At 71.5% G+C, this 54905-nt stretch carries 52 protein-coding genes, 1 tRNA gene and 1 pseudogene (1 of these 54 running past the window's edge); 26 read left to right on the top strand and 28 right to left on the bottom strand.

The genetic code is table 11. From position 1 onward, the window contains the following. Together MET9862_RS05715 and MET9862_RS05710 are read right to left on the bottom strand one after the other, a co-directional pair. Window positions 1-228, bottom strand: the 5' portion of a protein-coding gene (locus MET9862_RS05715) for a DUF427 domain-containing protein (RefSeq protein ID WP_142582141.1). It extends 129 nt beyond the left edge of the window; 228 of the gene's 357 nt are visible here — the first part of the coding sequence; its start codon is at window positions 226-228; its stop codon lies beyond the left edge, outside the window. Beyond that, entirely contained in the window at window positions 225-1139 is a 915-nt protein-coding gene (locus MET9862_RS05710) for a methyltransferase domain-containing protein (RefSeq protein WP_142582140.1), read from the bottom strand. The genes MET9862_RS05715 and MET9862_RS05710 overlap by 4 nt, the downstream gene beginning before the upstream one ends. 161 nt (window positions 1140-1300) lie before the next feature. On the opposite strand from MET9862_RS05710, the gene MET9862_RS05705 reads away from it, so the two are divergent. Further along, window positions 1301-1528: a hypothetical protein gene (locus MET9862_RS05705; protein WP_142582139.1), complete on the top strand. Its 228-nt coding sequence runs from the start codon at window positions 1301-1303 to the stop codon at window positions 1526-1528. 84 nt (window positions 1529-1612) lie between these two features. Continuing rightward, window positions 1613-2074 (top strand): aspartate 1-decarboxylase, encoded by a 462-nt coding sequence (gene panD, locus MET9862_RS05700; RefSeq protein ID WP_142582138.1) that lies wholly within the window; start codon window positions 1613-1615, stop codon window positions 2072-2074. Window positions 2075-2096: 22 nt separating this feature from the next. On the opposite strand, the gene MET9862_RS05695 is transcribed toward panD, so the two are convergent. From MET9862_RS05695 to MET9862_RS05675, 5 genes are all read right to left on the bottom strand, one after another. Beyond that, window positions 2097-2450, bottom strand: a complete 354-nt coding sequence (locus MET9862_RS05695; RefSeq protein WP_142582137.1) for a HepT-like ribonuclease domain-containing protein — start codon at window positions 2448-2450, stop codon at window positions 2097-2099. Next, a complete protein-coding gene (locus tag MET9862_RS05690) occupies window positions 2450-2743 on the bottom strand; it encodes a nucleotidyltransferase family protein (protein WP_142582136.1) in 294 nt (97 codons plus the stop codon). The genes MET9862_RS05695 and MET9862_RS05690 overlap by 1 nt, the downstream gene beginning before the upstream one ends. 38 nt (window positions 2744-2781) lie before the next feature. Next, the gene (gene lepA / locus MET9862_RS05685) at window positions 2782-4587 is read right to left on the bottom strand and encodes a translation elongation factor 4 (RefSeq protein ID WP_142582135.1); all 1806 of its coding nucleotides are present in this window, start codon (window positions 4585-4587) and stop codon (window positions 2782-2784) included. A gap of 229 nt (window positions 4588-4816) precedes the next feature. Further along, entirely contained in the window at window positions 4817-5017 is a 201-nt protein-coding gene (locus tag MET9862_RS05680; RefSeq protein WP_142582134.1) for a hypothetical protein, read from the bottom strand. A gap of 91 nt (window positions 5018-5108) precedes the next feature. Next, a complete protein-coding gene (locus tag MET9862_RS05675) occupies window positions 5109-5867 on the bottom strand; it encodes a HugZ family pyridoxamine 5'-phosphate oxidase (RefSeq protein WP_142582133.1) in 759 nt (252 codons plus the stop codon). A gap of 277 nt (window positions 5868-6144) precedes the next feature. On the opposite strand from MET9862_RS05675, the gene MET9862_RS05670 reads away from it, so the two are divergent. The 5 genes from MET9862_RS05670 (at window position 6145) to MET9862_RS05650 (ending at window position 10243) form a co-directional block, all read left to right on the top strand. Then, a complete protein-coding gene (locus tag MET9862_RS05670; RefSeq protein WP_142582132.1) occupies window positions 6145-6855 on the top strand; it encodes a response regulator transcription factor in 711 nt (236 codons plus the stop codon). Window positions 6856-6891: 36 nt separating this feature from the next. After that, window positions 6892-8682, top strand: coding sequence for a sensor histidine kinase (locus MET9862_RS05665; protein WP_142582131.1), 1791 nt, complete (start codon window positions 6892-6894; stop codon window positions 8680-8682). Between the two features lie 42 nt (window positions 8683-8724). Then, complete coding sequence (locus MET9862_RS05660) at window positions 8725-9225, top strand: HPr kinase/phosphorylase (protein WP_244612589.1); 501 nt, start codon at window positions 8725-8727, stop codon at window positions 9223-9225. A gap of 126 nt (window positions 9226-9351) precedes the next feature. Continuing rightward, window positions 9352-9753, top strand: coding sequence for a PTS sugar transporter subunit IIA (locus MET9862_RS05655; RefSeq protein WP_142582130.1), 402 nt, complete (start codon window positions 9352-9354; stop codon window positions 9751-9753). Window positions 9754-9925: 172 nt separating this feature from the next. Continuing rightward, window positions 9926-10243, top strand: a complete 318-nt coding sequence (locus tag MET9862_RS05650) for an HPr family phosphocarrier protein (protein WP_142582129.1) — start codon at window positions 9926-9928, stop codon at window positions 10241-10243. Between the two features lie 18 nt (window positions 10244-10261). Here MET9862_RS05650 and MET9862_RS05645 read toward each other — a convergent pair whose 3' ends face one another. The 8 genes from MET9862_RS05645 to MET9862_RS05610 all read right to left on the bottom strand — a co-directional run bounded on the left by MET9862_RS05645 (window position 10262) and on the right by MET9862_RS05610 (window position 17526). After that, the gene (locus MET9862_RS05645; RefSeq protein ID WP_142582128.1) at window positions 10262-11104 is read right to left on the bottom strand and encodes a GNAT family N-acetyltransferase; all 843 of its coding nucleotides are present in this window, start codon (window positions 11102-11104) and stop codon (window positions 10262-10264) included. A gap of 108 nt (window positions 11105-11212) precedes the next feature. Continuing rightward, the gene (locus MET9862_RS05640; RefSeq protein WP_185156758.1) at window positions 11213-12373 is read right to left on the bottom strand and encodes an acyltransferase family protein; all 1161 of its coding nucleotides are present in this window, start codon (window positions 12371-12373) and stop codon (window positions 11213-11215) included. Between the two features lie 343 nt (window positions 12374-12716). Then, entirely contained in the window at window positions 12717-13802 is a 1086-nt protein-coding gene (locus MET9862_RS05635; protein WP_142582126.1) for a CobW family GTP-binding protein, read from the bottom strand. A 49-nt stretch (window positions 13803-13851) separates the two neighbouring features. Continuing rightward, window positions 13852-14625 carry a pyrimidine utilization protein D gene (rutD, locus tag MET9862_RS05630; RefSeq protein WP_142582125.1) on the bottom strand — a complete coding sequence of 258 codons (774 nt, stop codon included), beginning with the start codon at window positions 14623-14625 and terminating at the stop codon, window positions 13852-13854. Beyond that, the gene (gene rutC / locus MET9862_RS05625) at window positions 14625-15044 is read right to left on the bottom strand and encodes a pyrimidine utilization protein C (protein WP_142582124.1); all 420 of its coding nucleotides are present in this window, start codon (window positions 15042-15044) and stop codon (window positions 14625-14627) included. Before rutC ends, rutD begins: the two co-directional genes overlap by 1 nt. A 31-nt stretch (window positions 15045-15075) precedes the next feature. Next, window positions 15076-15810 carry a pyrimidine utilization protein B gene (gene rutB, locus MET9862_RS05620; protein ID WP_142582123.1) on the bottom strand — a complete coding sequence of 245 codons (735 nt, stop codon included), beginning with the start codon at window positions 15808-15810 and terminating at the stop codon, window positions 15076-15078. Continuing rightward, window positions 15810-16901, bottom strand: coding sequence for a pyrimidine utilization protein A (gene rutA, locus MET9862_RS05615; protein ID WP_142582183.1), 1092 nt, complete (start codon window positions 16899-16901; stop codon window positions 15810-15812). The genes rutB and rutA overlap by 1 nt, the downstream gene beginning before the upstream one ends. Before the next feature lie 286 nt (window positions 16902-17187). Beyond that, window positions 17188-17526: a hypothetical protein gene (locus MET9862_RS05610; RefSeq protein WP_142582122.1), complete on the bottom strand. Its 339-nt coding sequence runs from the start codon at window positions 17524-17526 to the stop codon at window positions 17188-17190. 287 nt (window positions 17527-17813) lie between these two features. Between MET9862_RS05610 and MET9862_RS05605 the strand changes: the two genes are divergently transcribed. Both MET9862_RS05605 and MET9862_RS05600 read left to right on the top strand, forming a co-directional pair. After that, a complete protein-coding gene (locus MET9862_RS05605) occupies window positions 17814-18107 on the top strand; it encodes a DUF2312 domain-containing protein (RefSeq protein ID WP_142582121.1) in 294 nt (97 codons plus the stop codon). A 174-nt stretch (window positions 18108-18281) separates the two neighbouring features. After that, window positions 18282-21563 (top strand): DEAD/DEAH box helicase, encoded by a 3282-nt coding sequence (locus MET9862_RS05600; protein WP_142582120.1) that lies wholly within the window; start codon window positions 18282-18284, stop codon window positions 21561-21563. A gap of 16 nt (window positions 21564-21579) precedes the next feature. On the opposite strand, the gene MET9862_RS05595 is transcribed toward MET9862_RS05600, so the two are convergent. Then, on the bottom strand, window positions 21580-22596 hold the full coding sequence (locus MET9862_RS05595) for an aldo/keto reductase (protein ID WP_142582119.1): 1017 nt from the start codon (window positions 22594-22596) through the stop codon (window positions 21580-21582). Between the two features lie 132 nt (window positions 22597-22728). After that, complete coding sequence (locus MET9862_RS05590) at window positions 22729-23040, bottom strand: PilZ domain-containing protein (protein WP_185156757.1); 312 nt, start codon at window positions 23038-23040, stop codon at window positions 22729-22731. A gap of 354 nt (window positions 23041-23394) precedes the next feature. On the opposite strand from MET9862_RS05590, the gene MET9862_RS05585 reads away from it, so the two are divergent. Next, on the top strand, window positions 23395-26130 hold the full coding sequence (locus MET9862_RS05585; protein WP_142582117.1) for an ATP-binding protein: 2736 nt from the start codon (window positions 23395-23397) through the stop codon (window positions 26128-26130). Between the two features lie 148 nt (window positions 26131-26278). On the opposite strand, the gene MET9862_RS05580 is transcribed toward MET9862_RS05585, so the two are convergent. Beyond that, window positions 26279-26518, bottom strand: a complete 240-nt coding sequence (locus MET9862_RS05580; protein ID WP_142582116.1) for a hypothetical protein — start codon at window positions 26516-26518, stop codon at window positions 26279-26281. A 641-nt stretch (window positions 26519-27159) separates the two neighbouring features. Between MET9862_RS05580 and MET9862_RS05575 the strand changes: the two genes are divergently transcribed. Both MET9862_RS05575 and MET9862_RS05570 read left to right on the top strand, forming a co-directional pair. Continuing rightward, window positions 27160-28437 carry a beta-barrel domain-containing protein gene (locus MET9862_RS05575; RefSeq protein ID WP_142582115.1) on the top strand — a complete coding sequence of 426 codons (1278 nt, stop codon included), beginning with the start codon at window positions 27160-27162 and terminating at the stop codon, window positions 28435-28437. A 2-nt stretch (window positions 28438-28439) separates the two neighbouring features. Further along, window positions 28440-30584 carry a peptidase domain-containing ABC transporter gene (locus MET9862_RS05570; protein WP_210248090.1) on the top strand — a complete coding sequence of 715 codons (2145 nt, stop codon included), beginning with the start codon at window positions 28440-28442 and terminating at the stop codon, window positions 30582-30584. A 119-nt stretch (window positions 30585-30703) separates the two neighbouring features. Here the strand turns inward: MET9862_RS05570 and zigA are convergent, their stop codons facing one another. Beyond that, window positions 30704-31924 (bottom strand): zinc metallochaperone GTPase ZigA, encoded by a 1221-nt coding sequence (gene zigA, locus MET9862_RS05565; RefSeq protein WP_142582113.1) that lies wholly within the window; start codon window positions 31922-31924, stop codon window positions 30704-30706. Window positions 31925-32180: 256 nt separating this feature from the next. On the opposite strand from zigA, the gene MET9862_RS05560 reads away from it, so the two are divergent. Both MET9862_RS05560 and MET9862_RS05555 read left to right on the top strand, forming a co-directional pair. After that, window positions 32181-34268 carry a TonB-dependent receptor gene (locus MET9862_RS05560; protein WP_244612591.1) on the top strand — a complete coding sequence of 696 codons (2088 nt, stop codon included), beginning with the start codon at window positions 32181-32183 and terminating at the stop codon, window positions 34266-34268. A gap of 355 nt (window positions 34269-34623) precedes the next feature. Further along, window positions 34624-34974, top strand: coding sequence for a hypothetical protein (locus MET9862_RS05555; protein WP_142582111.1), 351 nt, complete (start codon window positions 34624-34626; stop codon window positions 34972-34974). A 131-nt stretch (window positions 34975-35105) separates the two neighbouring features. Here the strand turns inward: MET9862_RS05555 and MET9862_RS05550 are convergent, their stop codons facing one another. Continuing rightward, the gene (locus MET9862_RS05550) at window positions 35106-35279 is read right to left on the bottom strand and encodes a metallothionein (protein WP_142582110.1); all 174 of its coding nucleotides are present in this window, start codon (window positions 35277-35279) and stop codon (window positions 35106-35108) included. A gap of 161 nt (window positions 35280-35440) precedes the next feature. On the opposite strand from MET9862_RS05550, the gene MET9862_RS05545 reads away from it, so the two are divergent. From MET9862_RS05545 to MET9862_RS05530, 4 genes are all read left to right on the top strand, one after another. Beyond that, complete coding sequence (locus tag MET9862_RS05545) at window positions 35441-37741, top strand: FdhF/YdeP family oxidoreductase (protein WP_142582109.1); 2301 nt, start codon at window positions 35441-35443, stop codon at window positions 37739-37741. 112 nt (window positions 37742-37853) lie between these two features. Next, the gene (locus MET9862_RS05540) at window positions 37854-38297 is read left to right on the top strand and encodes a DMT family transporter (RefSeq protein WP_142582108.1); all 444 of its coding nucleotides are present in this window, start codon (window positions 37854-37856) and stop codon (window positions 38295-38297) included. Further along, window positions 38297-39649: a pentapeptide repeat-containing protein gene (locus MET9862_RS05535; RefSeq protein ID WP_142582107.1), complete on the top strand. Its 1353-nt coding sequence runs from the start codon at window positions 38297-38299 to the stop codon at window positions 39647-39649. Before MET9862_RS05540 ends, MET9862_RS05535 begins: the two co-directional genes overlap by 1 nt. 130 nt (window positions 39650-39779) lie before the next feature. Continuing rightward, complete coding sequence (locus MET9862_RS05530; protein WP_142582106.1) at window positions 39780-41108, top strand: alpha-amylase family protein; 1329 nt, start codon at window positions 39780-39782, stop codon at window positions 41106-41108. A gap of 188 nt (window positions 41109-41296) precedes the next feature. Here MET9862_RS05530 and MET9862_RS05525 read toward each other — a convergent pair whose 3' ends face one another. Then, on the bottom strand, window positions 41297-41773 hold the full coding sequence (locus MET9862_RS05525; RefSeq protein ID WP_142582105.1) for a MarR family winged helix-turn-helix transcriptional regulator: 477 nt from the start codon (window positions 41771-41773) through the stop codon (window positions 41297-41299). Window positions 41774-41908: 135 nt separating this feature from the next. After that, window positions 41909-43327 carry an L-seryl-tRNA(Sec) selenium transferase gene (gene selA, locus MET9862_RS05520; protein ID WP_142582104.1) on the bottom strand — a complete coding sequence of 473 codons (1419 nt, stop codon included), beginning with the start codon at window positions 43325-43327 and terminating at the stop codon, window positions 41909-41911. 150 nt (window positions 43328-43477) lie between these two features. Here selA and MET9862_RS05515 point away from each other — a divergent pair. Beyond that, window positions 43478-43554 (top strand) — tRNA-Arg (locus MET9862_RS05515). Window positions 43555-43663: 109 nt separating this feature from the next. On the opposite strand, the gene MET9862_RS05510 is transcribed toward MET9862_RS05515, so the two are convergent. After that, window positions 43664-44071 carry a hypothetical protein gene (locus tag MET9862_RS05510; protein WP_142582103.1) on the bottom strand — a complete coding sequence of 136 codons (408 nt, stop codon included), beginning with the start codon at window positions 44069-44071 and terminating at the stop codon, window positions 43664-43666. Window positions 44072-44294: 223 nt separating this feature from the next. Between MET9862_RS05510 and MET9862_RS05505 the strand changes: the two genes are divergently transcribed. From MET9862_RS05505 to MET9862_RS29180, 3 genes are all read left to right on the top strand, one after another. Further along, complete coding sequence (locus MET9862_RS05505; RefSeq protein ID WP_244612588.1) at window positions 44295-44588, top strand: hypothetical protein; 294 nt, start codon at window positions 44295-44297, stop codon at window positions 44586-44588. A gap of 15 nt (window positions 44589-44603) precedes the next feature. Further along, window positions 44604-44840, top strand: a complete 237-nt coding sequence (locus MET9862_RS05500) for a hypothetical protein (protein WP_142582102.1) — start codon at window positions 44604-44606, stop codon at window positions 44838-44840. Window positions 44841-45034: 194 nt separating this feature from the next. Continuing rightward, window positions 45035-45193 (top strand): hypothetical protein, encoded by a 159-nt coding sequence (locus tag MET9862_RS29180; protein WP_185156756.1) that lies wholly within the window; start codon window positions 45035-45037, stop codon window positions 45191-45193. Here the strand turns inward: MET9862_RS29180 and MET9862_RS05495 are convergent. The 4 genes from MET9862_RS05495 to MET9862_RS05480 all read right to left on the bottom strand — a co-directional run bounded on the left by MET9862_RS05495 (window position 45177) and on the right by MET9862_RS05480 (window position 47777). Then, window positions 45177-45707, bottom strand: coding sequence for a YaiI/YqxD family protein (locus MET9862_RS05495; protein WP_142582101.1), 531 nt, complete (start codon window positions 45705-45707; stop codon window positions 45177-45179). The two genes, MET9862_RS29180 and MET9862_RS05495, sit on opposite strands and share 17 nt — an antisense overlap. A gap of 82 nt (window positions 45708-45789) precedes the next feature. Beyond that, window positions 45790-46263 carry a hypothetical protein gene (locus MET9862_RS05490; RefSeq protein WP_142582100.1) on the bottom strand — a complete coding sequence of 158 codons (474 nt, stop codon included), beginning with the start codon at window positions 46261-46263 and terminating at the stop codon, window positions 45790-45792. Beyond that, window positions 46256-46621 carry a rod-binding protein gene (locus MET9862_RS05485; RefSeq protein ID WP_142582099.1) on the bottom strand — a complete coding sequence of 122 codons (366 nt, stop codon included), beginning with the start codon at window positions 46619-46621 and terminating at the stop codon, window positions 46256-46258. Before MET9862_RS05485 ends, MET9862_RS05490 begins: the two co-directional genes overlap by 8 nt. A 34-nt stretch (window positions 46622-46655) precedes the next feature. Continuing rightward, entirely contained in the window at window positions 46656-47777 is a 1122-nt protein-coding gene (locus MET9862_RS05480) for a flagellar basal body P-ring protein FlgI (protein ID WP_142582098.1), read from the bottom strand. 237 nt (window positions 47778-48014) lie between these two features. On the opposite strand from MET9862_RS05480, the gene MET9862_RS05475 reads away from it, so the two are divergent. Continuing rightward, on the top strand, window positions 48015-48446 hold the full coding sequence (locus MET9862_RS05475) for a flagellar assembly protein FliX (protein ID WP_142582097.1): 432 nt from the start codon (window positions 48015-48017) through the stop codon (window positions 48444-48446). Between the two features lie 50 nt (window positions 48447-48496). On the opposite strand, the gene MET9862_RS05470 is transcribed toward MET9862_RS05475, so the two are convergent. After that, complete coding sequence (locus MET9862_RS05470; RefSeq protein ID WP_142582096.1) at window positions 48497-51133, bottom strand: ABC transporter ATP-binding protein; 2637 nt, start codon at window positions 51131-51133, stop codon at window positions 48497-48499. 273 nt (window positions 51134-51406) lie between these two features. Between MET9862_RS05470 and MET9862_RS05465 the strand changes: the two genes are divergently transcribed. The 3 genes and pseudogenes from MET9862_RS05465 to MET9862_RS05455 all read left to right on the top strand — a co-directional run. Next, complete coding sequence (locus tag MET9862_RS05465; RefSeq protein WP_244612587.1) at window positions 51407-52678, top strand: glycosyltransferase family protein; 1272 nt, start codon at window positions 51407-51409, stop codon at window positions 52676-52678. Next, a complete protein-coding gene (locus tag MET9862_RS05460; RefSeq protein WP_244612586.1) occupies window positions 52675-54210 on the top strand; it encodes a glycosyltransferase in 1536 nt (511 codons plus the stop codon). The genes MET9862_RS05465 and MET9862_RS05460 overlap by 4 nt, the downstream gene beginning before the upstream one ends. Next, window positions 54198-54905: pseudogene (locus MET9862_RS05455) on the top strand (glycosyltransferase); the annotation flags it as partial. The gene MET9862_RS05460 and the pseudogene MET9862_RS05455, both read left to right, overlap by 13 nt.

Raw genomic sequence — 54905 nt, 5'->3', positions numbered from 1 at the left:
ATCGAAATAGCTGGCGTCGCCCTTGTAGGGGCAATGGCTGCGCCGGGTCGAGCGGCGCACCACGCCCAGCACGTCCGCGCGCGGGATGTAGAGGACGGGCAGGTAGCCCGCCTCCTGCAAGCTCAACGCCGCGCGAGTCTCGGCGACGACGCTGCCCTCCACGATCACCCGGACGAGGCCCGGCTGCGGCAGGATCGTGATCGGATGGTCGGGGCCCGGCAGCTTCATGGCGCGCTCCTGTCCTTGCTCGGTCCTGAGGTCAGCCCCGCATGGAGTTCGGTGGTGCCCAGCGCGTCGGCGAGGCGGGTCTGCGCACTGCCTGGGCGCAGCGGCTTCTGCTGGCTCGCATGCGGCGCCCAGCCGGAGACCCAGAGCAGCTCGAAGGTGGCGCGCACGCGCCCGTCCGGATCCGCGAAACGCTCCTGATAGAGGGCCGCCGCGCGCATCAGGGTGTCGCGGCGCAGCGGCGTGCGGCGGCGCTCGGCGAGCACGTTGGTGAGGCCGAGCGCGCGCAAGTCGCGCATCAGGCGGAACGGGTCGGCGTAGCGCACGGTGACGGTCTCGGCATCGACCACCGGCAGGGCGAAGCCCGCCCGTTGCATCAGGCTGCCGAGCTCCCGCACCGCCGCGAAGGGCGCCACGCGGGGGCTCACCCCGCCCTCCACCTCGCTCTCGGCCTGGCCGAAGCTCTGGCGCAGCTCCGTCAGGGTCGCCCCACCGAGGAGGCAGCCGAGGAACAGCCCGTCCGGGCGCAGGGCCCGGCGGAGCTGGATCAAGGTGCCCGGCAGGTCGTTCACGCCCTGGAGCGCCAGGAGCGAGACGGCGAGATCGATGCTGGCTGGGCCGAGCGGCAGCGCCTCGGGATCGGCCACCGCCAGGGCGAAGCCGGACTCGGCCGGCTCGGGCAGCGGTGCGAGGCGCAGCGTCGTGGCAGCCTCCGGACGCCGCGCCAGCAGGCGGGCCGCTGCAGAGGCCGGCGTGCCGAGATCGACGGCGTCGGTGAAGCGCCGCAGCACCGCCGCGAGCCGATCCTCGAGATCCTCGGCGACGCGGGCGAGCAGGAAGTCGGCGTAGCCTGCGGCCCGGGCGCGGGCGAGGCGGCGGCGGGCGAGGGTGGTGTCGAACAGGGGAGCATCCATGGGGGGGCGAAGATGGCGTGTCCCCGCCGCCTGCGCCAGCGCCGCCCGCTCATGCCTCGGTGCCGTGCCCAGCATCGCGGCGCCGTCCGTCACGCTTGCGTGAGGCCGGAACGAGGGGGGCTGCGACTCCGTTCCCAGAGCCGAATTCAGGAGAGACTCCCATGATCCGCACCATCGCTGCGACCGCACTGGCGCTCGCCGCCCTGACCGCAGCCGGCACCGCCGAGGCCAAGGGCTGCCTGAAAGGCGCCGTCGTCGGCGGCATTGCCGGGCATTATGCCGGCCATCACGGTCTGGTCGGCGCTGCGGCGGGCTGTGCCATCGGCCGCCACCGGGCTAACAAGCAGGCCCGCCAGGACAGCCAGACGGCCCCGGCGCCCGCTCACTGAGGCGGCCGGCCGTAGCCCTCCGCCGCGCGAGCCTCTAGAAGGGCGGCGAATCCGCCCGGCGACGGGGCGGCGAGGGGGAACGCGATGCAGAGCTTCGTGCGGGCCAAGCTGCACGGCATCCGGGTGACGGGCGCCGACCTGAACTATCATGGCTCGATCACCATCGATTCCGACCTCTGCCGCGAGGCGGGGCTCGATCCGCTCGAATTCGTCGAGATCTGGAACAAGATGTCGGGCGCGCGGATCAGCACCTACGTGCTCTACGGCCCCGCCGGCTCGCGCTGCTGCATCCTGAACGGGGCCGCCGCGCGCACCTGCCAGGTCGGCGACGAGGTGATCATCGCCTCGGCGAGCTATGGCAGCGTGGACGACGTGATCGCCCACAAGCCGCGCGTGCTGATCTTCGGCGAAGGCAACGCTGTGGTGGACCGGGTGATCTACGACGTGTTCCGCGACGATCAGGGCCGCCTCGACATGCGCATCATCGAGGCGGATACCGGCGCCGAGGAGCCGCCGCGGATCGCGACGCAGATCCGGGTGGCGTGAGTGGGCAGCCTCGACCGGGCGATCAGGATTCCGATGGGCTGGCGCTTTCCAGAAGCCTGACGATGGTGGGCCGCAGGGCCGGCAAGGCTTCCGTCGCGACCTGCCAAACGATCAGATCATCGACGCGATTGTATTCGTGGCGCAGTTTGTTGCCGATCGCTGCGATTTCCGGCCAGGGTACCGCGGGAAAGCCGGCCTTATCCGTCGCGGAGATATGGCGGCTCGCCTCGGAGACGATCTCAACGCAGCGCTCGACAGCCAAGCGCAGCTTCAGGTCCTTGCGGTAGGTTCTGAGATCGACATTCTCGACCATCGCCGCGACGGCATCGATCATCTCGCGAATATCGACCAGGCGCGCGGCGGGCGTGCGCTTCATCACAGCACCCGGATCGCCTCACGCTCGATCGTTGGTCGAAGGTAGGGATGCAAGCCCTCGCGCGTGGTCAGGTCGACCGTGCGGCCGAGATCGCGTGCAAGTTGCTCCTCGACACGGATCAATTCGACGAAGCCGAAACGCGTGTAATCGGGATCCACGAACAGGTCGACATCGCTGGTATCTCGCGCCTCGTCACGGGCGACCGAGCCGAAGAGCCAAAGCTCCTGGACGCCGGATCGGCGCAGGTCACTCTCGGAGGCGCGCAGCCGCGCGATGACGTCGTCCCGCCGCATGGCACGACCCTAACACGTCCACGAAACGTGGACGAACCTCAATCGTCCATCTTCAGGGCGGCGATGAAGGCCTCCTGCGGGATCTCGACCCGCCCGAACTGGCGCATGCGCTTCTTGCCCTCCTTCTGTTTGTCGAGGAGCTTGCGCTTGCGCGAGATATCGCCGCCGTAGCACTTGGCGGTCACGTCCTTGGACAGCGCCCGGATGGTCTCGCGGGCGATGATCTTGCCGCCGATCGCCGCCTGGACGGGGATCTGGAACAGGTGGCGCGGGATCAGGTCCTTCAGCTTCTCGCACATCGCCCGGCCGCGGGATTCCGCCCGGGTGCGGTGGACCAGCATCGAGAGGGCGTCCACCGGCTCGGCGTTGACGAGGATCGACATCTTCACGAGGTCGCCCTCGCGGTAATCGGAGACGTGGTAGTCGAAGGAGGCGTAGCCCTTCGAGATCGACTTGAGGCGGTCGTAGAAGTCGAACACCACTTCGTTCAGCGGCAGGTCGTAGACCACCATGGCCCGCTTGCCGACGTAGTTGAGGTCGACCTGGATGCCGCGGCGGTCCTGGCAAAGCTTCAGCACGCCGCCGAGATATTCGTCGGGGGTGAGGATCGTGGCGCGGATCCAGGGCTCCTCGACGGTCTCGATCTTCATCGGATCGGGCATGTCGGCCGGGTTATGCAGCTCCTTGATCTCGCCGTCGCGCATGGCCAGGCGGTAGACCACGGAGGGCGCCGTCGAGATGAGGTCGAGGTTGAACTCGCGCTCCAGGCGCTCCTGGATGATCTCGAGATGCAGGAGCCCGAGGAAGCCGCAGCGGAAGCCGAAGCCGAGCGCGGCGGAGGTCTCCATCTCGTAGGAGAACGAGGCGTCGTTGAGCCGGAGCTTGCCCATGGCCGAGCGCAGGTTCTCGAACTCGGCCGCATCGACGGGGAAGAGGCCGCAGAAGACGACCGCCTGGACCTCCTTGAAGCCCGTCATCATCTCCGCGGTCTGGCGCTTGTCCTCGGTGATGGTGTCGCCGACGCGGGTGTCGGCCACCTCCTTGATCGAAGCGGTGAGGAAGCCGACCTCGCCGGGGCCGAGCTCGGCGATGTCGGCCATCTTCGGCCGGAACACGCCGATCTTGTCGACGCCGTAGACCGCGTCCGCGCCCATCATACGGATGGTCATGCCCTTCTTGAGCACGCCGTCCACGATGCGCACCAGCACGACCACGCCGAGATAGACGTCGTACCAGCTATCGACGAGCAGGGCCTTGAGCGGCGCGCTCCGGTCGCCTTTCGGCGGCGGCAGGCGCTTGACGATGGCCTCCAGAACCAGATCGATGTTGAGCCCGGTCTTGGCCGAGATCGGCACCGCGTCCGAGGCGTCGAGGCCGATCACCTCCTCGATCTGCTCCTTGACCCGGTCGGGCTCTGCCGCCGGCAGATCGACCTTGTTGAGGACGGGGACGATCTCGTGGTTGGCGTCGAGCGCCTGATAGACGTTGGCGAGCGTCTGCGCCTCGACGCCCTGGGAGGCGTCCACCACGAGGAGCGAGCCCTCGCAGGCGGCGAGCGAGCGCGAGACCTCGTAGGCGAAGTCCACGTGGCCAGGCGTGTCCATGAGGTTGAGGACGTAGTCGCGTCCGTCCTGCGCCTTGTATTCGAGGCGGACGGTGTTCGCCTTGATGGTGATGCCGCGCTCGCGCTCGATATCCATCGAGTCGAGCATCTGCTCGCTCATGTCGCGCGCGGCGACCGTGCCGGTGGCCTGGATCAGCCGGTCGGCGAGCGTCGACTTGCCGTGGTCGATATGCGCGACGATCGAGAAGTTGCGGATGTTGTCGATGGGCGCGGTGGTCATCGGCTCGATAATCTCCGGCGCGCGGCCTCGGGCCTTGGGGCCGAACTCGCTCTCGCCGTCAGGAACGGAAATCCATTTGGTGAGGCGCGGGATAGCAGGGGGGCGGCCTTGCGCCAAGCGATCCCGGCGAAGCGATCCCGGCCAGGCGACGCCGCATCCCGGAACGGAAACGGCGCGGACGGTCCGGGACCGCCCGCGCCGGGAAGCGCGTCCTACGCTTGCAGTGCGCTCAGCGGCCGCGGCCGCGGATGAGCCGCTCGATCTCGGCCTCACCGTGGGCGCGGGCCTTCGCCTCAGTCGGGTGCTTGCGGTCCGAGCGCTGGTGCAGCTTGCCGTTCTTGCGGATGCTCCACTGGAACAGGCTGCCGGACTCGCCGACCGGCTCGACGTCGAGGCTGAAGGGATAGGTATCGGACTGGATATCGTTCATCGGGCCTATATGGGGCGCCCGGCCGGGACTGCATAGGGGTCCGGACCCCTCCCTGCGATAGCGGCCGTGCTGCCCGGTGCAACCGCCGGTATCAGCCGCCCGCCCGCGCCGCGGCAGCCATGGCGACGAGGCTCTTGCGCAGGGCGCCCATGTCGGAGACCGGCTCGGGATAGGTGACCCGCGCCGTGCGCTCGCCTGCCATCAGGTCCAGGCCCTCCGGGTCGAGCCCGGTGAGGCGCCAGGGCCCGTCGCCCGCGCCGGCCGCATAGAGCGCGAGCGCGTCGGCATGGTCCGCGTTCATATGGGCGACGGCGCCGGCCTCGCCCGCCACCAAGGCCTCGGCGCCGGCGAGGTCGAGGAGCAGCTCCGCCCGCGTCAGGGTGGCGGCCTTGGCGAAGCCGCCGTTGAGGTGACCCGCGGCCGGCTCCAGGGCGAAGAAGCCGAAATCGGGGAAGTCGGCGTAGAGCTTGGCCTTGGGGTGGCGGGCCAGGAAGCGGGCGCGGACGCGGTCCTCCTGGGACGGCACCGCCCGCCCGACGACGGTGAGCCGGGGATGAGCGAGGGGGTCGCCCTTGCCGCCGGCCGAGAAGAGCAGCGAGCAGCGCGGATCGGCGAGCAGGTTGCGGGTATGCGCCGAGAGCCGCGACAGCAGCATCAGGGGCGTGCCGTCCGAATCGGTGGCGATCGTCACCAGGGAGGCGAAGGGCGTGCCGTCCGGCTCCAGGGTGGCGAGCGCGCCGGAACGCACGCTGCGCAGGAGCTCTCGCGCGAGGCCGATCGCGTCGAACCCGGCCTCCGCCGCCGGCAGGGGCCGTGCCGGCCCGGTGCCGGACGTCTGCGTCTCGCTCATCGCTCCTCCCCGAATCTGCCCGACAGATCATAGCGATCGGGCCCGCCCGGGCGAGGGGCGGCGATGCCGCGGCAGCCGGACGATACGGCCAAGCTACGCGCGGCGCTCGCTTTTTTCAAAGCTTCATACTAAAGCGACTGTCCCTTCGGTGCGAAGCGGGCCCGGACCGGCGTTCAGTCCAAGCCCCGTCTTCGCGCTCACGCCTGCCCCGGACCGGGGCCGGGCCCGCCGCTTCCGGCCCAGGCCCCGCCGCCGCCGTTTCAGTCAGGGAACGCGCATGCCGACCATCGCCCTCGTCGACGACGACCGCAACATTCTGACCTCCGTGTCGATCGCCCTCGAAACCGAAGGCTACCGCATCCAGACCTACACGGACGGCGCCTCCGCCCTCGACGGCCTGCGGCACTCGCCGCCGGACCTCGCGATCTTCGACATCAAGATGCCGCGCATGGACGGGATGGAGCTTCTCCGACGCCTGCGGCAGAAATCGGACCTTCCGGTGATCTTCCTCACCTCGAAGGACGAGGAGATCGACGAGCTGTTCGGCCTCAAGATGGGCGCCGACGACTTCATCCATAAGCCGTTCTCGCAGCGCCTCCTCGTGGAGCGGGTGAAGGCCGTGCTGCGCCGCTTCGCCCCCAAGGACGGCCCGAACGCCGCCCAGCGCGAGGCCGATGTCGCCGCCCGTTCTCTGGAGCGCGGCGCGCTGATGATGGACCCCGAGCGCCACACCTGCACCTGGAAGGGCGAGCCGGTCACGCTCACCGTCACCGAGTTCCTGATCCTGCAGGCGCTGGCCCAGCGCCCGGGCGTGGTGAAGAGCCGCAACGCCCTGATGGACGCGGCCTACGACGATCAGGTCTACGTGGACGACCGCACCATCGACAGCCACATCAAGCGGCTGCGCAAGAAGTTCAAGGTCACCGACCAGAACTTCGACATGATCGAGACCCTGTACGGCGTCGGCTACCGCTTCAAGGAGAACTGAGAGCCGACCGCAGCCGAAAAGACCGACCGCCGCACCGTGCCGTCCACAACCGACGAAGCCGCGCCCCGAACCCTGTTCGGCCGCCCTCTCACCTCGCCGCTCACCTGGCCCCGCGCCCTCTGGGACGCGATCGGGCAGCGGGCCTCCTCCAGCCTGACGCGCCGCATCGTCGTCCTGAACCTGTTCGGGCTGATCGCGCTGCTCGTGGGCTTCCTCTACCTGAACCAGTTCCGCCAGGGGCTGATCCAGGCCCGCGTGCAGAGCCTCGCCATCCAGGGCGAGATCATCGCGAGCGCCATCGCCTCCTCGGCCTCGGTCGACACGGACACGATCCGGATCGACCCGGACAAGCTCCTGCAGGACCAGGCCGGCGAATCCGGGCCCGAGGAGGAGGCCTCGCCGCTCGCCTTCTCGCTGAATCCGGAGCGGGTCGCGCCGCTGCTGTCGCGTCTCGTGACGCCGACCGGCAACCGTGCCCGCGTCTACGACCGTGAGGGCGGCCTGCTGTTCGACACCCGCTCGCTGTTCAACCGCGACAGCAGCCGCGGCGACGCGGCCGGCGCGCACAAGCCGAACGTGCTGGAGCGGGCCTTTACCTGGATCCAGGCCCGGGTCGGGAACCTGTTCGGCACCCGCGCCGCCCCGCCGGAGGAGGTCGGGCCGACGAACGGCCACTCCCTGCGCGAGGTTCAGACGGCGCTGGCCGGCGCCCGCGGCAGTCTGGTGCGCCGCAACACCGTCGGCGAGACGGCAGTTTCGGTGGCGGTGCCGATCCACAAGGCCGGACAGGTGCGCGGCGCCCTGCTGATCTCGACGCAGGGCGACGCGATCGACCGGGTGATCGCCTCCGAGCGCTTCGGCCTGTTCCAGGTCTTCCTCGTCGCCTCGCTGATCATGGTGGTGCTCTCGATCCTGCTCGCGGGCGCCATCGCGGGGCCGGTGCGGCGGCTCGCCGAGGCCGCCGAGAAGGTGCGCATGGGCATCAAGACCCGCGAGGAGATCCCGGACTTCACCGACCGCACCGACGAGATCGGCCATCTCTCCGGCGCGCTGCGCGACATGACCCAGGCGCTCTACCGGCGCATCGACGCGATCGAGAGCTTCGCGGCCGATGTCAGCCACGAGCTGAAGAACCCGCTGACCTCGCTGCGCAGCGCCGTCGAGACCTTGCCGCTCGCCAAGACGGACGAATCGCGCGGGCGCCTGATGGCGATCATTCAGCACGACGTGAAGCGCCTCGACCGGCTGATCAGCGACATCGCTGACGCCTCGCGCCTCGACGCCGAACTCGCCCGTGCCGAGGCACGTCGGGTCGACATGAAGCGGCTCCTGACCACGGTGATCTCGGTGGCCAACGAGCGCCGCCGCGCGAAGGACTGCGTCATCCTGCTCGACATCGAGACACCGCCCGGCGACCAGGAGCAGCCCTTCGCGATCATCGGTCACGACAGCCGTCTCGGTCAGGTCGTCAACAACCTGATCGACAACGCACGCTCCTTCTCGCCCTCGGACGCCAAGGTGCGGGTCGCGCTGCGGCGGGTGCGCGGCGAGGTCGAGATGATCTGCGAGGACGAGGGCCCGGGCATCCCTGAGCACGCCCTCGAGCGGATCTTCGAGCGTTTCTACACCGATCGACCCGAGCAGGGCTTCGGCCAGAATTCCGGCCTCGGCCTGTCGATCTCGCGCCAGATCGTCCAGGCGCATCGTGGCATGATCCGCGCGGAGAACCGGCCGGGACCGGCCAATGAGGATGGCGAGCCGACCGTGCGTGGCGCCCGCTTCGTGGTGCGCCTGCCGGCCGCGCCGCGTCAGCTCGCGCACGGTTGAGTGCATCCTCCATGCCTGAGCGATCCGCTCCCGAGCCCGTCGGTGCCTGAGGCGCAGGCCCTGACCGTCCACGCCGCCTGCCTGGTGCTCGGCGAGGCGGGGGTGCTGATTCGCGGCGAATCGGGGACCGGCAAGTCGAGCCTCGCCCTCGGCCTGATCGAGGCGGCCTCCGCTCGCGGCCTGTTCGCGGCTCTGGTGGCCGACGACCGGGTGCGAATCACGCGGGCCCATGGCCGGCTCGTGGCCCGGCCGCACCCGGCGATCGCCGGGCGAATCGAGGTGCGCGGCCTCGGTCTCATCGCCCTTCCGGCGGAGGAGGCCTGCGTGCTGGCCCGCGTCGTCGATCTCGTCGAGGCCGCGCCGCGCTTCCCTGAGGCGGGGGCCGAGCGCGCCGAGATCCTCGGACTCGGCCTGGACCGCCTCTGCCTCGATCGATCCCTGCGCGCCGCCGGGCTGGGGCCCGCCGCCGTGCTCGCGGCCTGCGGCGTGGCTTCGCAGCCGCACAATCCGATCGCGCGCAGCCTCCGCGGAATCGCCCCGTAGCGCAGGGGCACCGGGCATGGCATGATGATGACGTTCGTTTGAGCAAAACGTCGCGACTGCCTTGTGCGCGTCGGGTGCGATGCACAACATGGCGGCTCGGATAACAGGACGTCGGAACACGCGTCGATGATTGGCATGGTGCTTGTCACCCACGGCTTACTCGCGACCGAGTTCAAGGCCGCTTTGGAGCACGTGGTCGGCCCTCAGGAGCAGATCGAGACCATTACGATCGGCCCGGAAGACGACATGGAGCTGCGGCGGCGGGACATCATGTCCGCGGTCGGCCGCGTCAACACCGGTACGGGCGTGGTGGTGCTCACCGACATGTTCGGCGGCACGCCCTCGAACCTCGCCCTGTCCTGTATGAACGGCGGCGCCGTCGAGGTGGTCGCCGGGATCAATCTGCCGATGCTGATCAAGCTCGCCAGCGTCCGCGACGAGGAATCCCTCGGCGACGCGGTGCTTCACGCTCAGGAAGCGGGCCGCAAATACATCAACGTTGCCTCGCGCGTGCTGGCCGGCAAGTAGCCCCGAAGTAGCCTTGCCCGTGAGGTCGCCCCGGCGCATCGACCCCGGGATCCGCAAAAGACTTCCGTCTCAGCCTCGAAACCGCTACGCACGTTCCAGGACGGCCGAGATCCGTCTGCCGAGGCGGGACGAGCCCTGCCCGGCAAGCTAACGAGCGAGACGCCGCCTGCCGATGGACGATCTCTTCGAGACGGACGACGATCCGCCGGTCCCCGAAGGCGGCTTCCTGCGAACCCTGCCGATCATCAACCGACGCGGCCTGCACGCGCGGGCCTCGGCGAAATTCGTTCAGACCGTCGAGCGCTTCGACGCTGCCGTGACCGTGACCCGGGCTGGCGAGACGGTTGGCGGGCGCTCGATCATGGGCCTGCTCACGCTCGGCGCGGCCCAGGGTACCTCGGTCGCCGTCACCGCCGCCGGGACCGATGCCGAGGCCTGCCTCGATGCGATCGAGGCGCTCCTCGCCAACCGGTTCGGCGAGGACGAGTAGGCGTCCCCGCCGGGCGTTTCAGTCGGCCGCGTGGCGCCACGCCACGGCGCGGGGGCCGCTGCCGAGATGCAGGGTGCCCGCCACCACCGTGCCCCCGCTGCGCGCCAGTTCGACGCTGATCTGCCGCCGCCGCGCGAACAGGCGCGAGACCACCCGCACCATCGCGGCCTCCGCCGGATCGGCGATGATCGGCCGCCGCGCCGTGCGCGCGTCGAGGGCGAGGAAGGTCTCGACGGCGTCGCGCACCTGTGCCGGGTCGCGGACATGCTCGACGCGCGGCGGCCGGTAGCCGTCCGGGCGAATGCCGAGCAGGCTGGCCGGCGGGATGCCGCGGCGCCGGATGGCGTGGCCGCCGGCCTGCGCCGGAGGACGGTCCTGGCGCAATAGGGCCGGGTCCCCATCGAGCTCGACCGGGCGGGCGAGCGCGCCGAGGCGGATCCGCACCGCCGCCACGATCGCGCCCGCGCGCTCCGGCTCGATGAGGGGTGCCGGGCCCGGCAGGCCGGGTGGGCGCCAGAGATGGGCGCGATCCCGGGCGAGCAGAGGCCTCGCGATCCGCAGGGGCAGCATGCCGTGCAGGGTGTTCGGGCCGCTGGCCGGCCGGTGCCAGACCAGGGCGAAGGCGATCTGCTGCCCGGCGGATTGATGCTGCGCCGCCGTGAGCAGAAAGTCGGGATCCTGGAACGGGTCGCCGCTCCCGGTCCGGGTCATCAGGGCTCGCCAGGCCGCGACCGCCTCACCGTCGACGGCCAGCGCGCCCCGCAGGTCGACGGCGAGCGGTGCCCTCGGTGCCTCGGCGGCCGGGTTCAGGGAGGGCGGCTCCGAGAGTCCACCCTGGATCAGTGTGAAGCGTCGCGCCATCGCCCCGTCCAAACTCTGCTCGCCCTGTCCGGTTCGTGTCCCGTTCCGGGACAGTCGGGCGTCCGAGCGCGCTCCGCAGGGCCAGCGTTTCAAGGACGATGCCGAGGGTCAGTCCTGCCGCACGAGGCGCTCCGCCCCTTGGCCGTGCAGGCTGCGGCTGATCCGCTGGAACGGTCGCTCGATGCCCCGGAACATGAGGAGCGCCGCCATGGCGGTCAGCGGCAGCCCGATGGCGGCGTTGACGAGGAGCGCGGAAGGCAGCGGCATCGCGCCGAAGGTGCGGGCGACGCCGGCTGCCGTGACGTGCAGGATCTGGAGATGGACCAGATAGGCCGAGTAGGACACCAAACCGATCTGCACCAGGATCGGCGCGGTGCAGGCCGCGCGGAACGAGCCGCGCCCGCTGGCGAGCGAGGCGAACATCAGGGCGATCAGCAGCATGCGCAGTGCGGTCTCGCTGCCTTGGCCGTCCACGAAGGGCTGGAGCAGCACGAAGGCGGCCAGCGCCGGCCAGCCGAGGGCGGCGGTGACGGGGGAGCGTGGCAGCCATCCCGATCCGCGCACCGCGTGGGCGAGGATGCCGAGCAGGAACAGCGGTGCGTACGGCAGGATCGACTGGTGCAGGTTGTCGATGCCCGAGGCCAGAGCCGCGAGCGCCAGCATCCCGCTCGCCCCGAGGGCGAATGCCGTGGTCGCCCCAAGTCCGAACCGGGTGCCGGCCCGCCAAACCGCGAGGCAGAAGAGCGGCGCCAGCAGGTAGAACTGCATCTCCACCTCCAGCGTCCAGCCCGGCGGGAACAGGCGCGGGAAGGTGCCGTAGAGGAGCCCATGCAGGTAGGTGAGGCTCGCCGCCAAACTCTCCCCGAGGGCATGCGGCCGGTTCGCGAACAGGTTGAGCCGGGGCGGCTCCAGACCGGCCGCGGCGACCAGCAGAAACGTCACCAGCAGCACGATGCAGTAGGGCGGCGCGATCCGCACCACCCGGCGTGCCAGGAAGCGTAGCGGGACGTGACCTCCGCCCCAGGGCCGCTCCGCGGCGAGCGCACGGGCGATCAGGTAGCCGCTGATCGCGAAGAAGAGGTAGACCCCCGCCGCCGGGGCGGCGAAGGCCTCCAGCACCATTGACCGGCCCTCGGGCGTGGCCTGCGGGTTGAAGCGGTCGACCCGCTGCACGAAATGGCCGGAGACCACGATTAGCAGAGCGAAGGCGCGCAGGCCGGAGAGTTCCGGCTCGGCGGGTAGGCGGCTGGATAGGGCAGGGCTGGTCACGGCAGGCTCCGGGCGAGCAATATCTCTCGGCCAGCCCGCGAAGCGACTTGAATCCCGGCGGCCCTACGCCGAACGCAACATGGCGCCCGCGTATTCGCGAAGCATGGATCGGGCCAATTCTGTGTGAATAGAGTTTTCGAACTTCAGGGATTGTATTTAATCATATGCCGTCGAATATTTTCTGGCAAAGTGCGATATGTATTCCCGGGAATTCAGTCATCGCGTGGGCATCTCGGCCGAAGTCGCTCGCGCACGGCTGCGTATCATCCTGGCGCCAGGATTCGCGGCCCCGAGCCGTGTCGGCCCCGCACCAGACTGGTGGGCCCGTCTACGGGACTGCGCCTTAACCTCCCGGGATCGCGAGCGGGTTGTCGGTGAGCGCTGCCGCGTCGGGCGCGTCGGGACGGGGCCGCCCGAGGAAGGCGTCCCACAGGCGGGCTACGAAGGACGGGTCGAGGTCGCGCACGATCAAGACGAGGCGCGAGGTCCGGTCCGCATCCGGCCAAGCGGGCAGGGTGACGGGGGCGTGAACCACGTGCTGGACGCCGTGTACCACCACTGGCCGGTCGGGATCCTCGGCAAGTGCCACGAGGCCCTTGAGACGCAGCAGCTTCGGCCCGTGATTGGCGCGCAGGAGATCGAGGAACATCTCGAAGGTCGCCCGCGGCACCGGCCGCTCGCTCGCCAGCGCGAAGGCGCGGATCGCCGCGTCGTGCCGGTTCGGGTCGTGGCCCGGCGCGGGCTCGTCCTCGTTCACGGCGCCGAGCCAGGTGCGCACATCCGCCGCCTTGCCATCGAGGCCGAACAGGCCGCCGAGCAGCGTGTCGGCCGGCGCCTCCGGCGGCTCGATCGCGGCGGCTGGGTTCAGGCCGGCGAGGCGGGCGCGCAGGGGCGCCGTATCCCCAGCGAGGTCTTGCTTGGCGAGGACGATCCGGTCTGCGACCGCGACTTGCCGCACGGCTTCCGCATGCGCGTCGAGGGTTAGGGCGCCGTTCACCGCATCGACGACGGTCACCACCGCCTGCAGGCGATAGCGCAGCACGAGATAGGGATGGTAGATCAGCGCGTGCAGGATCGGCGCCGGATCGGCGAGGCCGGTGGTCTCGATCACCACGCGGCGGAAGGGCGCGATGCGGCCGTTGTCGCGCTTGCGCAGCAGGTCTTCCAGGGTCGCGATCAGGTCGCCGCGCACGGTGCAGCACAGGCAGCCGGCGCCGAGCAGGACCATGTCCTCGTCCACGCGCTCGATCAGCAGGTGGTCGAGGCCGATCTCGCCGAACTCGTTGACGATCACCACCGTGTCGGCGAGCGCCGGGTCGGCGAGCAGGCGGTTCAGCAGCGTGGTCTTGCCGGCGCCGAGGAAGCCGGTGAGCACGGTGAGCGGGATCGGCTCCGGGCGGGCGGAAGGGGAAGCGGACGCGTCGGCCATGGCGCTGGCCTAGCGCGCCCCCGCGCCCGGCTCAACCGGCCGGATCGGTTCAGGGCCGGTCGAGGAAGTCGAGCAGCGCCCGGTTGAAGCGCTCGGTGCGGGTGATGCTGTGGGCGTGGCCGCCCTCGGCGGTCAGGTCGAGCCGGCCATGCGGCAGGGCGCGGGCGAGGCGCTCCGAGACGGTGGCCGGCACGAGCACGTCGTCGCGCGCGGCCATCACCAGGGTCTCGTGCGGGATCGCCCCGATCCAGCCCGACGCGTCGAAGGCCTCGGCCGCCGCGATCCGGGCGAGCACGGTCCCGGCGCCGGGGAAATGGGCCAGCGCGTGCGCCTCGTCGGCGGCGAGCCGGTCGCCGTTCTGCGAGATCCAGGGCGCGGGGTAGAGGAAGATCGCCTGCGCGCGGATGAAGGCCTCGGCACCGACCGCGGTGAGGAGGGCCTTGCGCGCGGAAAAGCAGCGGCGGGTCGCCGGGTCCATGGCGTCCCAGGCATTCACGAGGACGAGGCGCCCGACGCGCTCCGGATGGTCGTGGGCGAGCTGCAGGCCGATCAGGCCGCCGATGGCGTGGCCCACGATATCGGCCTGCGCGATGCCGTGCGCGTCGAGCACTGCGAGCGCGTCGCGAGCCATGGCGGCGATGTCGTGGCCGGGCTCCAGGACGCCTCCGGAACGGCCGGTGCCGCGATGGTCGTAGAGAAGGGTGCGGAAGCGCGGCTCCAGCACCGGCAGCTGCGGCGCGAAATAGCCGGCGGAGCCTCCGAGGCCCGGCGAGAGCAGGACGGCGCGGGCGCCGGTCCCCCGGACCTCGTGGAAGAGGCCCATCAGACGCTGCTGCCGATGTTCAGCGCGCCGACCGGCTTGCCCACATGCGCCACCGAGGCGATCTCGACGAGGGCGTCGGGCTTCACGAGGCCGCACTGGATGCAGTAGCGCGCCGGCTTGTCGCCCGGGAAATATTCCGCATAGACGCCATTGATGGCGCCGTAATCGGCCCAATCCTTGAGGAAGACGTGGTTGAAGGTCACGTCGTCCATCGTGCCGCCTGCGGCCTCGACGACGCCCTTGATGGTCTCGAGCACGTGCCGGGTCTGCGCGGCGGCGTCGCCCGCATGCACGACATTCGCCTCGGCATCGAGAGGCAGCGTGCCGGAGACGTAGAGGATGCCGTCGGCCAGCGTGCCGGGCACGTAGGGCGCCAGCGGCTTGCCGGTGCCGGGCGGGATCACGACGGATTTGGGCATGGGTCTCAGGACTCGCGGTGAGGGATGGGGTTCAGCGGGGCGCGAGCGCGGCCTCGAAGGCGGCCACGTCCGAGACCCAGCCGAAGAAGGTCTCGATGTTGAGGAGCGCGCCCTCCTGCAGGCTCGGCGGGCCGGCCTGATGGGTGGCGTCGGCGAGGACGATCCCGAAATATTCGAGGAAGAAGCCGTCGCGCAGGGTCGATTCCACGCAGACATTGGTGGCGATGCCGGTGAAGACGAGGGTGCGGATGCCCCGCGCCCGCAGCGTGGAATCGAGCGGCGTGTTGTAGAAGCCGGAATAGCGCGGCTTGCCCATCACGATGTCGCCGGGCGCCGGCTTCAGCGCGTCGACGAGGGCGTAGTCCCAGGTGCCGCGGGCGAGCAGGCGCTCGTTCCTCTCCGGCTGGCGGCGCATGGTCTTGAGGGCGTTCGACTTGTACCAGTTCGGCGAGCCGGGCCCGCCCGCCTCCACATAATCCGGGTCCCAGCCGTTCTGGAACCACAGCACGGTGATCCCGGCCGCCCGCGCCGCCGCGACCGCGCGGCCGATCTGCGCGATCACCGGGCCGGTCCGCGAGACGTCGAAGCCGGCGCGGTCGAGATAGCCGCCCGCCGTCGCGTAGGCGTTCTGCATGTCCACCACGATCAGCGCCGTGGCCGCGGGATCGAAGGCGATCGGCTCGGGCCGCGCCGGCAGCGTCACGGCGCCGTGGCGCCCCTGCGCGTCGCGGTGGCCGGCGGGCCCGTCCGTTGCGAGAGCCGTCATCACGCCACCTGTGCGACCGGGGCCGCGACGTGGCGGCGCGTTTCCATCAGCGGCTGGATGCGGGTGCCGAAATCCTCCACCCCCGTGACGAAGTCGTCGAAGGTGAGCAGCACGCCGCCGGTGCCGGGCACGGTCATCACCGCGTCGAGCATCGCGGCGACGCTGGCGAAGGAGCCGACCAGCGTGCCCATATTGATGTTCACCGCCGAGGTCGGGTCGGCCATCTGGCGCACGTTGGTGTCGCTGCCGGACCGGGTGTCGGCCGCGCTCTGCAGCCCCAGCCAGGCGATCGCGGCCTCATCGGCGCCGGCCTTGTAGTGCTCCCACTTGGCGTGGGCCGCCGCGTCGGTCTCGTCGGCGATGATCATGAACAGCACGTAGGAGGAGACCTCGCGACCCGTCTTCGCCTTGGCCTCGGCGAGACGCGCCACGGTCGGCGCGAAGGCGGTCGGCGTGTTCACGCCCTTGCCGAAGCAGAAATTGTAGTCGGCATAGCGCGCGGTGAAGTCCATGCCGGCCCCGCTCTGGCCGGCGCAGATCAGCTTCATCGGCGCCTGCGGCCGCGGGCTCAGGCGGCAATCGTCCATCTGGAAGAATTCGCCCTTCAGGTCGGAGCGGCCGGTCTCCCAGAGCTCGCGCAGGATCTGCGCATATTCGGACAGGTACTCGTAGCGGCGGGCGAAATAGGCCTCGCCCGGCCAGAGGCCCATCTGGGAATATTCCGGCTTCTGCCAGCCGGTGATCAGGTTGAGTCCGAAGCGCCCGTCCGAGATCGAATCGATGGTCGAGGCCATGCGCGCGGCGATGGCGGGCGGGATGCAGAGCGTGGGCGCCGTGGCGTAGAGCTTGATCCGGCTCGTCACCGCCGCGAGGCCCGCCATCAGGGTGAACGATTCGAGATTGTGGTCCCAGAACTCGGTCTTGCCGCCGAAGCCGCGCAGCTTGATCATCGACAGGACGAAGTCGAGCCCGTACGCCTCGGCCTTGAGGGTGATCGCCTTGTTGAGCGCGAAGCTCGGCTTATATTGCGGCGCGTTCTCCGAGATGAGCCAGCCGTTGTTGCCGATCGGAATGAACACCCCGACATTCATCGGTTCGGTCATCGCCACCTCGCTCACGCCGGCAGGCCCTTCGGGCCGCCGGACACGAGGGTAGCCATCGGCGCCCGGCGGTCAAACCTGGCGCAGGACTTGACGGCCCGTCTGCACAAAAGGTCCGCGCATTGCCGTGAGGTCGGGCGGGACTTGCATAGCGCAGGAGCAGTCCCGGTGCGGCCACTGCGGGATCGGAAGCGGCTTTCCCGACTGCCGCGTCCCATCCACGACCTCACGGCCGGATCGCCGCCTGGCGAGCGGACGAGCCCGCGCGACCGGGCTCTCAGCCGCGCGGCAGGCGCAGGGACTGCATCAGGCGCGGCAGCAGGCGCGGGCGCGCGTCGCGGCCCTCGGGATCCTCGCCCATGCCGAGATCGCTCACGTCGAAGGAATCCCGGCCGTCCGCCCCGTCCCGCGGCCCGGTCTCCGCCCCGTCCTCGCCCTCGTCGTCCCCTTGGGTGGCGCGTGTGAGCACGTCGACGACGAGGTCCGGCACGGGCTGGTCGTAGTCCTGCAGCAGCAGCGCCGCCTTGCCGAGCGCGGTCAGCTTGGTCATCGACGTCTCGCCGATCATGCTCTCGCGCAGAACCTGATCCGCCAGGACGTCCGCGAGCCTGGACACCTCAGAGAGACGCTCGCCGTCCACCTCACCCTCCATCATCGTCGTCACGCACCCCGAAGCATGGATATCCCGGCGCTCAAAGTCGGCCCGAGATCAACATTTGTTACGATTAAGACTGGACTCGTTATTGCTCAACGGGCCGAGAATACGCGCCGGAAAACGGAGTTTCAATCCTGTCAATCACTTGGGGCCTGGCTTCCGCACAGGCGCCTGTTCGGTGCGGGTGCTTAACCCTCCGTTGACCCTGATCCGCGAGGGTGCCGGCCCGGATCAGCCAAGGAGTGAGCATGTCCGACACGACCGACACCGTGGGCGTCGCAGGCGACCGCATCCGCTCCATCATCGAGCGCATCGAGCGCCTCGACGAGGAGATCAAGGACCTGATGGAGACCAAGAAGGAGATCTTCGCCGAGGCGAAGGGCGAGGGTCTCGACGTGAAGGTGCTCAAGGAGATCCTGAAGCTGCGCAAGCAGGACAAGGACGAGCGCGACGAGCAGGAGACGCTGCTCGACCTCTATCTCCGCGCCATGGACGCGCCGAGCCCCGCGCCGGTCGCCCATCCGGTCGCGCAGGCCGCCTGAGCAAGCCGCCTGACCGAGGCGCCTGAGTCAGGCGTCTGAGCGAAAATCCGGGGACAGCTCCGCGGAAGGCGGAGCCGGATGCGGGCTCGCGGGTTCTCGAAGCAGACCCCTTTCGGGGCGTCCGCCGCAGGCGAGCGGCGGACGCCCCGTGCGAGCGTGATCCCAAGATCCCCCATGGCCAAGCGCAGAGCGAGTGCGGACCGGACCCCCGAGACGGAGGCGCCGCTGGTGCCGACCGGCGCCCTGGCGGTGGCCTTGCTGGGGCTCGCCGAACGGAGCCGCCCCCTCGTCCACATCGCCCGCGACGAGCACCGGCTGGAGGCCATCGCCGCGATCCTGCGGGCCCTCGATCCCGCCCTGACCGTCGCCGTCTTCCCGGCCTGGGACTGCCTGCCCTTCGATCGTGCCTCGCCCTCGCGCGGCGTCATGGGCGCACGGGCCGGCGTGCTGCGCTGGCTGACCGACCGGGACAATCTGCCCGGCATCCTGCTCACCACGGCGCCGGCCCTGATCCAGCGCGTGCCGCCGCCGGAGACCTGGGCCGACGCCCGCGTCGAGATCCGCGTCGGCGACCGGATCGAGGCCGAGGCCATGAGCGCGGCGCTCACCCGCCTCGGCTACATCCTCGACGACCGGGTAGACGAGCCCGGCGAATTCGCGATCCGCGGGCGCACCCTCGACGTCTTTCCCGCCGCCGCGCCGCTGCCCTGCCGGGTCGAGCACGAGGGGGGACGGGTCGCCAGCATCCGCGCCTACGATCCGGTCTCGCAGCGCTCGCGCGACGAGACCGACCATCTGGTGATCGATCCCGCCACCGAGATCATCCTCGCGCCGGGCTCCGAGGAGCGCCTGCGGCCCTTCACCGGCCAGGAGCACCGGCTCGCGCGGTTCTACCCGACCCTGACGGCTCTGCTCGACTGCATCCCGGATGGCCGCCTCGTCGTCGAGGCCGGCGTCGAGGCTCGCGCCCAGGCCTTCTTCGAGCAGATCGCCGACGGGCGCGAGAGCGGCGGCGCCCCGCACGAGCCGGACGGGCTCTATCTCGACCCGAAGGCGTGGGCGAAGGCCGTGAAGGCCCGCCGCCTCGCCGCGGCGACGGAGGCGGACGGGGCGGATCTCGTGCTGCCGGCCTTCGTCCGTCAGAGCCGACCGAACGCGGCGTTCGGCAAGGTGCTGCGCGAGCGCCTGAAGGCCGGCGAGCGCGTGGTTCTGGCCGGTCCCGAGCGCGCCCTGCGCCGCCTTGCCCGGCAGGCCGAGCGCGCCGCCGAGCGCCGGGTTCGGCCGATCGGCCGGTGGGCGGAGGCCGAGGGCGCCAAGCCTGGCGAGATCGTCGCCCTCGCCGCACCGATCGAGGCGGGCTTCCGGGTGCCGGAGCAGGGCCTCGCCGTCTTCGCCGCGGCCGACCTCTACGGGCAGCACGCGGGCGCCGCCGAGGCGCGGGGGCCGGCCCTGCCCCTCGGCGAGGTGGAGTTGCGCACCGGCGACGTGGCCGTCGACCGCGACAACGGCCTGTGCGTCTTCGAGGGTCTGGAGCCGGTCGGCTCGGGACCGGGCTCGGAGGCCGGGGAGGCGCTGCGCCTGCGCTTTGCCAACGACGACGTCCTGATGCTGCCCGTCGCCCAGGCCGACCGGGTCTGGCGCTACGGCTCGGATCCGGAGGCGGTCGGCCTCGACCGTCTCGCGAGCGCCTCCTGGACGCGGCGCCACAGCGAGGCGGAGGCGATGATCGCCCGCACCGCCCGCGCCATGGTGGCGCTCGCCGAGAGCCGTGCCGGGGCGAGCGCGCCGGCGATCACGGCGTCCGACCGCGACATGGAGCGCTTCGCCGCCGGCTTCGGTTTCACCCTGACGCCGGACCAGGCCGCCGCGACCGAGGCGGTCCTCGCCGATCTCGGCTCGGGCCGGCCGATGGACCGGCTGGTCTGCGGCGATGTCGGCTTCGGCAAGACCGAGGTGGCGTTGCGCGCCATCGCCGCCGCCCTGTTCGCGGGCCGGCAGGTGGCGCTGGTGGCACCGACCACGGTGCTCGTGCGCCAGCACGTCCAGACCCTGGAGCGGCGTCTCGCCCGGTTCGGCTTCGCGGTGGGCCAGCTCTCGCGCCTCGTCGGGCCGGCGGAGGCCAAGCGCGTGAAGGCCGGGCTCGCCGACGGCTCGATCCGCGTCGTGGTCGGCACGCATGCGCTCGCCGGCAAGGGCGTGCGCTTCGCCGATCTCGGGCTGACCGTGATCGACGAGGAGCAGCGCTTCGGTGCCAAGATCAAGGACGAGGTCCGCGCGCTCGCGGGCGGTGGCCACGTGCTGACGCTGACCGCGACGCCGATCCCGCGCACCCTGCAATCGGCGCTGGTGGGCCTGCGCGCGCTCAGCGTCATCGCCACGCCGCCGGCCGTGCGCCAGCCGATCCGCACGGTGATCGCCCCCTTCGAGACGGAGACCGTGCGCGCGGCCCTGATGCGCGAGCACCGCCGCGGCGGCCAGAGCTTCGTGGTCTGCCCGCGCATCGAGGATCTGGAGCCGATGGCCGCGCGCCTCGGCAAGGCGGTGCCGGAACTCTCGGTCACCCTGGCCCACGGCGCGATGACGCCCGCCGCCATGGACGAGGCGATGATCCGCTTCGCGGACGGGGCGGGCGACGTGCTGCTGGCCACCAGCATCATCGAGAGCGGGCTCGACGTGCCGCGGGCCAACACCATGCTGGTCTGGAACGCCGAGCGCTTCGGCCTCGCCCAGCTCCACCAGCTGCGCGGGCGCGTCGGCCGCGGCCAGCGGCGGGGCGTCGCCTACCTGCTCAACGATCCCGACCGGCCCCTGTCGCCCGGGGCCGAGAAGCGCCTGCGCACCCTGGAGGCCCTCGACCGGCTCGGGGCGGGCTTCACCATCTCGGCGCGCGACCTCGACCATCGCGGCGCGGGCGACCTCGTCGGCGATGCCCAGGCCGGCCATGTCAAGCTGATCGGGCTCGGCCTCTACCAGCACATCCTGCAGCTGGCGCTGCGTGCCGCCAAGGGCGAGCCGGCCGAGGATTGGCGGCCCGAGATCCGTCTCGGCCTCGCCGGTTCGATTCCCGTGGACTACATGCCCGAGCCCGAGGTGCGGCTCGGCCTCTACACCCGCCTGCTGCGGCTGACGGGCACGGCCGAGATCGACGCCCTCTGCGCCGAGACGGACGACCGCTTCGGACGCATGCCGGAGGCCGTCGAGACCCTGGTGACCCTGGCCCGCCTCCGCGTGCAGTGCCAAGCGCTCGGCATCGCCCGGCTCAGCGGCGGCCCGCAGGGCGTGGCCGCGGATTTCCATCCGGGCCGCCGCCCGCGCCGGCTCGCCCTCGGCGACGGGCTGACGCTGCGCGACGACCGGGTGATCCTGAAGCGCGAGGCCGCCGACGCCGCCGCCCGCGGGCAGCTCGCCGCCGACCTCCTCGACCGCATCGCCGAGGCCTGCGAGGTGGCGGGATAGGGGCGGGCGCTGGCCCTCAGGCCGCCCCGCTCGCCGGCAGGCGGCCCTCGATCGGGTAGGCCGGGTCGTTGTAGCCCGGCGTCGAGGGGTGGCCGATCGCGACGAGGCCGTCCACCAGCGCCTCGTCCTCGGGCGTGAAGCGGTAGGCGAGCGCGCCGAGATAGTCCTGCCACTGCGCCTCCGTGCGGGGCCCCGCGATCACCGCGGTGATCAGGCGGTTGTTCAGCACCCAGGCGCTCGCGAACTGCCCGGCGGTGATGCCGCGCGCCTCCGCATGGGCTTTCAACGTCCGCGCGATGCGCAGGGATTCCGGCCGCCACTCGGTCTGCATCATGCGGGCATCCTGCCGCCCCGCGCGGGTATCGGCGGGCGGGGGGGCGTCGGGATCGTACTTGGCGGTGAGCACGCCGCGGGCGAGGGGCGAGTAGGGCACCACGCCGAGGCCGAAATGGGCGCAGGCCGGCAGGTGCTCGGTCTCGGGCATGCGGTTGAGGGCGTTGTAATAGGGCTGGCTCACCACCGGCCGGTCGATGCCGAGGGCGTCGCAGATCCGGCAGATCTCGGCGACGCGCCAGGCCCGGTGGTTCGAGACGCCGAAATGCCGGATCTTGCCCTGGCGCACGAGGTCGCCCATGGCGCGCACCGTCTCCTCGAGCGGCGTGCCGTGATCCTCCTTGTGCAGGTAGTAGATGTCGATCGCCTCGGTGCCGAGGCGGCGCAGGCTGGCCTCGGCCGCGCGCATCACGTGCACGCGCGACAGGCCGCGGTCGTTCGGGCCGGGCCCCATGGGGTTGGCGACCTTGGTGGCCAGCACCCAGGCGTCGCGGTCTGCGGCGATCGCGCGGCCGGTGACCTCCTCCGAGCGGCCCTCGTTGTAGACGTCGGCCGTGTCGATGAAATTGATGCCGGCCTCGCGGGCGCTGGCGATGATGCGGGCGCTCGTCGGCTCGTCGGTGGCGCCTCCGAACATCATCGTGCCGAGGCAGATCGGCGAGACCTTCAGGCCGGAGCGGCCGAGGGAACGGTACTGCATGGGATGTCTGCTGCCCGGTTCTGTCGCGGCGCCCGTGCCGGGCGCGACCGCGACAGGTGTGCGTCCGCGATGCCCCGGCCCGCAAGCCCGGATCGTGCAATTCTGGCGTGTACGACGCCCGGGTCGGCGGCGCTACCAGGCCTGGGACAGGATCGCCAGCCGCTCGATCGCCGAATCGTAGCGGCGCGTCGGCGGGTCGATCCGCAGATGGATCCCGTGGTCGCTGACGGCGACGACCTGCGCCCGAACCGGGCCGATCATCGCTGCCGCGATCTCCAGCGCCGTGTCGCGCACCACCGAGAGCCCGCTCGCCGGGGCGAGCAGCATGCCGCCTGCGCTCACGTCCAGAACCTCGGTCCGGTAGACGCGCTCCGCTGCCACGACCTGGGCCGACAGCGTGACGAGATAGCGGGGGGCCCTGCGCCGCTCGGCGGAGACGGACATCCGGACCTCGTCCACGGCTGACGGGCTTTCCTCAGGAGCGGTCGGGCCGGGGCGGAGTCCCGCCGATCCCGCGGCGATGCAAGACCCGAGCATCTTCAACAACTTTAAGTGGTAAATCGCCGTATTGGGCGAGGGAAATCGGCGTCTGGACATTCATTGCATTCAGTTTTAGGCGTCACGCAAGATAAAATTCGATCCATCGCTGGTTCAGCTTCGCGCGATTAGGGGTCGGGTGATGCTTCGCCTGCCTCTCCCCCCGCGATCGCGGACAGGATCCATCCTCTCTGCCGTCCGAGCCCGGTCCGGTGCGCCGGAGCGGCTCCGCGACCGCCCGCCCATCCCGTAGAGCGCCCGATGCTCCCGTCCGCCATGACCGGTGCGCCCGAATCCGACGATCTCGCCGCCGTGCTCGACGCGGTGGCCGGGCTGGTGCTGCGCATCGACCGCGCAGGATTGACGACCTTCGCGTCGGCGGGCGCCCATGATCTGCTGGGTCGTGCGCCGGCCGATCTCGTCGGGCGCCCCTTCCTGTCCCTGCTCCGTCCCGGCGACGGGGAGGCTATCGCCCAATCCCTGGCGCGCGGCGCCGCCGGCCCGCTGCCCCTGAACCTCCTCGACGCCCGCGGCGCCCTCGTCACGGCCGAGGCCTCCTTCCGCCCGCTCCCGGAGGGCGGCCGGGTCGCGACGATCCGCCCGGTGCCGGAGGGCGATGCCACGCTCGCCGGCCTGCGCCGGGGCGCAGAGCCCGGCGCCGGGCTCGTCGGCGCGGGCGACCGGACGCTCGCCGACACGCTGCCGCAACTCGTCTGGATGGAGGGCGCCGAGACCGGGGAGACCCTCTACGCCAACCGCGCCTTCGAGGCCTATTGCGGTCCGATCGGCGCCACGCGCGCGGCTCGGACCGGCCGCTTCCACCCGGAGGACGGCCCGCGGATCGCGGCGGCCTGCCTCGCCGCGCGGGAGCAGGCGCGGCCGTGCGAGGTCCAGGCCCGCATCCGCGGCCAGGCCTGCGGCTATCGCTGGCACCAGCTCGTGTTCCGGCCCTTGCGCCGGGACGGGCGCTGGCTCGGCTGGCTGGGCTCGGCCCTCGACATCGACGAGATCGTGACCGCCCGCAAGGCGCTGGAGCAGACCGGGGACCTGCTGCGCCTCGCCCAGGAGGCGGCCGCCGCCGGCCTGTTCGACGTCACGCTCGGCACGCGCCACATCATCCTCTCGCCGGAGAGCGCGCGCCGCCACGGACTGCCGGGGGACCGGCCGGCGGTGATCGGGCTCGCGGACTGGATGCGGCGCATCCTGCCCGCCGACCGGGCGCCGGTGCTGCGCGCGGTGCGCGAGGCCGTCTCGGCGCGCCGGACCTTCGACGTGGCCTTCCGCGTGCCGACCGGCGCGGGTCCCCCGCGCTGGATCCAGGCGATCGGCCGGCCCACGCGCGATGCGGACGACGCGGTGGCCCGCGTCACCGGCCTCACCTTCGATATCACCGCCCGCAAGGACACCGAGCAGGCGCTGGTGGAGGCCAAGGCCGCCGCCGAGGCCGCCAAGGCCGCCGCCGAGGCCGCCCGCGCCCAGGCCGAGCAGGCCAACGCCGCCAAGACCGATTTCCTCTCGGCCATGAGCCACGAGATCCGCACGCCGCTCAACGCCGTGATCGGCTTCGCCAGCCTGCTCGCCGGGTCGGGCCGGCTCGATCCCGACCTGCGCCGCTACGCCGACCTCGCCCAGGTGGCCGGCGAGAGCCTGCGCACCGTGGTCGACGACATCCTCGACTTCGCCGCCGTCGAGGCCGGGACGGTCAATCTGTGCCCGGAGCCCGTCGCGGTGCGAGACCTGGCGGCCACCTGCCTCGGCATCGTCGGTGCCGCCGCCGCCGAGAAGGGGCTTGAGACCGTCCTCGAGGTCGACCCGGCGATCCCCGAGATTCTGGTCGCCGATCCGGGCCGCCTGCGGCAGGTCCTGCTCAACCTGCTCAACAATGCCGTGAAGTTCACGCCGCGCGGCACCGTCCGCCTCCATCTCGGCCACGCGGGGCGCTCGCCGCAAGGCGAGCGGATCCGCATCGCGGTGAGCGATACCGGCATCGGCATCGCGCCGGCGCAGCAGGCGCGGCTGTTCGAGCGCTTCGCCCAGGCGGACAGCTCGATCCGCCGCGATTTCGGCGGCACGGGGCTGGGCCTCGCGATCAGCCGCCGGCTGGTGGAACGGATGGGCGGCACGATCGATCTCGTCTCCGAGGCCGGCCGCGGCGCGACCTTCACGGTCAGCCTGACCCTTCCCGCACCGCCGGGTGGGCAAGGGGCGCGGCCGCGGCCGGTCCCGCGGAGTTCGGTCCCGGCCCCGGAGCCGGCATCGTCCGGGCGGATCCTCGTGGTCGAGGACGCTGCGATCAACCGCGAGCTTGCCGCCACCGTGCTGCGCGCCGCCGGCCACGCGGTCGAGGTCGCCGAGGACGGCTTCGGCGCCGTGCGCGCCGCCGAGACCCTGGACCTCGATCTCGTCCTGATGGACATCCAGATGCCGGGCCTCGACGGCATGATGGCCACGCGCCTGATCCGCAGCCTGCCGGGCCGGGCGGCCACGGTGCCGGTGATCGCCATGACAGCCAACGTGCTGCCGGACCAGATCGGCGCCTTCGCGGCGGCCGGCATGGACGACCATTTCGCCAAGCCCTTCCGGCCGACCGAACTGCGCGCGCGCGTCGACCGCTGGCTTGCCCTGCCGCGGCGGGAGCCTGCCGCGGTGCCGGCCTCGACGCTCGATCGTCGGCGCTACGCGGAGAGCGCGGCCCGCCTGCCGCCCGACACCCTGAGGCGGCTGCTGCGGCACTTCCAGGCCGAGGCGGAGGCCGCCTTCGCGGAGGGGGAGGCCGCGCCGGTCCTGCGGGCGCAGGCGCACATGCTGGCGACCGCGGCGGGCCAGATCGGCTTCACCGCCCTCGGCAAGGCCTGCCTGGCCCTGGAGGCGTCCGGCGAGACCGTGTTCGTCGACGCGCTCGGTGCCGTCCGGCGCCTTGCCCGCGCTGCTGCGGCGGAGACCGGCGGCCTGATCCGCGAGACCGACGCGGCCTCCGACCCTGGCCGGCTGTCCTGAGCCAGCGTCCGGAGCGATGGATCGCGGTCCGGTACGCCGGCTGGGGACAGGACCCAACGCATGACGCCGCGCCCGGTCCTGTCGGGACCGGGCGCGGCGTCACGAAACCCGGACGGGTCCGCCGCGGCGGACCCGTCCGGGGCCGGCCTTACTTGTTCAGGCCGACGCTGCCGGAGACGCCACCGACCACGCCGCCCACGGCACCGAGCAGGCCGCCCACGAGGCCGCCTACGAGGCCACCGACCTGATCGACCAAACCCGACACGGCTCCGAGTTCCTGGCTGGCATCGAGGTGCACGCCGACCCCCACGCCGAGATCGAGGCCACCGCCGACCTGATCGAGCTCGGCAGCATCGAGCTCGCGGATCGTATCGAAGTTCTGCGACATAAATGTTCTCCTAGATTGCATGACTGTAGAACAGGTTATCCTGCTCTGCAGATGAAGCGCTCTAAGCAACGCTTCTGCATTCAAGGGACCACAGCACGGCACCCGCATCAAGATCTTCGAATTGTGCATGGCAATACGGCGATCGATTGGGTGCATACGCCGCGGACGGCATGGAACCGCTCAGGACGAGAGGCAAAACCTTCGGAGAGCGGCCCTTTTCCGGATCCGATGCCATCGCCGGAACCCACAATGTGGCGGCAGCGTGGCGGAGGGCTCCGCCGAACGGTGCCGCGCAAGCGGCCGTCCCCACGAGACAAATCCGGATGCCTGCGGTCGGATGACGCAGTCCGGATGAAAGCCTGCCGTGGGTGGGCCCGCGATCGCCCGGCCAGCCGGCTAAGACTTCGGCCTAAGCCTTTGAGATGATACGGATATAGGACTTTAAGCCTCGCGCCGTCCGCGCCGTGTCGCCCGCATCCGGCCGCGTCTGGAATTGTGCGGCGCAACATGGCGGATCGTGGCCACGATGCGGCGGAATCCGCTGGATCCGTCGGCGGATTCCGCGCCGCGGCGAGGCGCGGAACAGTCCCGGGCGCCGTTGACCCTTGATCTTCCCCCGCCCGAGCGGCCAGAAGGCCCCGATGACGTCGCCGCTCTTTCGCCGCGAGGTCGCCGAGGCGCGCCGGGACGCGTGGCTCGGCGAAGCGCAAATCGTTCAGCCCCTGCCCATCCGCCTGACCGCCTGCGTCTGCGCGGCCCTGGTGATGGCCGTCCTGCTCTTCGCGGTGCTCGGCAGCTACACCCGGCGCATCCACGCGCAGGGCTTGCTGACTCCGAATGTCGGGCTGATCACCCTGACGAGCCCGGTCGCCGGCCGCATCGGCAGCGCGGGCGTGCGCGAGGGTGCCCGCGTCGAGCGCGGCCAGCTCCTCTACACGGTCGACCTCGATGCCATCTCGGCGAGCGGCCCGACCCAGACCCGGATCATCGAGGAGCTGGGACGCCAGCGCGACAGCGTCGCCCGCCAGCGTTCCTTGCGCGCCGCCACCGCCGAGACCGAGAAGCGTGCGCTCGCCGAGCAGATCGACAATCTCGACGCGCAGGCGCGCCAGCTCACGGAGCAGATCGACCTGCAGGAGAAGCTGGTCCAGCCCCTGCGCGAGCGGGTGGACGTGCTCGCGAAGGCCGTCACCAACGGGCTCGCCCGCGCCGCCGACCTGCAGAGCCAGAACTACCTCTACATGCAGGCGAGCACGCAACTCGCCCAGTTCCGGCAGACCAGCCTCCAGCTCGCCGGCCGCATCGGCGACCTCAAATCGCAGCTCGCCACCTTCGACGACCGCCTCGCCCGCGACCTCGCCGACCTCGACCGCAGCGCCGCGCAGCTCGAGCAGCAACGCGCCGAGAGCGAGGCCCGCCGGGCCATCGAGGTGCGCGCGCCGGAATCCGGCATCCTCACCTCGATCCGCGCCCAGGCCGGCCAGGGCGTGGCGGCGGGCGCGACGCTCCTCACCCTGCTGCCGAGCGAGGGCCGGCTCCAGGCCAACCTCTACGTGGATTCCGCCTCGATCGGCTTCATCGAGGCCGGAGCCGCGGTGATGCTGCGCTACGCCGCCTTCCCCTTCCAGCGCTTCGGCCTCTACCGCGGAATCGTCACGGAGGTGACGCGCGCGCCCCTCGAAGGGGACGACGTGCCCGTGGCGAAGGACGGCGCGCGGGGCCGCCCCGGCGGCATCTACCGCGTCATCGTGCGGCCCGACGCGGACGGCGTGATGGCCTATGGCGAGCGGCGGCGGCTGGAGGCCGGCATGCGCGTCGAGGCCGATATCGCCCTGGAGACGCGTCCGCTCTACCGCTGGCTCCTCGACCCGCTCTACCGCGTCAAGCGCAGCGTCGATCTGGTCACCGAGGGCGGTTGAGCGTGGCCTTTCGCGACACCCTCCAGTTCGGCTTCGGCCGGCGCCTGCCGGTCGTGCTCCAGGCCGAGGCCGCGGAATGCGGCATGGCCTGCCTCGCCATGGTGCTCGGCTATCACGGGCGCCACGTCGATCTCGGCGCGCTGCGCCGCCGCCACGCCCTGTCGCTCAAGGGCATGACGCTACGCAACCTCATCGACCTCGCCGGCACGATGGGGCTCGCGACGCGAGCCCTGCGGATCGAGCTGACGGACCTCGCGCGGCTCAAGACCCCGTGCATCCTGCACTGGGGCCTCAACCATTTCGTGGTGCTCGCCGCGGTGCGGGCCAAGGGGATCGTGGTGCACGACCCGGCCCGCGGCCGGCGCACCCTGAGCTTCGCCGAGGCCTCGCGCGACTTCACCGGCGTGGCGCTGGAGGTCACGCCCACGACGACCTTCGTGCGCGAGGCCCCCGCGCGGGGCTTCCGCCTGCGCGACCTGTTCCGCAACGTCGGCGGCCTGCGCCGGGCGCTCGGGCAGATCCTCGTCCTGTCGCTCGGGATCGAGCTCGTCGCCATCCTGATGCCGATCGCCTCGCAGATCGTCATCGACGAGGTCATCGTGAACGCCGACCTCGACCTGCTCCTGGTGGTCGCGGTCGGCGTCGTGCTGATGCTGCTGATGCAACTGGCGCTCGCGGTCGCCCGCACCTGGGCGATCATGCTCGCCGGCTCGACCCTGAACTACCAATGGTCGGGCGGCCTGTTCGACCATCTCTCGCGCCTGCCGCTCGACTATTTCGAGAAGCGGCATGTGGGCGACGTGATCTCGCGCTTCGGCTCGCTCGCGACCATCCAGAAGGGGCTCACCACCGACCTCGTCCAGGCGGTGCTCGACGGCATCATGGCGGTCGGCATGCTGATCATGCTCGCCGTCTACGGCGGCTGGCTCGCCCTCGTCGTCGTCGCCTCCACCGTGCTGACGGGTGTCCTGCGGGTCGTCGCCTTCAACGCCTATCGCGAGGGCAGCGAGGAGGCGATCGTGGCCGAGGCGCGCCAGCAGACGCACTTCATCGAGACGGTGCGCGGCATGGCGAGCGTGAAGCTGCTGGGGCTCCGCGAGCGCCGCCGCGGCGCCTGGATGAACCAGTTCGTCACCGCGCTCAACGCGCGGCTGCGCCTGCAGCGGCTCGACCTCATCTTCGGGCGGGCCAACGAGCTGATGTTCGGGGCCGACCGGCTGATCCTGCTGGTGCTCGGCGCCCGCGCGGTGATCGACCAGTCGATGACGCTCGGCATGCTGGTGGCCTTCCTGAGCTACCGCGACCAGTTCTCCGGCCGGATCGGCAACCTGCTCGATGCCGGGTTCAAGCTGCGCATGCTCGGCGTGCAGACCGACCGGCTCTCGGACATCGTGCTGACCGAGCCCGAGGAGCGGCCGGACGCGGCCCGGCCCGAGATCGCCACCCCCGCGATCATCCGGCCCGGCGCCAAGCGCGGCGCGCTCGCCGCGAGCGGGCTGGCGCTCCGCTACGGCGCCGACGAGCCCTGGATCTTCCGCGGCCTGTCCTTCTCGGTGGAGGCGGGATCGAGCCTCGCCATCACCGGCCCGTCGGGCTGCGGCAAGACCACCATGATGAAGATCATGATGGGCCTGATCCCGGCGAGCGAGGGGCGGGTGCTGGTCGACGGGCAGGACATCCGCGCCATCGGCCCCGATGCCTATCGCGGCCGGATCGCGGGCGTGATGCAGAGCGACGGCCTGTTCGCGGGCTCGATCGCCGAGAACATCTCCTGCTTCGATGAGCGGCCCGATCCCGCCTGGATCGAGGAATGCGCGGCGCGCGCCGCGATCCTCGCCGACATCCGCCGCACGCCGATGGGCTTCGAGACGCTGGTCGGCGACATGGGCTCGACCCTCTCCGGCGGGCAGAAGCAGCGCGTCATCCTGGCCCGCGCCCTCTACCGGCGGCCCGAGATCCTGTTCCTCGACGAGGCGACGAGCCATCTCGACGAGCCGACCGAGGCCGCCATCGCCGCCTCCCTGCGCGACTTCGCCATGACGCGGATCATCGTGGCCCACCGTCCGGCCACCATCGCCCATGCCGATCAGGTGCTCGCCTTCGAGCAGCCCGACGCCGCGAGCCCCCTCAAGGCGCTCGCAGGCTGAAGGTCCGGGTTTCCAAAGGGATCATCCCTTTGGCGGGATATCGGGGCGGAGCCCTGATCTTCGATGACCAGGGCTTTGCCCTGGACCCACGAGAGGGGTTACCCCTCTCGACACCCGGATCAGGCGGCCGTGCGCCAGGCCGGGAAGGGATCGGGCAGGCCGCGATAGGGGGCCGGGTCGAAGGGCGCCGCATCCGTGCCCGTCTCCACGAGGCAGGCGTCGAGCGCCGCGGTGATCGCCGCTTGGTCCATGTCGCGGCCGATGAAGACGAGCTCCTGGCGCCGGTCGCCCCAGACCTCGCTCCAGACCCCGTCCAGCCGCGTGCGGAACTCGTCCTCCTCCGGCCAGCGCCGGCGCGGCACCGCCGCCCACCAGAAGCCCATCGCCGAGACCCGCGCCACCGCGCCGGCGATCGAGACGTCGCCGACCCAGTCCGGCCGGGTCGCCAGCCAGAAATGCCCCTTGGCCCGGATCAGCCCCGGCCAGGTCCGGTTGATGAAGGCGTCGAAACGCTCCGGCGCGAAGGGACGCCGCGCCCGGTAGACGAAGGAGCTGATCCCGTATTCCTCGGTCTCCGGCACGTGGTCCTGCGCGCCGTAGAGTTCCTTGAACCAGAGCGGGTGGGTCTGCGCCGTCTCCTCCGAGAACAGGCCGGTGTCGAGCACGTCGGACAGGGCCACGCGGCCGTGGCCGGCCTCCACGATGCGCGCGTCGCCGTTCAGCCCGCGCACCACGGAGCGCACCAGGGAGAGGCGCTCCGGGGTCACGTCAGACGCCTTGTTGATCACCACCACGTCGGCGAACTCGATCTGCTCCACGAGCAGGTCGGCCAGCGTCCGGGTGTCCTCCGCCCCGGCCGTCTCGCCGCGCTGGTGCAGGAACTCGGCCGAGGCGTAATCCTTCAAGAGGTTCACAGCGTCGACCACGGTGACCATGGTGTCGAGGCGCGCCACGTCGGAGAGGGCCCGGCCGTCGGCGTCGCGGAACGAGAAGGTCGCCGCGACCGGCAGCGGCTCGGCGATGCCGGTGCCCTCGATCAGCAGATAGTCGAAGCGGCCGTCCTCGGCGAGGCGGCGCACCTCGGAGAGCAGGTCGTCGCGCAACGTGCAGCAGATGCAGCCATTGGTCATCTCCACCAGCCGCTCGTCGGTGCGCGAGAGATCCGCGCCGCCCGCGCGCACCAGGGCGGCGTCGATATTCACCTCGCTCATGTCGTTGACGATCACCGCGACGCGCCGGCCCTCGCGGTTGTTCAGGACGTGGTTGAGCAGCGTGGTCTTCCCGGCGCCGAGGAAGCCGGAGAGCACGGTGACGGGAAGGCGAGGATCGGGCTGGGTCATGGCCTATGATCAGATGTTATAATGTTACAAATCAAAGCCTGACCGCAGCCCGCCTGTCAATCCGCACGTGCCGTGTTGCAATAACGTTACGCTGGGACGCCTAAGCGCTGTAGGCCGAAGCGAGGCTGTTGCGCCGCATCGTCCGGATCGGCGATGTTACAGTGTAACATTCCCGAGCTGGTTCATGCGTCCGACCCTTCCCTTCCGCTCCGGTGCCGCCCTGGCGGTGCTGGCGAGCCCGTTTCTCGTCCCCGGCATGGCCGCCGCGCAGGGTGCGCAGGTCACGCTGGAGGAGATCAGCGTCACCAGCCCGAGCCCGGTCCAGCCCGCGCGCGTGCCGGGTCCCGGCTCCGCCGCCGCGCCGACCGGCGTGGCCGCGCCGAGCCTCGGCCTGCTCCCCGTCGTCACCGACACCTTCTCCCCGGTCACCGTGGTGACGCGGGACCAGATCGCCCGCGACCAGCCGCGGACGCTCGGCGACGCCCTGCTCGACCGGCCGGGTATCGCGGCCTCGACCTACGCGCCGGGTGCCGCCTCGCGGCCGATCATCCGCGGCCTCGACAATGCCCGGGTGCGCATCCAGGAGAACGGCATCGTCAATGGCGGCGTGTCGGATCTCGGCGAGGATCACGCGGTGCCGGTGAACCCGCTGGTCGCCGACCGGCTGGAGGTGATCCGCGGCCCCGCCACCCTGCGCTACGGCTCGGGCGCCATCGGCGGCGTGGTCTCGGCCGAGAACAACCGGGTGCCGACTTACATCCCGGCCAAGGGCTATTCGGGCCAGGTCACCACGGGCTATTCCAGCGTCGACAACGGCCGGCTCGGTGCCGCGACGGTGGATGCGGGTCGGGACGGCATCGCCGTCCACGCCGACGGCTTCAAGACGGCGACCGACAGCTACGCCATTCCGGGCGGCATCCAGCGCAACTCCTACACCGAGTCGCAGGGCGGCTCGGTCGGCCTCTCGGCGATCGGCGACCGCGGCTTCATCGGCGCGGCCTTCACCCATTATGACGCCCTCTACGCCATCCCGGGCGGTGAGGCGGAGCAGGCCCGCACGCGTCTGACCCCGAACCAGGACCGGTTCCTGTCGCGCGGCGAGTACCGGCCCCTCGACGGGCCGATCGAGGTGATCCGCTACTGGGCGGGCTACTCGGTCTACCGCCACGACGAGATCGGCATCGGCGAGGACGGGTTCGAGGGGCGGCAGGCCACCTTCAAGAACCGCGAGGGCGAGATCCGCGTCGAGGCGCAGCACGTCCCCGTCTTCACGAGCTTCGGCAAGCTCACCGGCGCGCTCGGCGTCCAGGCCGACCGCCGGGTGATCAACACGCAGCTCGAAGGCTTCCTGCCGAAGACCGATTCGCGGGCCGGTGCCGTCTACCTGTTCGAGGAGCTGGAGGTGGTGCCGGGCACCCGCCTGCAGGCGGCGGGCCGCATCGAGGGCGACCGCCTGCGCAGCACCGCCGTGCGCTTCCCCGGCGACTACCTGCCGGTCGAGGGCGAGGACCCGTTGCGCTACGCGCTGACCCGCCGCTTCGCCCCGAAGAGCGCGAGCTTCGGCGTGCTGCAGGACCTGCCCTACGGCTTCGTCGCGAGCCTCAACGGCTCCTATGTGGAGCGGGCGCCGACCGGCTACGAGCTGTTCTCGCAGGGGCCGCACGATGCCACCGCCACCTTCGAGATCGGCGACCCGACCCTCAAGCTGGAGCGCGCCCGCACGGTCGAGGCCAGCATCCGCCACGGCGTGGGCCCGCTGCGCTTCGAGGCGACCGGCTTCTACACGCGCTACACGGGCTTCATCTATAAGCGCCTGACCGGAAACCTCTGCGACGACGATTTCGCGAGCTGCGGCACCGGCGACGAGCTGCGCCAGATCGTCTACTCGCAGCAGAACGCGACCTTCTACGGTGCCGAGCTGATCGGCCAGTACGACGCGCTGCCGGTGGGCAACGGCTTCCTCGGCGTCGAGGGCCAGTTCGACTTCGTCCGCGCCAAGTTCGACGACGGCACCAACGTGCCGCGCATCCCGCCCTACCGGGTCGGCGGCGGCGTCTACCTGCGCGCCGACGGCTGGTTCGCCCGGGTGAACCTGCTGCACGCCTTCGCCCACACCCAGATCGCGCCCTTCGAGACCACCACGGCCGGCTACGACGACCTGCGGGCGGAGCTGAGTTACACCAAGGCTCTCGATCCGGCCGTCTATGGCGCCAGCGAGGTCACCCTCGGCCTCCAGGGCCGCAACCTGCTCGATGCCGATATCCGCAACTCCGCCTCGTTCAAGAAGGACGAGATCCTGCTGCCGGGGCGCAATGTCCGGCTGTTCCTGACGGCCCGCTTCTGAGGTCCGCGAGGCCCGGGCCGTCCTCTTGAGTTACGGTGTGGCCCGGGTCTGATTTCGCCGTGAAAAAGACAAAATCGGCCGTGCGTTTCTAGTGATAAAGCACTATATGTACGGGAAGTGTTGGCTGTGATATAAATATCCCCGCGCCTTCTGTTGGCATGAAGTCAGCGTAAGCCAATGAAGAGGGGATGCGATGCGTAAATATGTTCTTTTCGCGGCAGCTCTCTCCTGTGTTGCCTCGATCCAGACGGCGGAAGCGCGCCGTCACGACCGCGCCGGGGCGCATTGCCGCCTGGGGAAGATCTACAGGCCATCCCTCGGGATCTGTGAATCGCGCGGGGCCTTTCGGAGCGCCATGCGCGACCTCGCCCCGGCCGCCGGCCCGACCCGCCGCGAGCTTCGGCGCATGGCGCGCCAGGAGCGGCGTCAGCATCGTCGGGCGATGCGGGAGGCGGCACGCCAGGAGGCTCGGGACCGTGCCGCCCGGCTGCTGCCGACGCGACCCTATCCGCAGAGGGACGAGGCGGAGGCCGTGGCCGAGGGACCCGCGACCACGTCCGCCCTGCCGTCGCCGGGCGCCGAGGCTCTCGCCTGCTCCGCGACGCCCGCGGCCGGGTTCTCGGCGATCCCCTGGACGCCCAGCGGGCCGTTCTCCCTGAACCCGCTGCCGCGCTACGCCCGGGCCGATCTCGACTGGCGGCGCTGAGGGCGCCCGAGGTGCCCGTGTCGGCGGGCCTCGGAGGCTCCCTCTCCCGGCTCCTTCCGGCACCACCGTCTCCCGCAGAGGCGAGAAAGCAGGGCCGGCCTTGCGGGATGCCCGCTCACCCGTGGCAGGTCTCACCCGTGGCAGGTGCAGCCCGCGTGCTCGCAGCCGGCATGGTCCGGATGCCCGCTCGCGCATTCGTCGCAGCAGAAGGCCTTGCCGTCCCGCTCGACCGCCTTGGCGACCGGGATCACGCAGACGCAGTCCGGACAGGCGCATTTCACCATCTCGACGTCGACGCTCGCCATCATTCCTCTCCTTAAGACGGTTTTCCCGAGGTCAGTCTCCCACGCTTTGCGCCGCCGCGCCATGGCCCGCGACAACACAGGTCTGATCCGCGGCGGCCCTCGCGCGTTCAATCTCGGTGGCCCCGCCTCCTGACCGCGGCGCCGGCGTGGAGAAGCGTGCGATGGAAGGCGAGAAGATCCAGGCCTATACCGGGCCTGCCGGCGGATGGGGCTCGGCCAGCTCGCTCGCCGAGATCCTGACCCGCGAGCAGATCCCGGCCTCGGGCGCCGCGATGCTGATGAAGCAGAACAAGCCCGACGGCTACATGTGCGTGTCCTGCGCCTGGGCGAAGCCCGCCAAGCCGCTAGCCTTCGAGTATTGCGAGAACGGCGCCAAGGCGACCGCCTGGGAGCAGACCCGCAAGCGTACGACGCCCGAGTTCTTCGCCGAGCACAGCGTCACCGAACTCCTGTCCTGGCCGGATTACGACCTGGAGGAGCAGGGCCGGCTCACCCACCCGATGCGCTACGATGCCGGCACGGACCGCTACGTGCCCGTCGACTGGGCCGAGGCCTTCGCCGAGATCGGGGCGGAGCTGAAGGCGCTCGATCCGAAATCGGTGGTCTTCTACGCTTCGGGACGGGCCTCGCTCGAGACCAGCTACATGTATGCGCTGCTCGCGCGGATGTACGGCAACAACAACCTGCCCGATTCCTCGAACATGTGCCACGAATCGACCTCGGTGGCCCTGCCGCAATCGATCGGCGTGCCGGTGGGCACCGTGCGGCTCGAGGATTTCGAGACCACCGACCTGATCCTGTTCTTCGGCCAGAATGTCGGCTCGAACGCGCCGCGGATGCTGCACCCGCTCCAGCATGCCCGGCGCCGGGGCGTGCCGATCATCACCTTCAACCCCCTGCGCGAGCGCGGGCTGGAGCGCTTCACCAACCCGCAATCGCCGGTCGAGATGCTGACCGGCGCCTCGACGCAGATCTCGACGCAGTACCATCAGGTGAAGGCGGGCGGCGATCTCGCGGCACTCACCGGGATGTGCAAGGCCGTGCTCGCCGCCGACCGCGACGCGGCGCAGGCCGGCCGGCCGCGCGTCCTCGACCTGGCCTTCATCGAGGAGCACACCCACGGCCTGAAGGATTTCGTGCGCTTCTGCGAGGCGCAGGACTGGGCCGTCCTGGAGAGCCGCTCGGGCCTGAAGCGCGAGGCGCTGGAGGCGGCCGCCGCCGTCTACATGCGGGCGCAGAACGTCATCGGCATCTACGGGATGGGCCTGACCCAGCATCGCAAGGGCACCGAGACGGTGCAGATGCTGGTCAACCTGCTCCTGCTGCGCGGCCATATCGGCCGGCCGGGCGCCGGCATCTGCCCGGTGCGCGGCCACTCGAACGTGCAGGGCCAGCGCACGGTGGGCATCTCCGAGAAGCCGGAGCTCGTCCCCCTCGACCGTCTGAAGGAGCAGTACGGGTTCGAGCCGCCGCGGGACAAGGGACTGAACACGGTCGAGGCCTGCACCGGCATCCTGAAGGGCGATGTGCGCGCCTTCATCGGGCTCGGCGGCAACTTCGTGCGCGCCGTGCCCGAGACCCGGCTGATGGAGGAGGCGTGGCGGTCCCTGCGCCTCTCGGTGCAGGTCTCGACCAAGCTGAACCGCGCGCATCTCGTGCGCGGCGAGATCGCCTACATCCTGCCCTGCCTCGGCCGGCTCGAGATCGACCGGCAGGCGAGCGGCCCCCAGGCGGTGTCGATCGAGGATTCCTGCGCGGCCTTCCACGGTTCGCGCGGCGTCTCGGAGCCGGTGAGTCCGCATGTCCGCTCCGAGCCCTGGATCGTCGCCGGGATCGCCAAGGCGACGCTGCCGCCGAATCCGAAGCTCGACTGGGACGCTTGGGTCGGCGACTACGCCAGGGTGCGCGACGCCATCGAGGCGACCTATCCGGACGTGTTCACGGACTTCAACGCGCGGATGTTCGAGCCGGGCGGCTTCCACAAGCCGCTCGCCGCCCGCGACCGCCGGTGGGAGACGAAGACCGGCAAGGCCAACTTCATCGTGCCTGCCGGGCTCGAGGCCGATCCCGACATGCCCCGCTCCGACCGCTCGGTGCTCGACCTGATCACGCTGCGCTCGAACGACCAGTTCAACACCACGGTCTACGGCTACGACGACCGCTTCCGCGGCGTGAAGGGCACCCGCCAGATCCTCCTGATGAACGCGGACGATCTCGCGCGCCTCGGTCTCGCCGACGGGGACATCGTCGATGTGGCCACCGACGCCGATGACGGGGTCGACCGGCGCGTGCGGGGCCTGCGCGTCGTCCGCTACGAGATCCCGGCGGGCAATTGCGGCGGCTACTATCCGGAGATGAACGTCCTCGTGCCGCTCTGGCACCACGACGAGCAGGCCAAGACCCCCGCGGCCAAGGCGATCCCGGTCCGCGTCACCCCGGCGACCGCGCCGCCGCCGGCCTGAGCGCCCGTTCGGGTCGGATGGGCTGACGGCCCGAACAGGCTCCACAAGGGGCGATGGACGCAGCGCACCGGGCAGGGCAAGGAAGGCTCGCGCCCCTGAACGCGGAGCCGGCATGGCCTATCTCTACCTCGCCGCCGTGCTGGTCGGCGTCGCCAACGCGATCCAGCCGGGGATGACGGAGGCGCTCGCCCGCGCCTTCGGGCAGCCGATCCTGGCCGCGCTCATCTCCATGCTCACCGGCGTCACCCTCTACCTGACCTTCGGTCTCGCCACGGGCCGGCTGCGGGCGCCCCGGCTGGAGGAGGCCGCCGCGGCGCCCTGGTGGGCTTGGGCGGGCGGCGTCCTCGGCGCGCTCCTCGTCCTCTCGCACGTCTTCGTCGCCCCGCGCATCGGTGCCGGCCGCTATATCGGCCTCAGCGTCACCGCCGCCATCCTCACCTCGATCACCCTCGACCATTTCGGCCTGCTCGGCTTCCAGCAGCACCCGGCCGGGCTGTGGCGCCTCCTCGGCGGCGTCCTGATGGTGGCGGGCGTCACCCTGGTCGCGGTGTTCTGATGGACGCCCGCGCCCCGACGCCCGAAGCGGATCCCGCCGCGCTCCTGGAGCGCGTCGCCGCGCACGCCGCCGGCGCCCCCCTCGACCTCGCCCACGCGAAGGCGAGCCGCGAGGCGCTGGCCGCGCTGATCGATCCCGCCGCCGCCGTGCCGGACTGGTGGGATGCCGCCTGGCGCGGCCTCGACCTCGCCGGCCGCGACCTCACGGGCGCCCGGCTCGAAGGCGCCGATTTCGGCGCGGCGAACCTCGCCCGGGCCCGGCTCGTCGGCGTGATCGGCCGCGCCGCCCGCTTCGACGGGGCGAACCTCGAGGAGGCCGATTGCCGCGAGGCCGATCTCAGCGGGGCGGGCTTCGCCGGGATCGTGGCGGGCCAGGTCCGCCTCGGCGACGCGATGCTGGAGGATGCCCGCTTCACCGAGGCGGCCATGCGCTTCGCGGATCTGCGCGGCGCGCTCCTCGACGGGGCCGACTTCTCGCAGGCCGACCTCTGGGGCGCCGATTTCCAGGGGGCGGATGCCGACGACACCCGCTTCCGCAACGCCCGGCTCGACGAGGCGAACCTCTCGGACTGCAACCTGACCCACGCCGATTTCGAGGGGGCGAGCCTCACCAAGGCCCGGCTCGCCGGAGCCCGCCTCCGCGGCGCGAGCTTCGCGGGCGCGAAGCTCGACGGCGCGGATCTCACCGGCGCCGATCTCTCGGAGACGAGCCTCGTGCGGCTCAACCTCGCCACCTGCCGGCTCACCCATGCGCGCTTCGCGGGCGCCTGGCTCAACGGCACCCGGATGCGGGCCGAGCAGCTCGGCGGCATGGTCGGCGAGGAGGCGGCGGGCGATTACGACGCGGCCCAGGCGAGCTACCTCGCCCTGGAGCAGAACTGGAAGAGCATCGGCAGCCAGGACGCGGCGAGCTGGGCCTACAAGCGCGGGCGCCGTATGGGCCGCCTGCATGCGGGCGCGCTGGCGCGGGCCGCCTGGCGCGGCCGCGACGGCCGGGGGCTGGCCCGCCACGGCTACCGCTGGATCGCCGACCGCTTCGTGGAATGGCTCTGCGACTACGGCGAGAGCCTGTCGCGGATCGCCCGCGCCTTCGCCCTCGCCATCCTGCTCTTCGCCGTCCTCTACGGCGCGACCGGCGGCCTGCTCGTGGAGGCGGAGGGGCTTCGCGCCACCTACAACCCCCTCGACCTCGTGAGCTACAGCGCCCTCAACATGATGACGGCCAATCCCCCCGAGATCGGCATCAAGCCGACGGGGCGCGTCACCAACCTCCTCGTCGGCATCCAGGGCGCGGCCGGCATCATCCTGATGGGCCTGTTCGGCTTCGTCCTCGGCAACCGGCTGCGGCGCTGACCGGCGCGGGCCACCGGATCGGGCGTCCCATCCGGGCTTTCCTTGTCCGGAGACCGGACCATATGGCGGGCTTCGCGATCGAGGGCCCGCCATCGGCGGGGCCCGCGCCGGATGTGGGAGGTGGAGCCGGGTGCCAGGCTGGATCGAGACCGCTCTGTGGTGGCACGTCTACCCCCTCGGCTTCGTCGGGGCCGAGCCCGCGCTCGATCCCGCGCAGCCGCCCGCCCACCGGCTGCGCCGGCTCGAGGCCTGGCTCGACTACGCGGCCGATCTCGGCGCCACCGGGCTGATGCTCGGGCCCGTCTTCGCCGCCTCGACCCACGGCTACGATACGATCGATCCGTTCCGCATCGATCCGCGGCTCGGCGACGAGGCCGATTTCGACCGGCTCGTCGCGGCGGCGAAGGCGCGCGGCCTGTGCATCCTGCTCGACGGCGTGTTCAACCATGTCGGGCGCGACTTTCCCGCGTTCCGGCAGGCGCTTGCCGAGGGGGAGGGGAGCGCGGCGGCGCGCTGGTTCCGCCTGCACTGGAAGCGGGGACCGGGCGCCGAGCCGGACTACGCCTGTTTCGAGGGCCATCGCCAACTGGTCACGCTGAACCACGCCGTGCCGGAGGTCGCCGAGCACGTGGTGCGGGTGATGACCCACTGGCTCGGCCGCGGCATCGACGGCTGGCGCCTCGACGCCGCCTATGCGGTGCCGCCCACCTTCTGGGCCCGGGTCCTGCCGCGGGTGCGGGCGGCGTTTCCGGAGGCCTATATCGTGGGCGAGGTCATCCACGGCGATTACGGCGCCATCGTCGCCGAGACGGGTATGGATGCCGTCACCCAGTACGAGCTGTGGAAGGCGATCTGGAGCGCGCTGAACGACCGCAACCTGTTCGAGCTGGCCCACGCCCTCGACCGGCATAACGGCTTCCTCGACCGCTTCGTGCCCTTGACCTTCGTCGGCAACCACGACGTGACTCGGATCGCGAGCCGGCTCGCCGACCGGCGGCACCTGCCGCACGCGCTCGCCGTCCTGTTCACGGTCGGCGGCACGCCGGCACTCTATGCCGGCGACGAGCAGGGCTTTCAGGGGATCAAGGAGGAGCGGGCCGGCGGGGACGACGCGATCCGCCCCGAATTCCCGCCCCTGCCGGACGGCCTCCCGCCCGATGGCTGGCCGCTCCACCGCCTGCACCGGGACCTCGCCGCCCTGCGCCGGGCCCATCCCTGGCTGCACCGGGCCCGCGCGCGGACCGCGCATCTCGCCAATCGCCAGATGGTCCTGGTGCTGGAGGGCGACGGGCAGGATCTCGTTCTCGCCCTCAATCTCGACGATGCGCCCGCGGCCCTGCCCGCGCCCCAGGCGATCAGTGTCGAGGCGGGCGACGGTCAGGTGATCGATCCGGGCGCGGCCGGCGCGCGCGCGCTCCTGCCGCCGCATGGCTGGGCGATCCTGTCCCGCGCCGGATGAGGCGGCGCCCGATCCGAAAAGTCCGGGATCCCGAAGGGATCATCCCTTCGGCGGGGCGAGGGGGCAAAGCCCCGTCATACCCAATCCGGTTGATCCCTTCGGGATGGCGGATCTGGGCTTCGCTCGGACGCGTCGCGGGCTTGGTGATACGGAGCCCGCCCTGATCAAGCGGAGTCCGTAACACACGTTCACTCGGTCTCGCCGAGCCGCTCGATCAGGTGGTTGAGGTCGGCCCGCAGGGCCCGCACCTCGGGCTCGCTCAAGGCGAGCTGGCACATCACGCTCTCGCGCACCTGTACGGCCTCCGACCGGAGGGCGCCGCCGCGTGGGGTCAGCGCGATCTCGACCTCGCGCTCGTCGGACTGGCGCCGGCTGCGCAGGAGCAGCCCGGCCGCCTCGAGGCGCTTGAGCACGGGGGTGAGGGTGCCCGAATCGAGGCGGAGCCTCCGTCCGATATCGGAGACGGTGACCCGGTCCTGCTCCCAGAGCACGAGCAGGACGAGATATTGCGGATAGGTCAGGCCGATGCGCTCCAGGAGCGGCCGGTAGGCCTTCGTCATCCGGTGCGCCGCTGCGTAGAGGGCGTAGCAGAGCTGGTTGTCGAGCAGCAGCGGATCCCCGGCGGGATCGGCCTCCTCCTGTCTCAGGTCTCCGACAAGCACCATGACATCCGCTCGCGACGGCCCCGGATCCTGCGCGTTCGCGCCGGCTCCGTCCAGAGGGCACGATACAAGAGGACGCGTCACGCGCCAGAGGCGAAATTCTTCCGGGCCTTTCAGCACATACGATAATGTGTTGATTCAGAAGGCGAGCGCATCGAGGCTCGCCAGGAATCCGGGCTCGTCCTCCAGGGTGCGCAGGTCGAGCAGGACCGCACCGTCGGCGATCCGGCCGATCACCGGGACCGGCAGGGCGCGCAGCGCCGCGGCGAGCCGCCGGCTCCAGCCCCCGGCCTTGCGGCCCGTCGACCCGTCCGGCGCGGACAGGACCAGCGCGGCGCTCGGCAGGCTCTCCACCGGCAGCGCGCCGGATCCGATCTGACTCGAACAGGGGGCCGTGCCCACCTGAGCCCGGCCCGCGAGGCGCCGCGCCACCTCCGGAGCGAGCCGTTCGGCCTGGGCGGCGATGTCGCCCTGTGGACGCGTCAGCAGGCGCAGGGTCGGCAGATCCGCGGCGAGGCGCTCGGGATGGAGGTAGAGCCGCAGCGTCGCCTCGAGGGCGGCATAAGTCATCTTGTCCACGCGCAAAGCCCGCTTCAGCGGGCTCTTGCGGATGCGCGCCACGAGGTCGGCGCGCCCGGCGATGACGCCGCACTGGACGGCGCCGAGCAGCTTGTCGCCGCTGAAGGTGACGAGATCGGCCGCGGCGAGCGCCGTGCGGACGGTGGGCTCCGGGGGCAGGCCGTGGCGCGCCAGATCGACGAGGCTGCCGCTGCCGAGATCGAGCGCCAGCGGCACGCCGCGCTCGCGGCAGAGGGCGTGCAGCTCGGCCTCGCCAGGCTGCGCCGTGAAGCCCCGGATCTCGTAATTGCTCGGGTGGACCTTCATCACCAGGCCCGTGCGCGGCCCGATCGCGTCGGCGAAATCGCGCAGATGCGTGCGGTTGGTGGTGCCGACCTCGCGCAGCCGGCAACCGGCCCGGGCCATCACGTCGGGCACGCGGAACGAGCCGCCGATCTCCACGAGCTCGCCCCGCGAGACGACCACCTCCTTGCGCATGGCGAGCGCGTTGAGGAGCAGGAAGACCGCCGCCGCGTTGTTGTTCACGACGAGCGCGGCCTCGGCGCCGGTCAGCCGGCAGAGCAGCGCCTCGACATGGCTGTCGCGCTCGCCGCGCGCGCCGCTGGCGAGGTCGAATTCGAGGTTGCAGGCCCCGGCCATCACCGCGGCCACGGCCGCCACCGCCTGCCGCGGCAGCAGCGCCCGGCCGAGATTGGTGTGCAGCACGGTGCCGGTGAGGTTGAAGACCGGGCGCAGCGAGGGCTGCCGCTCCGCCGCGAGGCGACGCCCGGCCGCAACGAGGATCGTGGCCTCCTCCGGCGCGGCCGGATCCGCGCCGCTCCGGATGCCGTCGAGCACCGCGCGCAGAGCCTCCACCAGGGCCGTCCGGCCATGCATCTCGGCGAGAGGCGCTGCCTCCGGCCGCGCCAGCAGGCGCTCCACGGAGGGGATGCGCCGATGTCCCGTTGCGGAGCCGGCCGTCGCGAGGGCTGAGGTCATGGTCCGGGAAGATACCCCGCTCCGCCCGATCCTCCAGCCCTCCGGCGATCTTCTCCGCATCCCGGCCAATTCAGGGCTTGCCAAGCCCGAAGCGACCCTCTAGACACCCCCTCGTCGCCGGGGCGGCACACCGCTCCCCCGACCAGGCAGGCGCCCGTAGCTCAGCTGGATAGAGCACCAGACTACGAATCTGGGGGTCAGAGGTTCGAATCCTTTCGGGCGCGCCACCTTACTTCTTCTCACCGAGGCCATCTGACCGTTCGATGCTTCTGGCATCGGCGATGCGGCTTGCAGATCTGGTCCGGCGTGTTTTCCTGATTCAGGATCATTCGCCCGTCAGCGTGCGATGTCGCGCTCGACGGTCGGTGTCTGCCGTCCGGCCGCGACCGAGGCGGCGATCCGGCTGAGACCGACCTCGGCCGTGGCCTCGTCCTGAATCTGGGCGCAGCGCGGCTTCTGAGGCGCGAGCGGTCTTGGTGTCCCGCACCGGCGGCCGAGGTTCGCTGCCTCTTGGCCGGAGAGGGGTCGGCCATTGCGGGTGCCGTCGCCCGGCGTGAGCGTGATCGCCGGCCCAGCATGGCGTGATCGGAGCCGCCGCACGATGCCTCCGATGGGCCAAGCGATGCGCGGGCTACCTGCTTGAAGGCGACGATGGCGCATGCCCGATCGGACAACCGGCGGCAGGACTTCAATCACTGAGTAACGAAAACCGATATTATCCAAACCTTGGAAAGGATTGTTCACCTGGGCGCCCGATGGTCCCGGTCGTCGCTTCAGTCTCCTCTCCGAAGCGGCCGACAAGGAACTTTCGATGCAGATTCTGTCACGCGTTGAGTGCGAAGATCGTCGGTCAGGAGCCCGGGGAGCCTCGCCGCGGCGCTCCGTCGGAGGCCTTGCGAACCTCGCTCTGGTGGGGGCCTGTGCGCTGACGCTGTCGGCCTGCGTGACGCCGCAGGAGCAGCGGGCCATGGATCGGACCACCTGCGCCGAGTTCGGTTTCGAGCCGGGTACCGATGCGTTCGCGCAGTGCATGATGGATGTGACCCAGCAGCGCGAGATGCTTCGGCACGAAGAGCGCCTGGCACAGCAGGCGCGGATCAGCGCCCAGAACCGCGAGGACGACCGTCGGCGGGAACTCTACCGCGCTCTGAGCGTGCAGCGCTCGGGCGACAAGACGTTCCCGGTCTGCGGTGCCGGGAGCGGCGGTGGCATCGACGTCCGAAGCGGCACCTGGTTCGGGCCGAACTGTCGCGCACGATAGGCGGGGAGATCGAGGATGCCATCGACCAGCTATGCCGGACCGAAACATCCGGTCGGCCTCATTCTGCTGATCTCCGTCGTGATCGCGGCGGCGGCCGGATTGCCGAACCGGAACATGGGGTTGTTCATGCTGGTGCTGTTCGGCTGCCTCGCCGGCCTGGTCGGGCTCTACATGGCCGTCCGGCGCCGCCTCGGATGGCGGCCTCTGGACGACGACGCCCTGGCCAGCCTGTCCTTCCTTCCCTGGATGTAGGCATCGCCGGGGCGGCTGACCGGCCTCCGGAGGGATGTCGCGGCCCTCGCTCGTTCCTGGGCTGGCCTCCGGGCAGTCCGACCTCCGCGCGCCCTGTGCGGTCCGCATCCGCCCGAACCGGGATCCGCCTCGGCGGAGCGCACGCCCGGATCGAATGCGGCGCGTCCACGTTAACGGAATGGGAGGACACGCTCATGACGCTCTCTCCATTCGCGCTGCTCGATCTGGTTCGGTTGCCTGACGGACGTGTCGGGGCGGTCGTCGGTGTCTGGAACCAGGGCGAAGCCTACGAGGTCGATGTCGGCGACGTTCGCGAGACCTGGTCCGCCGACGATCTCACGCCGACCGCGTAGGCGTGGCCCGGCCGGCTCCGTCCGGAGGTTGGTCCGGACCCGTCGCATCCAGGGCACGCCGGGTTCTTCGGATGGCTTGGTCGAGGGCGCCGAGAAAGGCGGATCGGTCCTTGGCCGAGAAGGGCCTGGGTCCGCCTGTGACGACGCCGGCCTCGCGCAGGTCCTGCATCAGGTTGCGCGTCGCCAGCGCCATGCCGATCGAGGCGTCGGAGAACGGCTTGCCGGCCGGCGACAGCACGGTCGCGCCGGCCTTCACGCAGCGGCTCGCCAGAGGGACGTCCGCGGTGACCACGACGCTGCCGCGGCCGGCCCGTTCCGCGATCCAGTCGTCGGCGGCATCGAGACGGTCGCCGACGATGACGCGCTCGATCCAGGGCTCCCGCGGAACGTTGAGAAAGCTGTTCGCCACCACGAATACGTGCAGGCCGTACCGGGCGGCCACCCGGTAGACCTCGTCCTTCACCGGGCAGGCGTCGGCATCGACGTAGATCGCGATTCGGTCCTGCGGTGCCATCCGGGTCCTCGGTCGGGCCATGCGCGCGGCGCCAGTCTGCCGGCATTGCCGGGCGGCGTGAAGGTGGAGCGAGCGCCCGAGCCTACAGAGTCCGCGAGAGCACGAGCGGCCCGCTGCGCGGGCTGCGTCCGTAGGGCGAGGGCGCGACCGAGGGCGCGCCGTAGACGGTCGGGGTCGAGGCCTTGCCCATCTCGGCGGCGAGCGCCTTGATCAGCCCCTCGGTGACGCTGCGCGCGGTGCCGAGCACCGCCTGGTTCGCCTCGACCGCCTCCATGAAGCGCCGGTGCTCAGCGCGCAGCCGCTCGACGCCCTGCGGCGCGAAGCGGGCGAGCGCCACCGCGTTGGCCTTCACCCGCTCCAGCTCCTGCATGTAGGTAGCCGTGAGCGCGCCCTTGCGCTCGGGCTCGGCGAGACCCTGGCGCAGATGGCCCGCGCGGACCGCCTCGCTCTCGGCGGCGAGCACCGTCTCGAGCGCCCGCATCGCGGCGCCGACCTCGGCGACGAGCGCCTCGGCGCCCGCCCTGTCGGCGATCGGGGTCCGGACCGGCTCAGCCATTGCCGCCTCCGCTCGCGCCCTGCAGCTTCATCATCTCGCGGAAGACCTGATCGGCGATGCCGACGCCGCCGCTCTTCACGATCTGCTGGGCGTATTCCTTGGTCAGCATCGAGCGCCAGACGCCGCCGCCGGTGCCGTTCTCGCCGAGCGGCCCCTCGGTGCCCTCGGACTGGGTCATCCGGTCGAGGGAGGATTCGAGGAACATCGATTCGAAGTCGGTGGCGGTCTTGCGCAGCTTGGCCGCGTTTGGGCCGGAGGCGGCGGCCCCGGGCTTGGCCAGGGACTCGGTGACCGAGCCGGCGATGGATTTGCCGACGCCGATGGCGGCGGTGGCGGCGAAGGTGGCGAGCGGCAGCACGGTCAGGCCCTCCCGGCTTGGACAATCGGGTTCATCACATCAGCTCGATATCGGCCTGCAGGGCGCCTGCCGCCTTGATGGCCTGGAGGATCGAGATCAGGTCGCGCGGGCCGACGCCGAGGGCGTTGAGCCCATCCACCAGCTCGCGCAGGGTCACGCCCTCCTTGACGAGGGCGAGCTTGTTGCCGTCCCCCGTATCGACCTTCACGCCGGTGCGCGGCACCACCACGGTCTGGCCGTTCGAGAGCGGGTTCGGCTGGCTCACCTGCGGCTGCTCGGTGATGGTGACCGTGAGATTCCCCTGGGCGATCGCAACGGTGGAGACGCGCACGTCGCGGCCCATCACGATGATGCCGGAGCGTTCGTCCACCACCACCCGCGCGGTCTGGTCCGGCTCGACCTTGAGCTGCTCCACCTCGGTGATGAGGCGGATCATGTTGCCGTTGTAGCGGGCCGGGATCTGGATGGTGACGGTGGCCGGGTCCGCCGGCTCGGCCGTGTCGGAGCCCATGAAGTCGTTGATCGCGGCGGCGATCCGCTTCGAGGTGGTGAAGTCGGGATTCCGGAGCGAGAGCCGCAGGGAGCGCGCGTCGTTGAGCTTGAAGGCGATCTCGCGCTCGATATTGGCGCCGTTCGAAATGCGCCCGTTGGTCGGCACGCCGCGGGTGATCTTGGCCGCGTCGCCCTCCGCCGCGAAGCCGGCGATGGCCACGGAGCCCTGCGCCAGCGCGTAGACCTCGCCGTCGGCGCCCAGAAGCGGCGTGACGAGGAGCGTGCCGCCCTGGAGCGACTTGGCGTCGCCGAGCGAGGAGACGGTGACGTCGATGCGCGTGCCCTGCGCCGCGAAGGGCGGCAGGCTCGCCGTCACCATCACCGCGGCGAGGTTCTGCGTGCGCATGGTGGCGCCGCGGGTGTTCACGCCGAGCCGCTCCAGCATCGCCTGCAGGGACTGCTTGGTGAAGGGGATGTTGTTGAGCGTGTCGCCGGTGCCGTTCAGGCCGACCACGATGCCGTAGCCGACGAGCTGGTTCTGGCGCACGCCCTCGATCGAGGCGAGGTCCTTCACCCGCGACAGGGCCGAGGCCGGGCCCGCCGCGAACAGGAGGAGCGCGACGAGGCCGAGGAGGGAGATCAGACGGGTCGGGACGGACGGCATGTCGGGCTTCGCGGACGGACCATGGCCGACCCCTTGCCAGCCGCGTGCCAGGGCCGGTCTTGTCCTCAAACCCTTGGCCCGGCTCGCATTTGCTCGGAAGGACGGGGCCGGCGCGGTCGATCGCGTCCGCGCAGTTCGTGCCGCCCCGGCAGGTTCTGCCGGGTCGTTTACCCGCGGTTAACCCTGTCGCCGCGACTGTCCCGACGGGGCGCCGTGCGCGTCCGGAGCGGTGCAACCATGCGTGTCGACAATCGAGTGACGCCCCAGGCGGCCACCGTCGCGGGGACGCGCCGGGCTGAGGGCGGCCAGAGCTTCAGCCTCGGCGGCTCCGGCGCCACGGCTCAGGCCGGCGCCGCCGGCTCGGCGCCGGCTGCCGCGACGCTCGCGGGCCTCGACGCGGTGCTCCTCCTCCAGAACGAGGCCGACACGCCCCAGGAGCGGCGCCGCCGCCTCGCCCGGCGCGGCCACGACCTCCTCGACGGGCTCGACCGGCTGAAGGCGGCGCTGCTCGCCGGCCGCGTCGCCGTCCAGGATCTCTCGGCCATCGCCGGCCGCCTCGCCGAGCGGGCCGGCTCCTCGGGCGATCCGCGCCTCGATGCCCTCATCGCCGATATCGAGCTGCGCGCCGCCGTGGAACTCGCCAAGCTCGAGGCGCGCCGGGGCGTCTGAACCGGGCTTCCAAAGGCCTCGAGGCCTTTGGAAACCCGGACCGAACGGCCTCAGGTCGAGGCCGCGCGCGGCGGCCCCGCCGGCCGCACCGTCACCCGCGCGGGGAAGTCGTCCGCCTCGGCGGCGCTGCCCACCACCGCGATCAGGCTCGCGCCCGGCATCTCCGCGACCATCGCTTCCGCGGGGGCGGCGAGGCCGCAATCCCGCAGCGCGCTCCAGCCGTCCACGACCAGGATCTCGGGCCGGCGCAGCAACGCCCGCGCCAGCCCCACCGCGGCCTGCTGGCGTGCATCGAGGAGGCGGCCGCGATTGCCCACCTGGAACTCCAGTCCCCGCCGGCGGATGCCGTCCTCCAGGCCGAAGGTGCGCACCGCGGCGCGGACCTGGGCCCGGATCTCGGCCTCGCCGCGCATGCGCGCGGTGTCGATGCGGCCGAACAGGAGGTTGTCGAGGATGGAGCTGCGCGGATTGATCCGGCTTGGATCGTAGGGCTCGATGCCGCGGCCGTTCCGGCCTGCCAGCGCCGCCTGCACGAAGCCGCGGGCTCCGACGATGCGCGCCTTCAGGGCGGGCGTGAGCAGGCCGAGCCTCTGGCGGGGCTCGACATAGGGGAGGGCGAGTTCCAGGAAGGTCGCCTCGTCGGCGCGCGCGGGCCTGTCGCCGAGGCCGATCCCGGCGAGCCGCCGTTCCAGTTCCGGCAGCGCCTCGGGATCGACCAGGGAGAAGCGCCGCATCAGGCCGTGGCCCGGGGGCAGGCCGCGGAAGATCTCGGTGAGGGTGCGCGCGATGCGCACGCCCATCTGCGCGAGATCGTCGTAGAGGCCCGCCCGGATCAGGGCGACGCGCAGGCGCGCGTCCCGGGCGAGCGCCGGCCCCAGCAGCGCGGGATCGTCCGGCACGCCGAAGAGCAGGTTCTCGGCGACGCTCGCCTGCGCGTTGTAGCTGCCCCGCGCGAAGGGAATGACGAGGCCCTGGAGCCCGGCCTCCGCGAAATGCTCGCGCAGATAGGCACGCGCCTCGATCATGCGCTGCCCGGCCGGCGTCTCATGGGTGACGGAGCTGAGGGCGCCGAGGCCGAAGCGGTAGAGGTCGTCCTCCATCCCGAGCCGGCCGAGGAGATGGAGCAGCCGCTGGTCGAGATCGGCGGCGTCGGTCAGCCCCAGAGCGGCGTAGTCGATCCAATCCTGATCCACCGTCTCGGCGGGATTGCCGGTGCGCAGGGCCTCGGCCCGGCGGGCCTCCGTCGGACGGCGCTCGGATCCCGGGCGCCAGCGCAGGCCGTAGAGCAGGTTGTCGCGCAGGGAGCCCGGGAACAGCACTGGCTGCGCGTCGAGATAGGCGATGCGCTGCGCGAGCGCCGTGGTGGAGAGGGCGGCGAGGTCGGTGGTGCCGATCCGGATGCTGCCCGCGACCGGCCGCTGCAGGCCGACGATCGCGACGGCGAGCTGCCGGGCCAGCGCGCTGCCGGGCGAGGTCAGCGCGAGGCGGGCGGGCAGCGCCGCGGTGAAGCCCTCGATCTCGACGCTGCGGCCGTCATGCGGATCGCGCAGCGTCACGCCCTCCACGCGCAGCGGGCTGCCGAGCTGCGGCGGCGCGGGCGCGTCCGGCTCGGGCGGGCGCAGGCGGTGGGCGGCGAAATGGGCCGCGACGGTCTCGTACTTCACCTCCACGTCGAGGCGCTGCTGGTCCCAGTCGATCAGCTCCTTGAGAGGCGGGGGCAGGTCGCGATAGGCGGCGAGCACCGCCACGAGCTGGCCGATATCGAGCTGCCCCTTCAGGGCGAACAGGCCGCCGATCGCGTAGAACAGGAACGGCGTGATCTGGGCGAGCAGGTTGTTCAGATATTTGACCGCGAATTTGCGCCGGTAGATGCGCAGGCGCAGGTCGTAGAGCCCGTGAAGGCGCCCCCCGATCTCGGCCTGTTCCCACCGTCCCGCGCCGTTGGCCGTGACCGCGTCGAGCCCCTCCAGCACCTCGCCGATCCGGCCGGCGAGGTTGCGCGAGGCGAGCTGCCGGCGGCGGCTCAGGCGGATGATCTCCCGCCTCAGGCGCGGGATGACGATCATCTGCACGCCGACCATGCCGCCGGCCACGAGGCCGAGCCAGACGTTCTGCATCAGGATGAAGGTCAGCGCCGTCGCGGCCTGGGTGCCGAGGAAGGCCGGCACCACGAAGGCGTCGCCGATGAAGGTGCCGATCGGCTCGACCTCGTCGCGGATGATGGTGGCGGTCTCCGAGGCCTTCACCTCGCCCTGGGCCTCGGGGGTGAAGCGCAGCATCAGCGAGAAGAGCTGGAAGCGCAGGCGGCGCAGCATGCGCTCGCCGAGCACGCCCTTCTGCAGGTTGATCCAGAACTTGAACGCCCCGTTGATCAGGACGAGCGTGAGGAACAGGCTGGACAGGCCGAGCAGCAGCTCCAGCCGCCCGACCGAGAAACCGGAGAAGAGCTGCGTCGCCCCGCCGCCGAGCCAGGCCGGCCAGTGCACGGTGATGTCGAGGAACGAGGTGGTGGTGTTGCCCTTCTCGAAGGCCTTGCCGGTGATCGCGTCGTTGACGATGCGCCGCGGCAGGTCGAGAGATGCGAAGTAGAAGGGTAGGGAGGCGAGGACGACGAGGCAGATCGCGACCTGATCGCGCCGGGAGTAGCGCCAGATGTATCCGAACAATGTCGGTTCGAGATCGCGCATCGGGACCTTGGAATGCCTGGAGCGCACGCTCCCGGACTGGCTGCCGGTTCGGCGGGGACGGGCGCGTCGAGACGGAGACACGGAATCCGGCCCGGTCGCGACGCGGCCGGACCTGAATCGCGGCGCGGCGGGCTTCGCCTTCGTTCTACGATTGGTCGGTGCATCGGCGCGACGGGAATGTCGCGCCGCGCACAGCCGGGCTACGCCCGCCCTGTGGCGGAGCGGCCCGGGTTATGCAACACGGGGCCGTGCTCCGGCTGCGGAGAAGGCCCGTTGACCGCCTTGCGCCCATCGCCTCCCGGCCCCGGCGAGCCCTGCCGCATCCTGATCTACAGCCACGACACCTTCGGGCTCGGCCATCTGCGCCGCTCCAGGACCCTCGCCAACGCCGTGGCCCGGGCGCTCGGCGCCCGCGTGGTCGTGGTCTCGGGCTCGCCCGTGGCGGACCGGTTCGCCTTCGCGCCCGGCGTCTCGGCCGTGCGGATCCCGGCCGTCACCAAGCGGGTCGACGGCGGCTATGCCAGCCTGGAGCCCGGCCGGGCGCTCTCCGAGACCGTGGCCGCGCGCGCCGCGCTCATCGCGCGCACCGCCGAGAGCGTCCGGCCGCACCTCGTCATCGTGGACAAGGAGCCGACCGGCTTCCAGGGCGAGATCCTGGGCATGCTGGAACGGGCGGCGGCGGAGGGCGCCCGCCTCGTCCTCGGCCTGCGCGACGTCCTCGACGATCCCGTGCTCCTCGCACCCGAATGGGCGCGGAAGGGGGCGGGCGAGGCGCTGGCGCGGCTCTATCACGAGGTCTGGGTCTACGGCGTGGCCCGCATCCACCGGCCGCTCGAAGGGCTCGATCTCGACCCGGGCATCGCGGACCGGCTGATCTATACCGGCTACCTGCGCCGCGACCTGCCGCCACCGAGCCCCGGCCGGGCCTGGCCGCCGCTCGCCGAGGCGCCCTTCCTGCTGGTCACGCCCGGCGGGGGCGGGGACGGCGCGGCGCTGATCGACTGGGTCGTCGCGGCCTACGAGGCGGATCCGGGCATCCCGCTGCCCGCCCTCATCGCCTTCGGCCCGTTCCTCGACGTGGAGACGCGGACCGCCTTCCTCGCCCGGATCGCGCGGCTTCCGGGGCGCCTCTCGGCCATCACCTTCGACAGCGAGATCGAGCGGCTGATGCAGCGCGCCGCGGGCATCGTCGCCATGGGCGGCTACAACACGTTCTGCGAGATTCTCTCCTTCGACAAGCGCGCGGTGCTGGTGCCGCGCACCGAGCCGCGGCGCGAGCAGGAGATCCGGGCGCGGGCCGCCGAGGCACTGGGGCTGGTGCGCGTGCTGAGCGAGGCCGGGGGCCGCGCGCCGGAGCGCATGGCGGCGGCTTTGCGCGCCCTGCCGGTGCAGCCCGAGCCCTCGCGCATGGTGGTGCCGGGCCTCCTCGACGGGCTCGACGCGATCGTGGCGCGGGTGCGGGCGCTGGTCGGGCCAAGCGGCGCGCGCCTGCCCGATGCGGTCGCGGAAGCCGTCCCGGAGCCTCTTCCGGAGGCCGTGTCATGAGCGCGCCCCGCATCGCCGTGGTGATGAAGGGCTATCCGCGCCTGTCCGAGACCTTCATCGCGCAGGAGCTCCTGGCGCTGGAGGCGCGGGGGCTGCCCCTCGCGATCTGGTCGCTGCGGCATCCCACCGACGATGCACGCCATCCGATGCACGCGGCGATCCGCGCGCCGGTGACCTACCTGCCCGAATACCTGCGCGACGCGCCGCTCCGGGTGCTGGCGGGGCTCGGCGGCGCCCTGCGGCGACGGCGCTTCCCGAGCCTGCTCGGCCTGTTCGCCCGCGACCTGCTGCGCGATCCGAGCGCCTCGCGCCTGCGCCGCCTCGGCCAGGCCCTGGTGCTCGCCCGCGAGCTGCCGGAGGCGGTGACGCATATCCACGTCCACTTCCTGCACACGCCCGCGAGCGTCGCCCGCTACGCGGCGCATCTGACCGGCCGCGCCTGGAGCTTCTCGGCCCACGCCAAGGACATCTGGACCACCCCGGATTGGGAGCTTCGGGAGAAGCTCGCCGACGCCGCCTGGGGCGTGACCTGCACGCGGGACGGGCTCGCGCGCCTGGAGGGGCTGTCGACCCATGCGCCCCTCAGCGAGCGGGGGGCGACGGTTTCAGACGAGGCGCAGGTCTCCTCTCCCGTTCGGGAGAGGGACAGGGTGAGGGTCGAGAACTCGACGGACGGAGCGGAGCCGGAACCGCGTCACCGTCGCGACCCTTCCGAAAACGTCTCATCCCTCACCCCAGCCCTCTCCCGAACGGGAGAGGGGGCCTGTCGCGGTTCGCAGGCGAACCCTGATGGCGGGCTTCCGTCCCCGGTGAATGACGAAGGCAGGAGCCGCCTCTTCCTCGCCTATCACGGCCTCGACCTTGCCCGCTTCCCCGCGCCGCCGCCCGTCCGCCCGGCCCGGGATGGAAGCGACCCGGCCGATCCGCTGCGCCTCGTCTGCGTCGGCCGGCTCGTCGCCAAGAAAGGGCACGACGACCTGCTCGATGCCCTGGCGCGGCTGCCGGACCTGCACTGGCAGCTCACCCTGATCGGCGGCGGCGCGCTGCGCGCCGATCTCGAAGCCCGGGCGGCGCGTCTCGGCCTCGGCGCACGCGTGCGGTTCCAGGGCGCGCTCGCCCAGCCGGCGGTGATCGCGGCGATGCGGGCGGCCGACCTGTTCGTGCTGCCGACCAAATCCGCCCCGGGCGGCGACCGCGACGGGTTGCCCAACGTCCTGATGGAGGCGGCGAGCCAGGACTTGCCGATCCTCGCCACGGCCTTTGCCGGCACGCCCGAATTCATCGCCTCGGGGACGCACGGCCTGCTCGTGCCGCCGGGCGACCCCGCGGCCCTGGCGCAGGCCCTGCGGGATCTCGCGGGCGATCCCGGGCTGCGGCGGCGCCTCGCGCTGGCCGCCCGCGCCCGGCTCGTGCGCGATTTCGCGATGGCGGCCGGCATCGACGCCATCGCCGCGCGGCTCGCCGCGAGCGCCGGGATCGTCCCGGTCCAGCCATCCATCCCGACGGAGGAGGTGCGCGCGTGCGCGTGCTGATCGCCGTCACGCATCTCCTCGGGGCGGGCCATCTCACCCGCGCGGCGGCGCTCGCCCGCGCGCTGGCGGCGGAGGGCCACGCGGTGATGCTGGCGAGCGGGGGCAATCCGTCGCCCCTGGTGCGGCTCGACGGCGTGCGCCTCCTCCAGCTCGAGCCGCTGCACATCCGCGGCACCGCCTTCTCCGATCTGCTCGACAGCGCCGGGCGCCCGGCCGATGCGGCGCTGCTGGCGCGCCGGCGCGAGGCCCTGCTCGGTGCCCTCGCCGACATCGCGCCGGACGCGGTCGTCACCGAGCTGTTCCCCTTCGGCCGGCGGGCGCTGGCGGGCGAGTTCCTGGCCCTCGTCGAGGCCGCGCGGGCGCGCCGGCCCCGGCCCCTGATCCTCGCCTCCCTGCGCGACATCCTGGTGCCGCCGGACCGGCCCGCGAAGGCGGCCGAGGCCCATGCGCGGGTGGCCGATCTCTACGACGGCGTGCTCGTCCACGGCGATCCGGCGCTCGCCGCCCTCGACGCCTCCTGGCCGGTCGATGACGGCCTCGCCCCGCGGCTCGCCTATACCGGCTACGTGGACGAGGGCGGGCCGCGGCCCGAGGCGGGGCCGCGCGCGGGGATCGTCGTCGCGGCGGGTTCCAGCGCGGCCGGTCTCGGGCTGCTCGCCGCGGCGGCGGAGGCGGCGCGGCGGCGGCCCGATCTC

The organism is Methylobacterium symbioticum, assembly GCF_902141845.1.
GTDB classification, from domain to species: domain Bacteria; phylum Pseudomonadota; class Alphaproteobacteria; order Rhizobiales; family Beijerinckiaceae; genus Methylobacterium; species Methylobacterium symbioticum.
Note: the sequence above shows the minus strand (reverse complement) of the source record. Positions and strands in the feature narration are given on the sequence as shown.

Excerpts from the sequence above, each read along its gene's own strand:
- rutA (WP_142582183.1), bottom strand. The coding sequence starts at position 16,901 with ATGAATGTCGGGGTGTTCATTCCGATCGGCAACAACGGCTGGCTCATC.
- MET9862_RS05675 (WP_142582133.1), bottom strand. The coding sequence starts at position 5,867 with ATGAGCGAGACGCAGACGTCCGGCACCGGGCCGGCACGGCCCCTGCCG.
- MET9862_RS05605 (WP_142582121.1), top strand. The coding sequence starts at position 17,814 with ATGTCCGACACGACCGACACCGTGGGCGTCGCAGGCGACCGCATCCGC.
- selA (WP_142582104.1), bottom strand. The coding sequence starts at position 43,327 with ATGACCTCAGCCCTCGCGACGGCCGGCTCCGCAACGGGACATCGGCGC.
- MET9862_RS05635 (WP_142582126.1), bottom strand. The coding sequence starts at position 13,802 with ATGGCCGACGCGTCCGCTTCCCCTTCCGCCCGCCCGGAGCCGATCCCG.
- MET9862_RS05655 (WP_142582130.1), top strand. The coding sequence starts at position 9,352 with ATGATTGGCATGGTGCTTGTCACCCACGGCTTACTCGCGACCGAGTTC.
- MET9862_RS05550 (WP_142582110.1), bottom strand. The coding sequence starts at position 35,279 with ATGGCGAGCGTCGACGTCGAGATGGTGAAATGCGCCTGTCCGGACTGC.
- MET9862_RS05500 (WP_142582102.1), top strand. The coding sequence starts at position 44,604 with ATGCCATCGACCAGCTATGCCGGACCGAAACATCCGGTCGGCCTCATT.
- MET9862_RS05540 (WP_142582108.1), top strand. The coding sequence starts at position 37,854 with ATGGCCTATCTCTACCTCGCCGCCGTGCTGGTCGGCGTCGCCAACGCG.
- MET9862_RS05575 (WP_142582115.1), top strand. The coding sequence starts at position 27,160 with ATGACGTCGCCGCTCTTTCGCCGCGAGGTCGCCGAGGCGCGCCGGGAC.
- MET9862_RS05645 (WP_142582128.1), bottom strand. The coding sequence starts at position 11,104 with ATGGCGCGACGCTTCACACTGATCCAGGGTGGACTCTCGGAGCCGCCC.
- zigA (WP_142582113.1), bottom strand. The coding sequence starts at position 31,924 with ATGACCCAGCCCGATCCTCGCCTTCCCGTCACCGTGCTCTCCGGCTTC.
- MET9862_RS05595 (WP_142582119.1), bottom strand. The coding sequence starts at position 22,596 with ATGCAGTACCGTTCCCTCGGCCGCTCCGGCCTGAAGGTCTCGCCGATC.
- MET9862_RS05590 (WP_185156757.1), bottom strand. The coding sequence starts at position 23,040 with ATGTCCGTCTCCGCCGAGCGGCGCAGGGCCCCCCGCTATCTCGTCACG.
- MET9862_RS05475 (WP_142582097.1), top strand. The coding sequence starts at position 48,015 with ATGCGTGTCGACAATCGAGTGACGCCCCAGGCGGCCACCGTCGCGGGG.
- MET9862_RS05460 (WP_244612586.1), top strand. The coding sequence starts at position 52,675 with ATGAGCGCGCCCCGCATCGCCGTGGTGATGAAGGGCTATCCGCGCCTG.
- rutD (WP_142582125.1), bottom strand. The coding sequence starts at position 14,625 with ATGGGCCTCTTCCACGAGGTCCGGGGGACCGGCGCCCGCGCCGTCCTG.
- MET9862_RS05470 (WP_142582096.1), bottom strand. The coding sequence starts at position 51,133 with ATGCGCGATCTCGAACCGACATTGTTCGGATACATCTGGCGCTACTCC.
- lepA (WP_142582135.1), bottom strand. The coding sequence starts at position 4,587 with ATGACCACCGCGCCCATCGACAACATCCGCAACTTCTCGATCGTCGCG.
- MET9862_RS05505 (WP_244612588.1), top strand. The coding sequence starts at position 44,295 with ATGGATCGGACCACCTGCGCCGAGTTCGGTTTCGAGCCGGGTACCGAT.
- rutC (WP_142582124.1), bottom strand. The coding sequence starts at position 15,044 with ATGCCCAAATCCGTCGTGATCCCGCCCGGCACCGGCAAGCCGCTGGCG.
- MET9862_RS05580 (WP_142582116.1), bottom strand. The coding sequence starts at position 26,518 with ATGTCGCAGAACTTCGATACGATCCGCGAGCTCGATGCTGCCGAGCTC.
- MET9862_RS05695 (WP_142582137.1), bottom strand. The coding sequence starts at position 2,450 with ATGAAGCGCACGCCCGCCGCGCGCCTGGTCGATATTCGCGAGATGATC.
- MET9862_RS05525 (WP_142582105.1), bottom strand. The coding sequence starts at position 41,773 with ATGGTGCTTGTCGGAGACCTGAGACAGGAGGAGGCCGATCCCGCCGGG.
- MET9862_RS05585 (WP_142582117.1), top strand. The coding sequence starts at position 23,395 with ATGCTCCCGTCCGCCATGACCGGTGCGCCCGAATCCGACGATCTCGCC.
- MET9862_RS05650 (WP_142582129.1), top strand. The coding sequence starts at position 9,926 with ATGGACGATCTCTTCGAGACGGACGACGATCCGCCGGTCCCCGAAGGC.
- MET9862_RS05555 (WP_142582111.1), top strand. The coding sequence starts at position 34,624 with ATGCGCGACCTCGCCCCGGCCGCCGGCCCGACCCGCCGCGAGCTTCGG.
- MET9862_RS29180 (WP_185156756.1), top strand. The coding sequence starts at position 45,035 with ATGACGCTCTCTCCATTCGCGCTGCTCGATCTGGTTCGGTTGCCTGAC.
- rutB (WP_142582123.1), bottom strand. The coding sequence starts at position 15,810 with ATGACGGCTCTCGCAACGGACGGGCCCGCCGGCCACCGCGACGCGCAG.
- MET9862_RS05560 (WP_244612591.1), top strand. The coding sequence starts at position 32,181 with ATGGCCGCCGCGCAGGGTGCGCAGGTCACGCTGGAGGAGATCAGCGTC.
- MET9862_RS05705 (WP_142582139.1), top strand. The coding sequence starts at position 1,301 with ATGATCCGCACCATCGCTGCGACCGCACTGGCGCTCGCCGCCCTGACC.
- MET9862_RS05545 (WP_142582109.1), top strand. The coding sequence starts at position 35,441 with ATGGAAGGCGAGAAGATCCAGGCCTATACCGGGCCTGCCGGCGGATGG.
- MET9862_RS05535 (WP_142582107.1), top strand. The coding sequence starts at position 38,297 with ATGGACGCCCGCGCCCCGACGCCCGAAGCGGATCCCGCCGCGCTCCTG.
- MET9862_RS05680 (WP_142582134.1), bottom strand. The coding sequence starts at position 5,017 with ATGAACGATATCCAGTCCGATACCTATCCCTTCAGCCTCGACGTCGAG.
- MET9862_RS05490 (WP_142582100.1), bottom strand. The coding sequence starts at position 46,263 with ATGGCTGAGCCGGTCCGGACCCCGATCGCCGACAGGGCGGGCGCCGAG.
- MET9862_RS05670 (WP_142582132.1), top strand. The coding sequence starts at position 6,145 with ATGCCGACCATCGCCCTCGTCGACGACGACCGCAACATTCTGACCTCC.
- MET9862_RS05690 (WP_142582136.1), bottom strand. The coding sequence starts at position 2,743 with ATGCGGCGGGACGACGTCATCGCGCGGCTGCGCGCCTCCGAGAGTGAC.
- MET9862_RS05600 (WP_142582120.1), top strand. The coding sequence starts at position 18,282 with ATGGCCAAGCGCAGAGCGAGTGCGGACCGGACCCCCGAGACGGAGGCG.
- MET9862_RS05495 (WP_142582101.1), bottom strand. The coding sequence starts at position 45,707 with ATGGCACCGCAGGACCGAATCGCGATCTACGTCGATGCCGACGCCTGC.
- MET9862_RS05480 (WP_142582098.1), bottom strand. The coding sequence starts at position 47,777 with ATGCCGTCCGTCCCGACCCGTCTGATCTCCCTCCTCGGCCTCGTCGCG.
- MET9862_RS05710 (WP_142582140.1), bottom strand. The coding sequence starts at position 1,139 with ATGGATGCTCCCCTGTTCGACACCACCCTCGCCCGCCGCCGCCTCGCC.
- panD (WP_142582138.1), top strand. The coding sequence starts at position 1,613 with ATGCAGAGCTTCGTGCGGGCCAAGCTGCACGGCATCCGGGTGACGGGC.